The organism is Lentzea alba (assembly GCF_011067745.1).
GTDB lineage: Bacteria > Actinomycetota > Actinomycetes > Mycobacteriales > Pseudonocardiaceae > Lentzea > Lentzea alba.
This window is the reverse complement of the sequence record NZ_JAAMPJ010000010.1, coordinates 57672-114989: the sequence shown is the minus strand read 5'-3', so window position 1 is coordinate 114989 and position 57318 is coordinate 57672. Positions and strand designations below refer to the sequence as shown.

General features: G+C 68.8%; 55 protein-coding genes (2 of these 55 running past the window's edge). 25 read left to right on the top strand and 30 right to left on the bottom strand.

Translation table 11 applies throughout. From position 1 onward, the window contains the following. Positions 1-4626 carry the start of a type I polyketide synthase gene (locus tag G7043_RS48700; RefSeq protein ID WP_242642896.1) on the bottom strand. 10380 nt of this gene lie to the left of the window's left edge, so only the first 4626 of its 15006 coding nucleotides appear in the window; its start codon is at positions 4624-4626; its stop codon lies off the left edge, out of view. 179 nt (positions 4627-4805) lie between these two features. After that, positions 4806-5051, bottom strand: a complete 246-nt coding sequence (locus G7043_RS31760; RefSeq protein ID WP_166051986.1) for a DUF2630 family protein — start codon at positions 5049-5051, stop codon at positions 4806-4808. A gap of 185 nt (positions 5052-5236) precedes the next feature. On the opposite strand from G7043_RS31760, the gene G7043_RS31755 reads away from it, so the two are divergent. From G7043_RS31755 to G7043_RS31745, 3 genes are all read left to right on the top strand, one after another. Beyond that, a complete protein-coding gene (locus G7043_RS31755; protein ID WP_166051983.1) occupies positions 5237-5788 on the top strand; it encodes a GNAT family N-acetyltransferase in 552 nt (183 codons plus the stop codon). A gap of 89 nt (positions 5789-5877) precedes the next feature. Next, positions 5878-7953 carry a HelD family protein gene (locus G7043_RS31750; protein WP_242642895.1) on the top strand — a complete coding sequence of 692 codons (2076 nt, stop codon included), beginning with the start codon at positions 5878-5880 and terminating at the stop codon, positions 7951-7953. A gap of 145 nt (positions 7954-8098) precedes the next feature. Then, positions 8099-8911, top strand: a complete 813-nt coding sequence (locus G7043_RS31745) for a metallophosphoesterase (RefSeq protein ID WP_242642894.1) — start codon at positions 8099-8101, stop codon at positions 8909-8911. Positions 8912-8922: 11 nt separating this feature from the next. Here the strand turns inward: G7043_RS31745 and G7043_RS48695 are convergent, their stop codons facing one another. Further along, positions 8923-9795 (bottom strand): tetratricopeptide repeat protein, encoded by an 873-nt coding sequence (locus G7043_RS48695; protein ID WP_166051979.1) that lies wholly within the window; start codon positions 9793-9795, stop codon positions 8923-8925. A 35-nt stretch (positions 9796-9830) separates the two neighbouring features. Next, the gene (locus G7043_RS31735; RefSeq protein ID WP_166051977.1) at positions 9831-10838 is read right to left on the bottom strand and encodes a hypothetical protein; all 1008 of its coding nucleotides are present in this window, start codon (positions 10836-10838) and stop codon (positions 9831-9833) included. Between the two features lie 104 nt (positions 10839-10942). Between G7043_RS31735 and fxsT the strand changes: the two genes are divergently transcribed. Further along, positions 10943-13618 (top strand): FxSxx-COOH system tetratricopeptide repeat protein, encoded by a 2676-nt coding sequence (gene fxsT / locus G7043_RS31730; protein ID WP_166051975.1) that lies wholly within the window; start codon positions 10943-10945, stop codon positions 13616-13618. 19 nt (positions 13619-13637) lie between these two features. Here the strand turns inward: fxsT and G7043_RS31725 are convergent, their stop codons facing one another. After that, the gene (locus G7043_RS31725) at positions 13638-15068 is read right to left on the bottom strand and encodes an amidase (protein WP_166052441.1); all 1431 of its coding nucleotides are present in this window, start codon (positions 15066-15068) and stop codon (positions 13638-13640) included. 149 nt (positions 15069-15217) lie between these two features. Between G7043_RS31725 and G7043_RS31720 the strand changes: the two genes are divergently transcribed. Then, a complete protein-coding gene (locus G7043_RS31720) occupies positions 15218-15799 on the top strand; it encodes a GNAT family N-acetyltransferase (RefSeq protein ID WP_207311999.1) in 582 nt (193 codons plus the stop codon). Positions 15800-15816: 17 nt separating this feature from the next. On the opposite strand, the gene G7043_RS31715 is transcribed toward G7043_RS31720, so the two are convergent. Then, positions 15817-16782, bottom strand: coding sequence for a helix-turn-helix transcriptional regulator (locus G7043_RS31715; RefSeq protein ID WP_166051971.1), 966 nt, complete (start codon positions 16780-16782; stop codon positions 15817-15819). A gap of 112 nt (positions 16783-16894) precedes the next feature. Between G7043_RS31715 and G7043_RS31710 the strand changes: the two genes are divergently transcribed. Both G7043_RS31710 and G7043_RS31705 read left to right on the top strand, forming a co-directional pair. After that, the gene (locus G7043_RS31710) at positions 16895-17578 is read left to right on the top strand and encodes an alpha/beta fold hydrolase (protein ID WP_166051969.1); all 684 of its coding nucleotides are present in this window, start codon (positions 16895-16897) and stop codon (positions 17576-17578) included. Further along, positions 17578-17973 carry a type II toxin-antitoxin system VapC family toxin gene (locus G7043_RS31705; RefSeq protein WP_166051967.1) on the top strand — a complete coding sequence of 132 codons (396 nt, stop codon included), beginning with the start codon at positions 17578-17580 and terminating at the stop codon, positions 17971-17973. Before G7043_RS31710 ends, G7043_RS31705 begins: the two co-directional genes overlap by 1 nt. Positions 17974-17988: 15 nt before the next feature. Here G7043_RS31705 and G7043_RS31700 read toward each other — a convergent pair whose 3' ends face one another. Beyond that, complete coding sequence (locus G7043_RS31700) at positions 17989-18612, bottom strand: PadR family transcriptional regulator (RefSeq protein ID WP_166051965.1); 624 nt, start codon at positions 18610-18612, stop codon at positions 17989-17991. Positions 18613-18693: 81 nt separating this feature from the next. Between G7043_RS31700 and G7043_RS31695 the strand changes: the two genes are divergently transcribed. Then, positions 18694-19146: a hypothetical protein gene (locus tag G7043_RS31695; protein ID WP_166051964.1), complete on the top strand. Its 453-nt coding sequence runs from the start codon at positions 18694-18696 to the stop codon at positions 19144-19146. Positions 19147-19160: 14 nt separating this feature from the next. On the opposite strand, the gene G7043_RS31690 is transcribed toward G7043_RS31695, so the two are convergent. The 4 genes from G7043_RS31690 to G7043_RS31675 all read right to left on the bottom strand — a co-directional run bounded on the left by G7043_RS31690 (position 19161) and on the right by G7043_RS31675 (position 23193). Then, positions 19161-19505, bottom strand: a complete 345-nt coding sequence (locus tag G7043_RS31690; RefSeq protein ID WP_166051963.1) for a VOC family protein — start codon at positions 19503-19505, stop codon at positions 19161-19163. A 232-nt stretch (positions 19506-19737) separates the two neighbouring features. Then, complete coding sequence (locus G7043_RS31685) at positions 19738-20175, bottom strand: hypothetical protein (RefSeq protein WP_166051961.1); 438 nt, start codon at positions 20173-20175, stop codon at positions 19738-19740. Beyond that, the gene (locus G7043_RS31680) at positions 20163-20594 is read right to left on the bottom strand and encodes a hypothetical protein (protein ID WP_166051959.1); all 432 of its coding nucleotides are present in this window, start codon (positions 20592-20594) and stop codon (positions 20163-20165) included. Before G7043_RS31680 ends, G7043_RS31685 begins: the two co-directional genes overlap by 13 nt. 43 nt (positions 20595-20637) lie before the next feature. Then, positions 20638-23193, bottom strand: coding sequence for an ATP-binding protein (locus tag G7043_RS31675; RefSeq protein WP_166051957.1), 2556 nt, complete (start codon positions 23191-23193; stop codon positions 20638-20640). A gap of 128 nt (positions 23194-23321) precedes the next feature. On the opposite strand from G7043_RS31675, the gene G7043_RS31670 reads away from it, so the two are divergent. Together G7043_RS31670 and G7043_RS31665 are read left to right on the top strand one after the other, a co-directional pair. Further along, positions 23322-23741 (top strand): hypothetical protein, encoded by a 420-nt coding sequence (locus G7043_RS31670; RefSeq protein WP_166051954.1) that lies wholly within the window; start codon positions 23322-23324, stop codon positions 23739-23741. Between the two features lie 49 nt (positions 23742-23790). After that, positions 23791-24195: a PRC-barrel domain containing protein gene (locus G7043_RS31665; RefSeq protein ID WP_166051952.1), complete on the top strand. Its 405-nt coding sequence runs from the start codon at positions 23791-23793 to the stop codon at positions 24193-24195. Between the two features lie 73 nt (positions 24196-24268). Here G7043_RS31665 and G7043_RS31660 read toward each other — a convergent pair whose 3' ends face one another. Together G7043_RS31660 and G7043_RS31655 are read right to left on the bottom strand one after the other, a co-directional pair. Continuing rightward, positions 24269-25435, bottom strand: a complete 1167-nt coding sequence (locus tag G7043_RS31660) for a PP2C family protein-serine/threonine phosphatase (RefSeq protein WP_166051950.1) — start codon at positions 25433-25435, stop codon at positions 24269-24271. Between the two features lie 52 nt (positions 25436-25487). After that, positions 25488-25865 (bottom strand): anti-sigma factor antagonist, encoded by a 378-nt coding sequence (locus G7043_RS31655; RefSeq protein ID WP_166051948.1) that lies wholly within the window; start codon positions 25863-25865, stop codon positions 25488-25490. Between the two features lie 250 nt (positions 25866-26115). Between G7043_RS31655 and G7043_RS31650 the strand changes: the two genes are divergently transcribed. Continuing rightward, positions 26116-27045, top strand: coding sequence for a sensor histidine kinase (locus tag G7043_RS31650; protein WP_166051946.1), 930 nt, complete (start codon positions 26116-26118; stop codon positions 27043-27045). Position 27046: 1 nt separating this feature from the next. Here the strand turns inward: G7043_RS31650 and G7043_RS31645 are convergent, their stop codons facing one another. The 4 genes from G7043_RS31645 to G7043_RS31630 all read right to left on the bottom strand — a co-directional run bounded on the left by G7043_RS31645 (position 27047) and on the right by G7043_RS31630 (position 28590). Further along, positions 27047-27511: an MSMEG_6728 family protein gene (locus G7043_RS31645; protein WP_166051944.1), complete on the bottom strand. Its 465-nt coding sequence runs from the start codon at positions 27509-27511 to the stop codon at positions 27047-27049. Positions 27512-27516: 5 nt separating this feature from the next. Continuing rightward, positions 27517-27963, bottom strand: coding sequence for a general stress protein (locus G7043_RS31640; RefSeq protein WP_313888174.1), 447 nt, complete (start codon positions 27961-27963; stop codon positions 27517-27519). Between the two features lie 55 nt (positions 27964-28018). Then, positions 28019-28153 carry a DUF3072 domain-containing protein gene (locus tag G7043_RS31635; RefSeq protein ID WP_207312024.1) on the bottom strand — a complete coding sequence of 45 codons (135 nt, stop codon included), beginning with the start codon at positions 28151-28153 and terminating at the stop codon, positions 28019-28021. 107 nt (positions 28154-28260) lie between these two features. Then, entirely contained in the window at positions 28261-28590 is a 330-nt protein-coding gene (locus G7043_RS31630; RefSeq protein WP_166051938.1) for a hypothetical protein, read from the bottom strand. 111 nt (positions 28591-28701) lie between these two features. Here G7043_RS31630 and G7043_RS31625 point away from each other — a divergent pair, with 111 nt between their 5' ends. Then, positions 28702-29058 carry a DUF6401 family natural product biosynthesis protein gene (locus G7043_RS31625; RefSeq protein WP_166051936.1) on the top strand — a complete coding sequence of 119 codons (357 nt, stop codon included), beginning with the start codon at positions 28702-28704 and terminating at the stop codon, positions 29056-29058. A gap of 46 nt (positions 29059-29104) precedes the next feature. On the opposite strand, the gene G7043_RS31620 is transcribed toward G7043_RS31625, so the two are convergent. The 3 genes from G7043_RS31620 to G7043_RS31610 all read right to left on the bottom strand — a co-directional run bounded on the left by G7043_RS31620 (position 29105) and on the right by G7043_RS31610 (position 32104). Beyond that, entirely contained in the window at positions 29105-29941 is an 837-nt protein-coding gene (locus G7043_RS31620; RefSeq protein WP_166051934.1) for a mechanosensitive ion channel family protein, read from the bottom strand. Positions 29942-30019: 78 nt separating this feature from the next. Continuing rightward, on the bottom strand, positions 30020-30196 hold the full coding sequence (locus tag G7043_RS31615) for a hypothetical protein (RefSeq protein ID WP_166051932.1): 177 nt from the start codon (positions 30194-30196) through the stop codon (positions 30020-30022). Between the two features lie 129 nt (positions 30197-30325). Continuing rightward, on the bottom strand, positions 30326-32104 hold the full coding sequence (locus G7043_RS31610) for a hypothetical protein (protein ID WP_166051930.1): 1779 nt from the start codon (positions 32102-32104) through the stop codon (positions 30326-30328). A 142-nt stretch (positions 32105-32246) separates the two neighbouring features. Between G7043_RS31610 and G7043_RS31605 the strand changes: the two genes are divergently transcribed. From G7043_RS31605 to G7043_RS31580, 6 genes are all read left to right on the top strand, one after another. Continuing rightward, positions 32247-33230, top strand: coding sequence for a LacI family DNA-binding transcriptional regulator (locus G7043_RS31605; protein ID WP_166051927.1), 984 nt, complete (start codon positions 32247-32249; stop codon positions 33228-33230). A 29-nt stretch (positions 33231-33259) separates the two neighbouring features. Continuing rightward, complete coding sequence (locus G7043_RS31600) at positions 33260-34855, top strand: FAD-dependent oxidoreductase (protein WP_166051925.1); 1596 nt, start codon at positions 33260-33262, stop codon at positions 34853-34855. A 13-nt stretch (positions 34856-34868) separates the two neighbouring features. Further along, on the top strand, positions 34869-36071 hold the full coding sequence (locus tag G7043_RS31595; RefSeq protein WP_166051923.1) for an ABC transporter substrate-binding protein: 1203 nt from the start codon (positions 34869-34871) through the stop codon (positions 36069-36071). Further along, on the top strand, positions 36068-36955 hold the full coding sequence (locus tag G7043_RS31590; protein ID WP_313888173.1) for a carbohydrate ABC transporter permease: 888 nt from the start codon (positions 36068-36070) through the stop codon (positions 36953-36955). The genes G7043_RS31595 and G7043_RS31590 overlap by 4 nt, the downstream gene beginning before the upstream one ends. Next, the gene (locus tag G7043_RS31585) at positions 36945-37763 is read left to right on the top strand and encodes a carbohydrate ABC transporter permease (protein WP_166051919.1); all 819 of its coding nucleotides are present in this window, start codon (positions 36945-36947) and stop codon (positions 37761-37763) included. The genes G7043_RS31590 and G7043_RS31585 overlap by 11 nt, the downstream gene beginning before the upstream one ends. 94 nt (positions 37764-37857) lie before the next feature. Next, entirely contained in the window at positions 37858-40152 is a 2295-nt protein-coding gene (locus G7043_RS31580; protein WP_166051917.1) for an ATP-binding cassette domain-containing protein, read from the top strand. Between the two features lie 13 nt (positions 40153-40165). Here G7043_RS31580 and G7043_RS31575 read toward each other — a convergent pair whose 3' ends face one another. Further along, positions 40166-41230 carry a family 2 encapsulin nanocompartment cargo protein terpene cyclase gene (locus tag G7043_RS31575; RefSeq protein WP_166051915.1) on the bottom strand — a complete coding sequence of 355 codons (1065 nt, stop codon included), beginning with the start codon at positions 41228-41230 and terminating at the stop codon, positions 40166-40168. Continuing rightward, positions 41230-42084, bottom strand: coding sequence for a geranyl diphosphate 2-C-methyltransferase (locus G7043_RS31570; protein ID WP_166051913.1), 855 nt, complete (start codon positions 42082-42084; stop codon positions 41230-41232). Before G7043_RS31570 ends, G7043_RS31575 begins: the two co-directional genes overlap by 1 nt. Positions 42085-42092: 8 nt before the next feature. Between G7043_RS31570 and G7043_RS31565 the strand changes: the two genes are divergently transcribed. Both G7043_RS31565 and G7043_RS50050 read left to right on the top strand, forming a co-directional pair. Further along, positions 42093-42302 (top strand): hypothetical protein, encoded by a 210-nt coding sequence (locus G7043_RS31565; RefSeq protein ID WP_166051911.1) that lies wholly within the window; start codon positions 42093-42095, stop codon positions 42300-42302. 256 nt (positions 42303-42558) lie between these two features. Continuing rightward, on the top strand, positions 42559-45210 hold the full coding sequence (locus tag G7043_RS50050; RefSeq protein WP_313888172.1) for a right-handed parallel beta-helix repeat-containing protein: 2652 nt from the start codon (positions 42559-42561) through the stop codon (positions 45208-45210). Here the strand turns inward: G7043_RS50050 and G7043_RS31555 are convergent. Together G7043_RS31555 and zapE are read right to left on the bottom strand one after the other, a co-directional pair. Beyond that, complete coding sequence (locus G7043_RS31555) at positions 45200-45979, bottom strand: ion transporter (protein WP_166051909.1); 780 nt, start codon at positions 45977-45979, stop codon at positions 45200-45202. The two genes, G7043_RS50050 and G7043_RS31555, sit on opposite strands and share 11 nt — an antisense overlap. A gap of 60 nt (positions 45980-46039) precedes the next feature. Next, complete coding sequence (zapE, locus tag G7043_RS31550) at positions 46040-46933, bottom strand: cell division protein ZapE (RefSeq protein WP_166051907.1); 894 nt, start codon at positions 46931-46933, stop codon at positions 46040-46042. Between the two features lie 32 nt (positions 46934-46965). Here zapE and G7043_RS31545 point away from each other — a divergent pair, with 32 nt between their 5' ends. The 3 genes from G7043_RS31545 to G7043_RS31535 all read left to right on the top strand — a co-directional run bounded on the left by G7043_RS31545 (position 46966) and on the right by G7043_RS31535 (position 49569). Beyond that, on the top strand, positions 46966-47907 hold the full coding sequence (locus G7043_RS31545; RefSeq protein ID WP_166051905.1) for a pirin family protein: 942 nt from the start codon (positions 46966-46968) through the stop codon (positions 47905-47907). Between the two features lie 428 nt (positions 47908-48335). Then, a complete protein-coding gene (locus tag G7043_RS31540) occupies positions 48336-48737 on the top strand; it encodes an SsgA family sporulation/cell division regulator (RefSeq protein WP_166051903.1) in 402 nt (133 codons plus the stop codon). A 61-nt stretch (positions 48738-48798) separates the two neighbouring features. Continuing rightward, a complete protein-coding gene (locus G7043_RS31535; RefSeq protein WP_166051901.1) occupies positions 48799-49569 on the top strand; it encodes an SAM-dependent methyltransferase in 771 nt (256 codons plus the stop codon). A 64-nt stretch (positions 49570-49633) separates the two neighbouring features. Here G7043_RS31535 and G7043_RS31530 read toward each other — a convergent pair whose 3' ends face one another. After that, on the bottom strand, positions 49634-50536 hold the full coding sequence (locus G7043_RS31530; protein ID WP_166051899.1) for a lysyl endopeptidase: 903 nt from the start codon (positions 50534-50536) through the stop codon (positions 49634-49636). 131 nt (positions 50537-50667) lie between these two features. Between G7043_RS31530 and G7043_RS31525 the strand changes: the two genes are divergently transcribed. Then, positions 50668-51489, top strand: a complete 822-nt coding sequence (locus G7043_RS31525; protein ID WP_166051897.1) for a helix-turn-helix domain-containing protein — start codon at positions 50668-50670, stop codon at positions 51487-51489. Here G7043_RS31525 and G7043_RS31520 read toward each other — a convergent pair. The 5 genes from G7043_RS31520 to G7043_RS31500 are packed head-to-tail and all read right to left on the bottom strand — an operon-like array spanning position 51483 to position 56684. Then, entirely contained in the window at positions 51483-52415 is a 933-nt protein-coding gene (locus G7043_RS31520) for a glycoside hydrolase family 6 protein (protein WP_207311998.1), read from the bottom strand. The genes G7043_RS31525 and G7043_RS31520 overlap by 7 nt on opposite strands. Positions 52416-52439: 24 nt before the next feature. Continuing rightward, complete coding sequence (locus G7043_RS31515) at positions 52440-52736, bottom strand: hypothetical protein (RefSeq protein WP_166051893.1); 297 nt, start codon at positions 52734-52736, stop codon at positions 52440-52442. Positions 52737-52743: 7 nt separating this feature from the next. Then, a complete protein-coding gene (gene glpD / locus G7043_RS31510; RefSeq protein WP_166051890.1) occupies positions 52744-54363 on the bottom strand; it encodes a glycerol-3-phosphate dehydrogenase in 1620 nt (539 codons plus the stop codon). A 24-nt stretch (positions 54364-54387) separates the two neighbouring features. Further along, positions 54388-55905 (bottom strand): glycerol kinase GlpK, encoded by a 1518-nt coding sequence (gene glpK / locus G7043_RS31505; protein WP_166051888.1) that lies wholly within the window; start codon positions 55903-55905, stop codon positions 54388-54390. Positions 55906-55928: 23 nt separating this feature from the next. Beyond that, positions 55929-56684, bottom strand: a complete 756-nt coding sequence (locus tag G7043_RS31500) for an MIP/aquaporin family protein (RefSeq protein ID WP_166051886.1) — start codon at positions 56682-56684, stop codon at positions 55929-55931. A gap of 243 nt (positions 56685-56927) precedes the next feature. Between G7043_RS31500 and G7043_RS31495 the strand changes: the two genes are divergently transcribed. Beyond that, positions 56928-57318 carry the 5' portion of an IclR family transcriptional regulator gene (locus G7043_RS31495; RefSeq protein WP_166051884.1) on the top strand. The gene runs 374 nt beyond the window's last position, so 391 of the gene's 765 nt are visible here — the first part of the coding sequence; the start codon lies at positions 56928-56930; its stop codon lies beyond the right edge, outside the window.

Sequence of the window (57318 nt, the reverse complement as noted above, 5' to 3'; positions counted from 1 at the left end):
GAGAACGGCCAGCAGTTCGTCGCGGAGTTCCTCGACGCGGGCGGAGTGCGAGGCGTAGTCGACCGGGATCCGCTTGCCTTGCACGGTGTCGAGCGCTTCGAGGTCGCCGGACAGGACGAACGACTCGGGTCCGTTGATCGCCGCCACGGACAGTCGCGGGTCGAGGGGCTCGGGCAGCGCGTCGACGACGGTCATCCCGCCCCGGCCGACGAGCCTGGTGATCAGCTTGGCACGCAAGGCCACCACGCGCGCTCCGTCCTCAATGGACAGCGCTCCGGCCACGACCGCCGCCGCGATCTCACCCTGGGAGTGGCCCACGACGGCCGTCGGTGCCACGCCCTGGGTCTGCCAGAGGTGGGCCAGCGACACCATCACCGCCCAGAGCGCGGGCTGGACGACTTCGACGCGTTCCAGCGCGGCCGGGTCTCCGAGCACCTCGAACAGGTCCCAGTCGACGTGCGGCTGCAGCGCCCGCGCGCACTCGGCTATGCGGGACGCGAACGCCGGGGACTCGTCGAGGAGCTGCACGCCCATGCCCGCCCACTGAGAGCCCTGGCCAGGGAAGACGAAGACGACCTCGGGATGGTCCGCGGTGCCGGACGCGATCTCGGTGTGGCCGTGGAGCACCGCGCGGTGTGGGAACGTCGAACGGGTCGCGAGCGTGGCGGCGACGTCCACGGGATCGGGTTCGTGGCTGTCCACCCATGCGAGCAACCTCTGCGTCTGGTCTCGCAACGCCGCCTCGGTCTTGGCCGACACCAGCCACGGCACCAACCTCGCCGCGCTGCTCTCGCCTTTCGGAATCGCCTCGCTACCCCGACCCCGCGGAACCGCCGCGCCGTCCCCACCCCTCGGAATCGATTCGGACTGGCGGGCCCCCTGGGGGGATCGGGTCCCCACTCCAATCGTCTCAGGCAGGTCTGACAATTCCTGAGCGTCCGCGGATTCCAAGATCACGTGCGCATTGGTGCCGGAGATGCCGAACGACGACACGGCGACCCGACGCGGACGGTCCACCGACGGCCACGGCCTTGCGGACGTCAGCAGCTCAACCGCGCCAGAAGACCAATCCACATGCGGCGAAGGCGAATCCACGTGCAAAGTCCGCGGCAACACGCCGTACCGCAGCGCCTGCACCATCTTGATCACGCCGCCCACCCCCGCGGCGGCCTGCGTGTGGCCGATGTTCGACTTCAAGGACCCGAGCCACACCGGATCCGGCCGCTGGCCGTACACGGCCAGCAACGCGTGCGCCTCGATCGGATCACCCAGGACCGTGCCGGTGCCGTGTGCCTCGACGACGTCGACGTCCGCGGCGGACAGGCCGGCCGAAGCCAGGGCCGCGCGGATCACGCGTTGTTGCGCCGGTGAGCGAGGGGCGGTCAGGCCGTTCGAGGCACCGTCGGAGTTGATCGCGGAGCCGCGCAGCACGGCGAGCACCCGGTGGCCGTTGCGGCGGGCGTCCGACAGACGCTCCAGCAGCACCACGCCCACGCCCTCGGACCAGCCGGTGCCGTCGGCGGACGCGGCGAAGGCCTTGCAGCGGCCGTCCGGCGACAGGGCGCCCTGTCGCGCGAACTCGACGAACGTGGCAGGAGTGGACATCACGGTCACTCCGCCCGCCAGCGCCAGCGAGCATTCGCCGCCGCGCAGCGACTGAGCGGCCAGGTGCAGGGAGACCAGGGACGAGGAGCAGGCCGTGTCGACGGTGATCGCGGGCCCCTCGAAGCCGAAGGTGTAGGCGACGCGGCCCGAGATGACGCTGGCCGCGGTGCCGACGCCGGAGCCGTAGTCGTGGTACATGGCGCCGGCGAACACGCCGGTTTGGCTGCCGCGCAACGACAACACGTCGATGCCCGCGTGTTCGAAGGCCTCCCAGGAGACCTCCAGCAGCAAGCGTTGCTGAGGGTCCAACGACAGAGCTTCGCGCGGGGAGATGCCGAAGAAGTCGGCGTCGAACGAGGCCGCGTCGTGCAGGAAGCCCCCGTAGCCGGCGTCGACGTCCCAGCCGCGATCGCCAGGAAACGAACCGATCGCGTCGACCTCGGCGGCCACCAGGCGCCACAGGTCCTCCGGCGAACGCACACCACCCGGATAGCGGCACGCCATGCCCACGATCGCGATCGGCTCGTCCGAAGCCACCTGATCAACGGCGACGTCAGCCGCACCGAACAGCAAAGCCCGCAGATGAGTAGCCAAAGCGGCACCGGTCGGATGATCGAACGCGCAGGTCGCGGCGAGCGGCAGGCCCGTCGACGCGACCAGGTCGTTGCGCAGCTCCACCGCGCCGGCGGAGGTCAGGCCGAGCTCACTGAACGGAACGGAAGCCGATACCGCGGAGCCGCAGACGCGAGCAGCGGCGGACTGGACGAGGCCGAGCAGCACGACATCGCGCTCAGCAGCCGACAACGGCGCCAGCCGGTCGCGCAAGGGCACCCCGGACGCCTCGAGGACGGGCGCGGAAACACGTTGGCAGGCATGCGCGGAGCCGAGCGCATCGAGCACGGAGATAGCACCGTCGCCCCACTCCAGCGACACCGCGGGCAAGCCCTGCGAGCGGCGGTGCCGGGCCGCCGCGTCGCAGAAGGCGCCCAATCCGGGATCGGAGGCGGGCCAGCACAGCACCAGCGGTGCGGAAACCGTGAGATCGGCGGCAAGCGGTGAGGTGTGCACGATCAGGGCGGCGGATTCCGGGGCACAGACGTCGAAACCCGAACGAAGCTCGTCCGCGATCGGGCCGGACCCGAGAACCGCGACAGGTCCCAGCGGCTCGTGCACCGCGGGCAACCTGGTGAGACGGGGTGTGAGCACAACACCGTCCCGCACGGCGAGTTGCGACTCCCCGCACGCGACAACGGACGGCAGGTCAACGGAATCCGAGTCGACGTCGACCAGCACGATGCGGTCGCGCTGCGCCAGACCCCACAGAAAAGCGTGCTCCAGATCCAGGACGCCCTCGGTGTCGTTCACCGCGACCGCGCGACGCGTCACGATCACGAACCGCGCGGAAGGCGACGGATCCGAAGCCAGCCAGGCATCCAAGCCCAATGCTCCATTGTGGACGATCGTGAGGTCGAACCTCTGCCCCGCGGCGGCAACGGGAGCCCACTCGACGCCGTAGAGCGGCTGCAGCGACGCACGCAGCCGAGAAGGTTGCGAGGCCAGCCGATGGCGGAAGATCTTGCCGGACGGAGTTCGCGGAACGGCAGAGGTCGACCGCAGCTCGAACGGAACCTTCGCGGCCGACAGCTGCGAACGGCACCCGGCGAGCACAGCGGCGGGGTCGAAATCGGGACCAGGCACCACGTACGCGATGGGCACCTCGCCGAGCACCTCGTCGGGCCGGCCCGCCACGGCCGCGTCGAGAACGCCGGGAAGCTGCAGCAGCACGCGTTCGATCTCGCCGGGATGGATGTTCTCTCCGCCGCGGATGATGAGTTCCTTGGTGCGCCCGGTGATCGTCAGATATCCCTGCGGGTCGCGACGGGCCAGGTCGCCGGTGTGGTACCAGCCGTCGTCCAGCGCGGAAGGCCGGCCGTGGTAGCCGGCCATCAGGTTCGGTCCGCTGACCCACACCTCGCCCTCGGACCCGCACGGCACGTCGGCACCGGAGGCGTCCACGAGACGCACGCTCACGCCCGGCACCGGCAGGCCGCACGAACCAGGAACGCGCAGACCGGCGGGCCAGTTCACGGCGATCATGCCGCACGTCTCGGTGCTGCCGTAGCCGTCGAGCAGCGGAACACCGAAGGCCGCCTCGAAGTCCGCGCACAGCGAGGGCGGGCAGACCGAGCCGGCGGTGAGGCAGACCCGCAACCCCGAAGCGGTGCCGCCGGTGCGCACGAGCTGGTGGTACATCGCCGGAACGCCGGCCAGGAACGTGACGTCCGAACGCAACTCGGCGAGCACGCCCTCGGCGGAGAACCCGCTCTGAATCCGTGCCGTGGCACCGACAGCGGTCACGCCCAGCACGCACAAGCTGTGCGCGAAGCTGTGGAACAACGGCGCGGGCCACAACACCACGTCCGACGACGACAGCCCGTAGATCGGCGCGTAACAAGCCGCCACCGACCACAGACAGCTGCGCTGAGTCGACAGCACACCCTTGGGCTTGCCGGTGGTGCCGGACGTGTAGAGCATCCACGCGTGCTCGTCCAGCCCGAGATCGTCTCGAGCCGGAGCCGAACCACCGGCGGCCAGCTCGGCGAACGACAGCGTGTCAACGGGAACCGAGTCACCGACCACGACCAGTGAGCGAACACCCAGGCCGCGCAACCGATCCACGTGCGCCGCGTCGGTGATCACGACCGAAGCACCGCTGTCCGTCAGGAAATGCGCCAGTTCGGCGACGGAGGAATCCGGGTTCAGGAGCACCCCGACAGCACTGGCCCGCGTGATCGCCAGGCAGCTCTCGATCACCTCGACCCGGTTGCCGAGCAGGATCGCCACCCGTGCGCCGCGCGGCACCAGACCGGCGAGGTGACCGCCGAGCCGCCGCGTGCGCGGCTCCAGGTCCGCGTAGATGACCGAGCGCCACGGGTCGGAGAACGCGACCTTGTCACCGAAGTGCGCGGCGTGGGCCCTGAGCAGTTCGGGCAACGGCCGGATCAGTTCGGCACGCAACATGGACGCACACCTCCGTCGAGTCTCGGTGCGTCCAAGCCTGTCCAGGAATCCCTGCCGTCGATCCCCCTAAGCGACCCCTAGGGCAACGGGATCCAGATCACTCCACCGCTGCTGGCGAGACACAAAAATGCGCCACCGGGAAATGTCCCAGTGGCGCACGTGCGAAAGCTGGAGAACGGCTACTGCAGGTAGCCCTCGACCTCACCGACGGAACGAGCGGGAACGTCGTCCGCGTCCTCGCCCTGCGACCTGGCCGCGCGCCGCCGCCGCAGCAGGTCCCAGCACTGGTCGAGAGCTTCTTCCAGGGCGCGCAAGCGGTCTTTCTCCTCGGCGGAGGAGATCTCGCCGGCCACGACGCGTTCGCGCAGCTTGTGCTCCTCGTCGACCAGCTCGTTGATGCGGCCCAGCACGGATTCGTCGGTCATCCCAGGACTCTACGTCGAAACGCCAGTGGGTGCGCCTTGGCCGCTATTTCTTGGTGGCGAAGACAAACCCCTCCGCGCCTGGTGTCGGCTTGGCGACGGTGAACCCGTTGGCGGTCCCAGTTCCCGCTGCCCTGGTAGGGCGGCGAGGGCACCGTTACCTGCCCGACAGCGCAGAATGGGCGACCATGACGATCACGCTGTCCGTGCCGAAGACCGAGTCTGCAGACGCCCTGCGGTTGCGCCCGTGGCGGCTGGACGACTTGCCGGCACTGCTCACGGCGCATCGTGACCCGGCGCTGCGCCGCTGGCTGGCCACGTCGCTGGCCGACGAGCCCGCTGCCCGGCAGTGGCTGGACGTACAAGCCGCCGGCTGGGCCTCCGCAACGCGGTTCAGTTTCGCCGTGGTGGCCGACGAAGACGACGACGAACCGCCCATCGGCCACGTGGTGGTGAAAGCCGGGACCGGAGGCGTGGCAGAGGTCGGCTACTGGACCGCGGCCGCGGCCCGGCGTCAAGGCGTCGCCGCCCGTGCCCTGGACACCGTGTCGCGCTGGGCGCTGGGCGGGCAGGACCTGGTCCAGCTGACCCGCTTGGACTTGCTGCACGCGAAGGACAACCACGCCTCCTGCCGGGTGGCGGAGAAGTGCGGCTATCTCCTGCACGATCTGCTGCCGGCCGCGCCTCCCGCTTTCCCGAACAGCGCACACCGGCATGTGCGCACACCGCTGAGCGGCTGAGGCGGCCGGAAAGAACAAGACTGTTCTTCCCCGATTTCACCGCGCACCCTCGGTGCCACTGATCACGGATCCGTGGGGAGCGCAGCGGTTTGACTGGCCGTGAAATCGACATTGAGCAGGAATACCTGCTGGTCTTGTACGCCCGTGTGGACGCCATGCGCGGAGACGCCGCAGCGCGCTTGGCAGCCGTGCAGCACATCGGCGAGGACCGGGACGCGGCAGCGGTGTGGCAGGCGGAAGTAGACCGTCTGGACGCGGTGGAACAGGGATTGTGCTTCGGGCGACTGGACCTGAACGACGGTCGCCGCGTCTATCTGGGGCGGCTGGGCCTGTTCCGGGTCGAGGACGACGAGCCGTTGCTGGTGGACTGGCGCGCTCCCGCGGCCCAGGCGTTCTACACGGCGACCGCGGCCGCGCCTCAAGGCGTCCGACGACGACGCCGCATCACCACGAAAGGCCGGACTGTCGTCGCGTTGAACGACGAACTGCTGGCCCCAGACGCTGCCGGCGATGACAGCCTGGTCGGGGAGGCCGCGTTGCTGGCGGCGGTGACCGCGGACCGAACCGGGCGGTTGCGCGACATCGTGACGACGCTGCAGGCCGAGCAGGACCGGATCATCCGGGACGAGTACCGCGGAGCGCTGGTGGTGCAGGGTGGTCCGGGCACGGGCAAGACGGCTGTCGCGTTGCACCGGGCCGCCTACCTGCTTTACCGGCACCAGCACCTGCGCGCCCGCGGTGTTCTGGTCGTGGGGCCCAGCCAGATCTTTCTCGACTACATCGGCCAGGTGCTGCCTGGCCTCGGCGAGAACAGCGTGGTCACGGCAACCATCGCAGACCTGTGTCCGCGCTTCGGTGTCAGCCGAGTGGACCCGCCGGAGACCGCCGAACTCAAGGGCCGGGCGAGCATGGCCGACCGGCTGGCGGCCGCGGTGCGGTCGCGGGTGCGGATGCCCGGCGAGCCGGTCGACGTCGAGTTCGAGCAACAGGTGCTGCGCCTCGACCCGCGAACCTGTCGCCGCGCCGTGCACAGGGCCAGGCAGACCGGGTTGCCGCACAACCAGGCCAGGTTGGTCTTTCAGCGGGAGATCGTGGACGTCCTGGCACAGCGCCTGGCCGACCGCATGGAGGCTGTCGTGCTCACCGACACCGGCGAGGCGATCGACGGCGGCAGTCCCGACGGCCGGCTGGGCGAAGCCGACCTGCGCGCGTTGGCGGCCGCGGGTGTCGTGATCGGCCAGGACGACGGCCCGAGAAACCTGCTGGACGAAACCGACAAGGCCGCGCTGCGGAACGCACTGCTCGCCGACGCCGACGTCCAGGTCGCGCTCGACGAACTGTGGCCGCCGCTGAGTCCGGAACGCGTTGTGTCGGACCTGCTCGACGTGCAGGCCGACTGGAGCGTGGCGGACATCCCGTTGCTGGACGAGGCCGCCGCCCTGATCGGTCAGAGCGAAGACGTGGTGACGTTCGGGCACGTGATCGTCGACGAAGCTCAAGAACTGTCCGAAATGGACTGGAGAATGGTGATGCGGCGCTGTCCCGCCAGATCGATGACGATCGTCGGTGACCTCGCCCAAACCGGAAATCCAGCAGGCACCGCGTCCTGGGAACGCGTGCTGCGCCCGCACCTGGACGACCGCTGGCGCCTCGCCCGGCTCACCGTCAACTACCGCACCCCGGCGGAGATCATGGCCGCCACCGCCGACCTGCTCGCCGCTCACCACCCCGGAATGCGTCCACCCCAGTCGGTCCGCTCCACCGGCCACACGCCGTGGCGCGTCCGCACGACCCACGCCGACCTGCCCAACGTGATCGCCCAACTCAGCCGAACGCACACCGACGGCCAACTCGCGATCATCGCCCCGGCACCACACATCGATCTCCTGGCGGCGACGTCGTGTCTCACCGTTCCGCCGGAGCTGACCGACAGCATCGTCCTGCTCACCCCTGACCAGGCCAAAGGGCTGGAGTTCGACTCGGTGCTGATCATCGACCCGGCGACCGTCCTCACCAGCCCACTCGGCCACAACGACCTGTACGTGGCCATGACCAGAGCCACCCACCGGCTGGGCGTCGTGCACCTCGGCCCACCGCCTCCCGAACTCGCGGCCATGCGGGAACTCGAATCCTGCTCGGCGTCGGACACGCCCAGGACCTGGTGATTCCACGATTCTGATGTGTTCGGACGACACCGGCCGCGCACCCTGGTCACCGCGGCGGCAGATCACGGGGGGCCGTTCGAGGGGGGAACCGGTTCTGCCGCCGCATCTCCCGAGCGGGCGTGTTCCGTAGTGTGGAGACTGTGTGATGGGGGTGGTCATGACCAGAGTTGCTGTCATCGGCGACGTCGGAGGGCACGCAGACCAGCTGCGGAAGGTGCTGCGGGAACTGCAAGCCGAGATTGGGCAGTTGCCGTCCGATCTGCTCGTGATCCAGGTCGGTGACCTGGTCGACCGCGGCCCGGACAGCCTTGGCGTCCTCGACACCGTCGCGCCGCTCCTCACCGAACGCTGGGTGCAACTGGCAGGCAATCACGAGGCGCAGTACCTGCCCGGCTCGACCATCTTCTGGCCTGAGCCCCTCCCCCGACGAGGCGTGGAAACGTTGCGGGAGTGGTGGGCTGACGGACGAATGCAGGTCGCTGCAGCCATCACGGCAAATGGCGAGGAGTTCTTGCTGACTCACGCAGGGCTGACGCTCGCGGCCTGGCGGCAGTTGGGCGAGCCGGCATCGGCCGCGCGAGCGGCATACCTGCTCAACGAACGCCCTGAGCTGATCTGGTACATGGGTGCACATGCCCGCGATGAACAAGCAGGCCCGCTGTGGGCAGAATCCGGTGCCGCACTGCACGAACCGTGGATGCGCTACGAAGGCATCGTCCCGTTCGGCCAGATCCACGGCCACTCCACGATCGTGCACTTCGGCGACCAGCGCTGGCAGTGCGACGGCCGAATCCGCCAGCGCGCCACCGCCGACTGGCCCGCACGCCACGTCCGGGTGCGCGTCGGCGGGCGGTTGTTCATCGGAGTCGACCCCCGCCACGGCCGCACCGGCGCCACCAGCTGGCAGCCACTGATCCTCGACAACGCCGAAGTCCACGCAATGCCCGCACCAGCCTGAGGTTCTCGGGCTCACTGGAAATCCCTGAGGCTGGCGAGGGTCAACCGCAGCCGGGCAGCGTCGGACCCGCGCAGTGCGGTGAAGAGGGGCAGCGCCTCCTCCCAGACCTCTCGCGCGCGGGCGTACTGGCCGGTTCGCAGGAGATGCTGGCCCAGCTGGTCGAGTGCCCTGGCCCGACCGTAAGTGTTGCCGTGCGCCAGATGCAGCGCGATGGACCTTTCGAACGCCGCCTCGGCCGCGTCGGACAGCCCCAGGTCGGAGCAGGTCCGACCGAGCTCGGCACGGGTCCACGCCTCGCCGTCGAGGTCGTCGATCGCGGTGCGGATCTCAGCCGCACGTCGCAACGCCGACAGCGAGTCGTCGAGCACGCCGTTGTGGCGTTGCGCCGCTCCGAGGTTGGTCAACGCCCAGGCCTCGGCGTGCCGGTCACCGACCTCGCGCGCGGCCGCCAGGCTGTCCTCGAAGAGCCCGTACGCTTTGTCGAACCGTCCGATGTAGACGTAGCTCATCGCCACGTTGCTCAGCACGATCCCCTCGAACCGCCGGGGGGTGAATCCCTGCAGGCCGGCGTACAGCTGGCCGTCAGGAAACCGATCCGCCCGCAGGTGCGCCCAGTACAGCGCCAGCGTCGTCTTGCCCACCCCCGGACTTCCGGTCAACAGCAGCGGCCAGGACGCACCCGGCGACAGCAGCTTCGCGTCCAGGTCCTGCAGGTTCGCCTCCCGCCCGACGAAGTCCTTGCCGGGCAAGGGCAACTGCCGCGGCACGCGGACGGGTTCGGCGGCGTGGTGGTGATGCTCGACGTGCACCTGACCAACCGCGATCCCACCGCGTTCAGCGAGCACGTTGTGGTCACCCGACACCACCCACCCTCGACCCGGCACACCAGCATCATGGCCGACCCGCCCGTTCGATGTGTTCAACTCGGGTTGAGGGAGATCTGCACTCGCACGTCGCGGAGTCCGGCAAGAGGCCAGGCCACGATGAGGTCGAGCAGGTCGTCGTGCGGGCGGTCCAGGGTGAACTCCTGGAGGCAGGAGAAGCTCTGGTCGCCTCCGGAGGAGGAGCCGTCACCCGGCCGGATCCAGAAGGCCTCGTGTCCTCGGACGACTGCCACAGAGGCACCATTGCCCGCCACCCGGATCTGGGCTGGGTCGTCCAGCGCTCTCGAGGCTCGTCGGGCGGGGGTGAACACGTGGGCGTTGATCGCGTCCGCGGAATCGCCCTCGGCGATGCTGAGCAGTTCCATGGACAGCACGGAGTTCATGGCGGTCAGCCGAGTGAGCACGACGGCCACGCGGTGATCATCGCGGTGCAGCACTCGGAGTGGCGCGACGATCGTGCCCGCTTCGATGGCCGGTGCGTCGTGGCGGCGGTCGGCGTGGTGGGTCAACCCTTCCGGCACGGAAAGAACTTCCAGCGGTGCCTGCCAGATCGAGGCCGTGGCTCGCTCGACGGTGGCCCGGTCGGGTAGCGGCATGGTGATGATCGTTTCCGGGAAGCCGATCTCCGGCCAGGCGAGCACGAGCGACATCTCGTCGAACGCCGGCGGAAACCGGAACGCAGCCCGGTAGGTCGGACCGGACGTGCCGAGGAAGTGGTCGCCGCTGCTCGACGACGAAGACGTGGCGAATTCCCAGTGCGCATGACCGGCGTGATCGAGCCAGCCGACGCGCAGGTCGATGCCCTCGTCGTACGGCGGCAGCAACCGGCGGGACGCGACCGTCGGCTGGCTCGATCGGCCGGCGCGGATGTCCTGCTGCCGTTCGGTCGCGCTACGCCGATCCAGTGGACGGCGGGTCAGCAGCTCGATCTCCAAACCCGAGAGCCGGGACACCGCACGCACGACACCCACGGTCAGTTCCGGCCGGCTGACCAGCAAGCCGCCCGGATGTGCCACAGCCCCCAGGGTTTCAGCGGTGTCCACCGCTTCACCCTCCCATGCCGGTGTCCGCGTGTCGTGCGGTGCAACGCGGTGGGGCGTCGGAACGATGTGGAGGTAACCGCGTTCTGGACCTCGGGGGTGTGCTGGTGGGTGTGTCGCCTCGGCGGGTGTTCCTCAGCCATACCTCCGAGCTGCGGGACCATCCCCAGGGCGGGTCGTTCGTCGACGCGCTGGAAAAGGCCGTGCTGCGGTGCCGGGATGCGCCGGTGGACATGGCGCACTTCACCGCCGGTGACCTCGCCCCGGCCGCGTTGTGCCGCAAGCGAGTGGCCGAGTGCGACGTTTACGTGCTGGTGGCGGGATTCCGGTACGGGTCACCGGTGGTGGACCGGCCGTCGTTGTCGTACACGGAGCTGGAGTTCGAGGCAGCGACGGAGCTCGGCAAGCCGCGGTTGGTCTTCCTGCTGGACCAGCAGGCCGAGGGACCTGGAGGGCTGTTCCTGGACCCGGAGTTCGGGGATCGCCAGGAAGCGTTCCGGCGACGGCTGCTGCTCGACAGCGGCCTGACCGTCAAGACGGTGAGAACGCCGGCGGAGCTGGATGCCGAGGTCACCCAGGCAATGGCGGAACTGCGGGCCCAACCGGCCGTTGCGGGGAGTGCGAAGCCGGTAGGCGGGCCGGTGTGGAAGGTGCCGGCCCGATTGCACGGCTTCACCGGCCGCGAGGAACTGCTGCAGGAGTTGGCGAGCTCTTTGAGCGAAGGTCCGGTCGTGGTGCGGGCCATCGAGGGAATGGGCGGCGTCGGCAAGAGCAGCACCGCGATCGAGTACGCGCACCGGCACGCCGCCGGCTACGACGTGGTGTGGTGGATCGCCGCGGAAAACCCCGACCTCATCCCCCAACAGTTGGCCGAACTTGGTCAGGCGTTACGCCTGACCGCACCCGACGAGCCGGTCGGCGCCGCCGTGCCGCGCGTGTTGGGGGCGCTGCGCAGCCGGGAGCGGGTGCTGCTGGTGTTCGACAACGCCGAACATCCCCAAACCCTCGCCCCCTACCTCTCCGGCGGACAGGCGCGGGTGCTGATCACCTCTCGGTACCCGTTCTGGGCGGGAGTGGCCGCGCCGGTGTCGATCGACGTGTTCATCCCACCGGAGTCCGCCCGGTTCCTGGCCGCCAGAGCACCACACCTGACCGCGGACGAGATCACCAGAGTCACCCGGACGCTGGGTCACCTGCCCTCGGCGCTGGATCAGGCCGCCGCCTTGCTCGCCGACGGCGCCGTCACCGTGCCGGACTACCTGAGCCTGCTCGACTCACGGACCCGTGAGCTGCTCCACCGCGGTGCCGACGGTGACACCGCAATGCCGGTGGCGGCGTCCTGGTCGCTGGCGTTCGACGCCCTCGCTCAGCGCGACCCAGCAGCGCTGCAACTGCTCACCCTGCTCGCCTGGCTGGCCCCCGAACCTGTTCCTCTCACCCTGATCACCAACCATCCCGACGTTCTCCCCGACCCCTTGGCGGTCGTCGCCGCTGATCCACTGCGCATGGCCGACACGATGCGACTGCTGCGCGAACGCGCGCTGGCACGGGTCGATGCCGACAGCCTGCTGCTGCACCGCATCCCCGCAGCCCTCCTGCGCGCGGTCCCTGCCGACCAGCAGACCACGGCCGAACACAACTGGCCGGTCACCGCCGCACTCGTGCTGCGCCGCGGTCGGCCCGACGATCCGTGGAACAACCCCGCGGTCTGGCCGCAGTGGCAGCGGCTGCTGCCCCACCTGCTCACCGCCACCGCACCCGACCGTCACGATCTCCTCACCACCCACCACGACACCCTCATCACTCTGCTCAGCAGCATTTCCGACTACCTGGAAACCAGCGGGCAACCCCGCCAAGCCCTTCCGCACGCTCAACGCGCGCACCAACTCGCGCACGACCACCACGGCCCTGACCACACCACAACCATCGGCACCAACACCCGCCTCGCCCTCCGGCTCCGCGCCCTGGGCGAGTACAGGTCCGCACGCGAACTCGACGAAGACGCTCTCACCCGCTATCGCCGCGTACTGGGCGAAGACCACCCCAACACCCTCGTCTCCTCCAGCAACCTCGCCCTCAACCTGTGGCAGTTGGATGAGAACCAGGCCGCACGCGAACTCAACGAGGACACCCTGACCCGACGACGCCGCGTCCTGGGCGAAGACCACCCCGACACCCTCACCTCCGCCAGCAACCTCGCCATCAACCTGCGGCAGTTGGGCAAATACCGGGCCGCACGCGAACTCAACGAGGACACCCTCACCCGACGACGCCGCGTCCTGGGCGAAGACCACCCCGACACCCTCACCTCCGCCAACAACCTCGCCATCAACCTGCGGCAGTTGGGCAAACACCAGGCCGCACGCGAACTCAACGAGGACACCCTCACCCGACGACACCGCGTCCTGGGCGAAGACCACCCCAACACCCTCACCTCCGCCAACAACCTCGCCATCAACCTGCGGCAGTTGGGCAAACACCAGGCCGCACGCGAACTCGACGAGGACACCCTCACCCGACGACGCCGCGTACTGGGCGAAGACCACCCCAACACCCTCAGCTCCGCCAACAACCTCGCTGTCGATCTGTCGGCGTTGGGTGAGCACCAGGCCGCACGCGAACTCAACGAGGACACCCTGAGCCGACGACGCCGTGTACTGGGCGATCATCACCCCAACACTCTGCGTACGGCACGCAATCTCGTCACGGCGTTGCGCAACCTCGGCCAGGATGAGCAGGCCGACGCTCTGCAGGCATGGATCACCAACGCCGCCAAACCTTGACCACACCGGCCGGTTCGCCCTACCTCGGCGCCCGGAAGCCGCCGATCTCCTGCTCGAGCAGTTCGGCCAGCCGCAACGGGGTGCGGTCCTCGAACATCGGGCCGATGAGCTGCACGCCGACCGGCAGCCCCTCAGGCGACCGGCCCGCGGGTACGGCGGTGGCAGGCAGACCGGGCATGGTGGCCAACCCGGCCCAGACGAGCTGGTCGAAGTAGGGGTGCTCGACACCGTCGATGTCGATGAGACGTTCCAACGGATTCGGGTGGTGGTCGTGCGGAAACGCGGGCGTCGGCGTGATCGGGCACACCACGGCGTCGAACTCGGCGAACAGCTGTCGCCAGCCGTGGCGGTGCAGCTCGCGGCGGTTGTTCGCCTCGATCCAGTCGTGGTGGCTGAACGTCATCGCGCGCAGCCGCACGGCGTCGAGACTCTGGTCGTCCGCGCGGGTCGGCAGCAGTGTGTCGATGGGAAAACGCGCGACCGAGCCCGAAATCAGCAACTGCATGTAAAGCGTCGCGGCTTCGGTCAGATCGGGTAGCAGCGGACTGTGCCGTCGCACGCGGGCGCCACCGTCGGCGAGCGCGGCGGCCACCCGGTTCACACCCGCGCGCACGGCGGAACCGGTCGGGATGAGCGGATGCTCGTCGAGGACAAGGACTCGGAAATCGCGGAGCCGCTCGTGGCGGGCGGGCGGCAGGGCCAAACGGTGCGACACGCCGAAAGTCAGCGGGTCCGGTCCGGCCATGACGTCGAGCAGGAGCGTGAGGTCACGGGCGGTGCGCGCCATCGGACCGACGACGGCGAGGTCGAGATCAACAGGCAACGCCGGCTCGGACGGCGGGACCATGCCGCGGTTGGCTGCCAGGCCGAGCGTTGGTTTGTGGGCGTAGACGCCGCAGAAGTGCGCGGGGGTGCGCAGCGAGCCGGCGAGGTCGGAGCCGATGGACAGCGCGCCGAACCCTGATGCCAGGGCCGCCGCCGACCCGCCGGAGGATCCGCCCGAGGTGCGATCGTGATCCCACGGGTTGTTGGTGGTGCCGTAGATGTCGTTGAAGCTCTGGATGTCTTGCAACCCCAACGGCACATTGGTCTTGCCGAGCACCACCGCGCCCGCGGCCTTGAGTCGCGACACCTGTACCGCGTCCTCGGCCGGCAGGTAGTTCCGGTGCAGCGGCATGCCCCAGGTCGTCGGCAACCCGGCGACGTTGTACGACTCCTTGACCGTCACCGGAACACCGAGCAGCGGCCGGTCCTCACCCTGCGCGCGTGCCTGGTCGGCACGATGTGCGGCGGCCCGCGCGCGCTCGAAGTCCGGCACGCAGATCGCGTTGATCACCTCGTCGTCGCGCTCGATGCGGGCGATCGCCTCGTCGGTCAGTTCCACCGAGGTCACCGCACCGGTGCGCAACGCGGCAACGAGCTCTTCGGCTGACTGAAAGCTCCATTCCATGAATTCGAAGCTATTGGCCTGCCACAGAAGCCATAAAATTTCGTTTCGCACAACGGGCGTAGTGCAACAAGTTCTTGTCCGCAGAAAACCCGTTGCGAATGGCCGGCAGCGGATGTCAGGTTGATCGGCCACCAATCACCGGAGTGACCATGACGCCCAAGCCGCTGCCCACCCCGACGCTGCACACCGCTCGCCTCGGCCTGCGGCCCGTCGTCGACGCCGACGCGGACGCTCTCTTCGCCCTGCACAGCAGCGCCCACGTGCTGCGCTACTGGGATTCGCCGCCCTGGGACGAACGTGCGCGCGCCGGGCGCTTCGTCGCGGCGTGCCGGCAGATGGCTGATGAGGGCACCGGGGCGCGGCTGGCCGTCGACCGTGTTTCCGATGGGGCGTTCATCGGCTGGTGCGGTCTGACCGGGTGGAACCCGGACTACCGCAGCGCGTCGCTGGGCTACTGCTTCGACGATGCGGCGTGGGGCCACGGCTATGCGACGGAGGCCGCGCGCGCTCTGTTGCGGTGGGCGTTCGACGCGCTGGACCTGAACCGGGTCCAGGCCGAGGCCGACACGCGCAACGCGGCTTCTGCCCGCGTCCTGGAGAAGCTCGGGTTCGTGCGGGAAGGGACGTTGCGGGAAGACTGCGTCGTCAACGGCGACGTGTCGGACTCGTGGGTGTACGGGCTGCTCAGGCGGGAGTGGCGGCCCACGCCCGAACCGGTTCCCGCCGGCTGAGTCCTCCGCGGACGCCGCTACCCGTCCTGAGGCATCAAGGCTGCGGCAAAACGCTTCGCGACCGCCGCAACCGCTGCACGCAGCTCATCACCGCCCTGGACGCGGAAGGCGAACGGCACGGCCGCCAACCACTCCTGCGCGTACATCGCCGGATTGCTGGTGCTGCCGACGAGCACGCATCCGTCCCCCGATGGTTCGAGCCGTCCCATCGGAGGCCGGATCCAGGGCGCCACCTCGGCCAGCGGCGCGTCGAACACGACGTGGGTGGGGAACTCCCAGCCCGTGCCCAGGTTCGCCTCCAGTGCCGCGACCGGGTCGAGGTCGTCGGGTGGCTCGAACTCGTGCGCGGTCTGCCGGACCGCGCGCACCCGGTCCACCCGATAGGTGCGGATCGCGTCCGCCCGATGGGAATGACACAGCAGGTACCAGCGGCCGTAGCGGACCACGACCGCCCACGGGTCGACCTCGGCCTGCCACGCGTTGCCGGTCTCACTCCGGTACGTGATCAGCACCCGACGCCTCGCTGCGACGGCGGCGACCAGGGCGCTGGTCGTGGCGGGGTCCGGGCGGGCCGCCTGCCGGTCGGGCGCGGCTTTGGCGTGCTCGCGCAGTGCGGCCGCCTGCCGGCCGACGTTCTCGGGCAGCGCCTGGACGACCTTGCCGAGCGCCGCACCGACCGGGTCGTCGGCCTCGGTGGCGGCCGGCTGGCCGTCGAGCACCGCCATGACCAGGCCCAGCGCCTCGGCCTGGGTGAACACGATCGGCGGCAGTCGCGTTCCGCGCCGGAGCCGGTAGCCGCCGTGCGGGCCGCGGGCCGACTCGACCTGGATGCCTGCCTCTCGCAGGATCCCGATGTAGCGGCGGGCGGCTCGTTCCGTGACGCCCAGTTTCTCGGCGAGCTGATCAGCCGTCGTGCCAGGACGCGTCTGGAGGATCTCCAGCGCGCGCAGTGCCCTGGCGGTAGGACTGACATCACTCGGCACTCGGGCAGGCTAGGCGATCTTCCCACTGAACCGGAAGCAGATCGTCCGGAATTGGCCTTAGCGTGACGACGCACCGCGGTGACCTCGCCGCGCGGGAAAAGGAGAACTGATCGTGGACATCCTGCTCATCGCCGGTCTGTGGCTCGACGGATCCGCCTGGGACGACGTCGTGGCCGCACTGCGGTCGCTCGGCCACCGCCCCGTGCCGCTGACCCTGCCCGGCCAGGGCGACGGATCCACCTCCGCCACGCTCGACGACCAGGTGGCGACCGTGCTCGCCGCCGTGGACGCGGCCTCGGGCAAGCCCGTGGTGGTCGGGCACTCGGCCGCCTGCAGCCTGGCCTGGCTGGCCGCGGACGCGCGACCGGACAAGATCTCCGAGGTCGTCCTCGTCGGCGGGTTCCCTGCCTCCGACGGGAAGCCCTACGCCGACTTCTTCGAACTGCGGGACGGCGTCATGCCCTTCCCCGGTTGGGCCCCGTTCGAAGGACCGGACTCGGCCGACCTCGACGAGGAAGCCAGGCGCGCGTTCGACGCTGCCGCGATCCCCGTTCCCGGGGACGTGGCCACGGGTGTCGTGCGGCTGACCGACGAACGACGTTTCGACGTCCCGGTCATGGTCATCTGCCCCGAGTTCTCCCCCGCTCAGGCCAAGGAGTGGATCGACGCGGGTGACGTGCCCGAACTGGCCAGGGTCAAGCACCTCGACTTCGTCGACATCGACTCCGGCCACTGGCCCATGCACACCAGGCCGGCCGAGCTCGCCCGGCTCCTCGCGGCGGCGGCGACCGCCTGATGACCAGGTACGTGATCGGCCCGGACGTGGCTCTTCGCCTGGCCCACGACCAGGTCGTGATCGGCTCCGAACACCAGGTCGTGGCCCCGACGCTGCTCCGCTCGCACACGCTGTCGCTTCTCTACCAACAGGTGCAGCGCGGTGAGCTGACCAAGAAGGAAGCCGAGCGCCGGCTCGACTACCTCCGCGGGCTGCGGATCCGGCTGCTCGGGGACCGTGTCCTTCAAGCCGCCGCCTGGAAGGTCGCCGACCAGCTCGGATGGCCCGACACGTTCGCCGCCGAGTACGTCGCTCTGACCCAGCTCCAGGCAGACGCCTTGATCACGCTCGACGACCAACTCGCCCACGCGGCGAGGAAGCTGGTGACGGTCGCACCGATCGACGCACTGTCCTGAAAGGACGCTTCCGCGCTACCAGGGGATCCGGCCGGCGCCCAGCCCGGTCAACAGGTCGACGGGGGCGGGGCCGCTGCCGGTGTCGGGCCAGTGCCTGACCTGCTGCTCGGCCCAGTCCGCCCACTGCCGGGTCATCTGCGCCAGGCCGACCCGGTACGCCTGGGTCAGGCCGACGATGTGCGCCCGGCCGGGGTAGAGCTCGTCGCCGGTCGTGTAGTCGTGCGCGATCATGGCCGCCCCGGCCTGGGTTCGGTCGGCCCAGGCGCGCATCGCCTCGATCGCGCCGAGCAGGTCGTCCTTGTCGCCGAGGTCGGAGAACAGGACCTTCATCATCGCGTCGAACTGGAACTGCGGCTCGACGGCGGGATCGGACAGCCAGCGGCGCAGCTCCTGGCGCCCGGCCTCGGTGATCGAATAACGGGTGCGGCGCCGTCCGCTGTTGGTCTCGGCGCTCGCCGTGGCCAGACCGTGGGCCACCAGCGCCTTGGGCTCGTTGTAGACCACGCTCTCGGCCGAGGCCCAGAACGTGCCGCTGCGCTTGAACTGCTGCGCCAGTTCGTACGGCGTGTGCGGGCGCAGTCCGAGCAAACCCAGAATCCCGTACGACACCGTGGTGAGTTTCTTGGTCCGGCCGGCCAAGCCCGCCTCCTCACCTTGTCAGGTACTCCGTTTCGGAGTATAGACATACTCTGAAACGGAGCATCTGCTGCGAGGTGGCCCATGGCCCAGGCACCACCCACCCGCGCCACCGAATGGCCTTCCCTGGGGCGATCCGTCCTGATCCTGGCGGCGATCGTGGCCGCGGTGTTCGGCCTGCTGGCCGGCTGCGGCGCGGGAATGCGCGGGTTCAGCCTCGCCGAACCCGCCGATTTCGGCTGGGCGTTCACCGCCCTGGCCTGGATGTCGGTCACTCTCGCACCCGTGGTGGCCTTGATCTTCGTCGGCCTTGCCGTGCTCCTGGGCGGCATCGCCCTCTGGACCAAGGGATTCCGATCAGTCCCCCGGCTCCTCGAGTCCCACTTCGAGACCGTGCTGATCATCGAGCTCTGCGCACTGGCTCCCGTCGTGCTGCTGTCCGTCGGTCCGTTCGTGCTCTGGCCGATCTTCTGGCTGGAGACGGGGTTCGGCACCTGCGTCCCAGGTGCCTGCGACAGCGTTCCGGCGGTCCCCTGACCCGACCGGGACCGCTAAGGCAGCGCGGCCAGCGACAGGCTGTTGCCGTCCGGATCGAGCACCTCGACGTGCCGGACACCGTTGGAGTAGGTCTCGACGGGTTCGTGGGCGACGCCATGCCGGGCGAGCCGGGCCAACGCCGCGTCGAACTCGCCGCCGCCCACGCCGAACGTGATCATGGAGCCGCCCACGCGCGACGACCGCACGTCGCGGGCGTCGAGCACGAGGTAGGCGTTCTCCCCCACCTGCCAGAGGTGTTCCTCGCCGATGATCTCGTCGGCCTCGCGCCCGAAGAACACCTCGTACCACTCCAGCGACCTGGCCAGGTCGCTCACACACATCACGCTGTGCAGGTCCACTCGGTCCACCCTCCCGGTTCCGTTCGAGAGGGTGGACCAACCGGACGGCCGAAACTCATCGGTCTAGCTGCTGCGGGGCAGGTTGACGATGGACGGGACGACGGCGCTGCCGGTCCGGACCCCCAGGCCGGGCCGGCAGTGCACGAACGGTTTCAGCATGGTCCGAGCGTGTCTCCCGGCCACCTGACCTGGAAAGACGTTCGGACGACCCCGGACAGATCCGGTCAGCCGGTCAGAGCCTCCACGGCGAGCAGTTCGCCGTGCCCGCTCCGACGCACACCCTCGCGTACATCGCGTTGGCGCTGCCGAACAAGGAGTAGGCGTCCACCGCCGCGCCAGGCCCGGACGCCACGGCGACCTGCTTCTCGTACGTCTCCCCGCGCCAGACGGCGCGCACCCACAGGTACGCGTCCAGCCCGTCGTCGGCGGTGTCCTTGAGGTACGAGGGCTCGCGCACGGTCGCCGCCGAGCCGTAGAACCTTCCGTACACAGTCGCTTCGGCACCGGGCATGGACACGGGAATCGTGAAGTGACACGGGTCGTCGGCGCCAGGGTCGTACACGGGATCGCCGCCGCATTTGACCGTGGCGTGGGCGGGTGCGGCGCACAGCCCGAGAACCAGTGCGAGAGAGATGGAGACGGACAGCGTCTTCACGGTCAACCGACCCACCGGGAGCAGGTGCCCTCCCCAGGCCCCAGACACACCCGAACCTGGAAGTACGTCACGGACACACCGGGCGGCGAGGTCCACTCGACGCTGGTCTGCGCGCCGGGTCCTGACGCGACCGCGATCGGTTCCTTGTACTTGTCCCCGTTCCACTGGCCGTAGAGCACCCACAGGTAGGCGTCGAGGCCGTCGTCGGCGGTGTCCTTGACGAACGTCGTCTTGCGCAACACCACCGAGAGTTTCTCGGCGAACTGGCCCTGCGCGTACGCCTCGCTGCCGACGGGTGTGTCCGGCCGCAGCTCGAACATGCCCGGACAACCCGATCCCGGGTCGTAAACAGGATCACAGGTGGCGTGCGCGGCCGGCGCCACGAGCGTCCCCAGAGCCAGCGCAGCCGCCATCGACACGATCAGTTTCTTCATGAGTCCCCCTTGTGCTCACGGATCTATCAAGCGCGGCACCGGCTCACAAGCTGTTCGGACGATCCCGGACACCCCGATAGCCCGCGGCCGCCAGCACCTCACCGGCCCGCCGACGGGTCTCCGCGGCCGCCGCGGCATCACCGTGAGCCTCATGTGCGCTGGTCAACGCCACGAGCGCCAGGCCGGCCAGGATGTTCTGACCGGTTTCCGCCGCCCGATCGGACGCCTCGGACGCGTCCCTCAACGCCGCGTCGACGTCACCGGCGGCGAGGTCCAGCCACGCGAGCTCGACCAACGCGTCCGCCACGCCGTGCCCGTACCCGATCTCCACCGCCGTGCGCCACGCACGGCGCAGATCGTCCCGCCGGCCACGCACGGCCGAAACCGTGATGAGCGCGTCGATCTCCACACGTCCGGAGCCCTTCGCGAGCGACAACGCCTGTTCCGCGCACCGCAGTGCCTCTTCCGGACGGCCGGCGTCGCGGTGCACGCGGGCGAGGTCGTCCAGGGCGGCGGCCTCGCTGATCCGGTCCTCGTGGTCGTGGTTGAGCTGGCGGGCCCGCGTCAGGAAGTGCGCGGCCCGGTCGAGGTCGCCGAGATAGCGGTGCACGACACCGAGCGCGCCCAGCGAGTTCGCGGCCGACCGCGTCTCGCCGATCTCCTCCCGCAGTTCCACGGCGGCCTGCAGGTCGGCGGCCGCCTCGACCAACCGGCCGAGACGCATCTCGGTCTGGCCGAGGTTTCCGAGCGAACGCGCGCGCCTGGCCGTGTCGCCGATCTCGGCGTAATAGGCAAGTTCCGAACGGAAGCACTGGACCGCTTCTTCCAGCGAACCCAGCTCCGCGTAGACGCCGCCCAGGTTGCCGAGCGTGCTGAACTCGCGGAACCGGTCCCCCGCCGCCCGGCTGAACTCGACGGCGTGTTCGAAGTGCTCGGCCGCGGCACGGTAGTCACCCGTGCCCCAGTGCGCGGTGCCCAGCGACAGGTGCATCGCCGCCGAGGCACCGGCGTCGCCGTGTTCCGCAGCGGCGGCCAGGCCCACCCGTGCGACGGCCAGCCATTCCGCGGTGTGGCGGCGCAGCCAGTAGCACCCGCGCAGCGCGTCGGTGAGCAGCCACGCCATCGGCGCACCCGCCTGTTCGATCAGGCTCACCAACGTCGCGCGCTCGGTGTCGAACCACTGCAACGCCTCGGTGGCACCGGCGAACACGTGCTGCGGGGTGACGGAAGCGAGCACCGAGAAGTCCGGCCGCACGGCGCGTGCCGCCGCGACCGCCATGTCCAGGTACTGCGCGTAGAGCCGGTCGAGCGACTCAGAGCCGCTTTCCTCTGCGGCACAACGCTCACGCGCATATAGCCGCAACAGGTCGTGCAGCCCGTACCGACCAGCAGCCCGAACCTCCACCAGATGCGCGGAGACCAGGGTGCGCAACACGGCCTCAGCGCTGGGCAGGTCGAGCAACGCACCAGCGGCGCGCGCCGGCAGCTCCGGACCCGGCGCGACCCCCATGCGCCGGAACAACTTCTGTGCCAACGGATCGAGCGCCGCGTAGGAGTGGTCGAACGTCGTGCGCACCGCGGCGTCCTCGTCGCCCTCCACCTCCAGCGCGGTGAGCCGGTCACCGGCGGTCAGCTCGGTCATCAGCTCCGCGATCGTCTGATGTGGACGGTCGGCGAGGTTCGCGGCGGTGATCCGCAGGGCCAGCGGGAGGTAGCCGCACAACCGCACGAGCTCCTCGACGGCGTCTTCCTCGCGCAGCACCCGTTCCGCGCCCAGCACGCTGATCACCACGGCCGGGCCTTCCTCCGGGGTGAGCACGCCGAGTTCCAGCCGGTGCGCGCCGTCGCGGGCGACCAGACCGGCGAGGCGGTCACGGCTCGTCACCACGGTCATGCAGCCCGGACCGCCCGGCACGAGTGGACGGACGTGTGCGGCGCTCGGCGCGTTGTCCACCATGACCAGCACACGCTTGTCGGAGGTGATCGACCGGTACATGCCGACCATCGCGTCCTGTTGCAGCGGGATGTCCTCGCCGGGCACGCCGAACGCGCGGATCGCCAGCGCGAGGGCCTGGTCCGGGGTGACCGGCGGGCCCGCCGAGTACCCGCGCAGGTCGAGGTACACCTGACCGTCCGGGAACCGGTTCGCCACCTGGTGCGCCCACTGCACGGCCAGCGCCGTCTTGCCCACACCGGGAATCCCGCACACCACCGCGAGCCTGCTGCCGCCCTCCAGCAGCGCGGTCAGCTCCTTGAACGCCTTGGCGCGGCCGCTGAAGCCCGGCACGACCGCCGGCAACTGCCGGGGCACCGAGGCGCCCGCAGCAGGGCGTGCCGGTTCGGCCTGCACCCGGCGCCAAGCGGCGAGCCACGGCTCCACATCCGTGGTGTGGAACGCCTTCAGCAGCCCCTGGAACACCTCCAGCGCCGGCGCTGTCTTGCGCCGCGGGCTGAGCGCGTCGGCCAGGGTGCTGCGGGCCAGCCCGGACAGCTTCTCCATCTGCCGCAACGACGGGTTCCCCGCCCACACCTTCAGCGCGCGCAACGCCGCGATGAGCTCGTCGAGCGTCTGTGCGTCATCGGGTCTCGGGCGGGACATGGTGAAAGCCTAATGATCGCGACGCGGGCAGCGCCGCGAAGTTCCTCGGCAGGGCCTGGATGTTCGGCCACGACCTCCTCGGGTACCCAGCGTCTTCGGTTCCCAGAGGCCACCGAGGAGGTCACGAGATGATCAGCCGCTCGCTTCTGCGGCAGCTGCCCGCACGCGTCGCCGCCGGGGCGTTCGTGTTGCACTCCGGGCTCGGCAAGCGCAACGCCGACCAGGAGACCGCCGAACACCTGCACGGCTGGGCCGCGGGCACCTACCCGGTGCTCGGCAAGATCGACGCACGGCGGTTCGCGAAGCTGCTGGCCGCCGGCGAGATCGCGACCGGCGCGGTGCTGCTGGCACCGTTCGTGCCGGCCGCCGTCGCCGGTGTCGCGCTCAGCGGGTTCGCCGGGGCGTTGCTCGGCCTCTACGCGAAGACGCCGGGAATGCGCCGCGAGGGCAGCATCTGGCCAACCGAGCAGGGCATCGGGCTCGCGAAGGACGTCTGGATGCTCGGCATCGGTCTCTCGCTCGTCCTCGACGACGTAATCCAGGACTGATCCGGGTACCCCGTCTCCAGCAGACCCTCCACCAGACGAGGAGGCCGACATGCAGCCAGTCCCGTTCGTCCCGTGGGTGTGGCGTGATCCGTCCTGGACCGGCCAGCCCGAACACGACGAGCAAGAGCTAGCCCAGCGCCCGGACACGGGCCTGATCGGTTACGACGTCGAAGCGACCGACGGAAGCATCGGCAAGATCGACGAGGACAACGCCAAGGTGCCGCACGACTGCCTGATGGTCGACACCGGCCCGTGGATCTTCGGACGCAAGGTCGTGCTGCCGGTGGGCACCGTGCAGCGCGTGGACCACCAGGAGGGCAAGGTCTACGTCGACCGCACCAAGGAGCAGATCAAGAACGCACCCGAGTACGACCCGGACAACCACGAGGACTACCGCAAGCGCACGGACGACTACTACACCGAGAGCTACCGCCTGATGCCGCCCATGCTCTGAGTGTCCGGGACGTTGATGAGGGGAGCTTTCACAAACCTCAGGTTTGTGAAAGCTCCCCTCATCAACGTCGCCATCAGCGGACGAGCAAGAGCTTCTCGCGGTCGTGGTTCCACTCGACGAGAAGCGCGGTGGCGTCGTCCTGCAACCGCCCGCCCTGGTGTTCGAGCACGGTGCGCATCAAGCGCCGCAACGTCTCGGGCGCCGAGCAGCCGTCGGCCTCGCGGCGGATCACGAAGTCCGCGAACCGCCGCAGGCCGAACTGGCGGCCGCGGCTGTCCCGCGCCTCGACGATGCCGTCGGTGTAGAACAGCAGCCGGTCGCCGGGTTCGAGTTGTTCCTGGCACAACATCGGCGTCGTGGGCAGCCGGAACCCCATCGGCGGCGCGGGCCGGCAGCGCACCTGACGCACCCAGCGGCCCTGGCGGATCAGCAACGGGTGCGGGTGGCCGCGGTTGACCCACTGGAACCGGCCGGAGCGGAAGTCGAGCTCGGCGAGCACGCCGGTGGCGAACCGCCGCCCGCCGAACTGCTCGCCGATCACCTCGTCCACCGCGACGCTGGTGTCGAGCAGGTTCGCGCCGCGGCGCCGGTAGCTGCGGCACGTCCCGGTCGCCAGCGCGACGGTCAGACCGGCGGACTGGTCGTGGCCCATCGCGTCGAAGATCGACAGGTGCACGACGTGGCCGTCGACCGCGTAGTCGATCGCGTCGCCGCCGATGTCGTAGGCGGGTTCCAGCACGGCGGTGAGCACGAGGTTGTCCGTGGCGAAGGTGAGCGGCGGCATCAACGGCCACACCACCTCCGCGGCCACGGCCATCGGTTTGGCGCGCACGAGCCGGTGATAGGTGTCGCTGTGCGAGCGTTTGCTCACCAGCATCAGGGCGACCAGCGAGGCCAGCGCCCGCAACCGGTCCACCGTGGACGGATCGCGGTTCCGCGCGGACGCACCGAGCACGCCGAGGCGTTCCGTGCCGTCCAGCAGCGGGATCCAGAAGTGGTGGGAGTCGTCGCGCGCGGTCGCGATCAGCGTGACGTCCCGGAACGCCCGGCCCGCGAGGCTCGCGTCCACCGGGAACGAGCGCGTCTCGCCGGGGTGCAGCGCCACCAGCGACTCGTGGCGCAGGTCCGCGAGCATGATCAGGATCTCCGACAGCCCCGTGGCGGCGGCGCGCTTCTCGACCAGCTCCGGCAACCGTTCCAGGGTGGCGAGGTGGCTGTCCTCGAGCAGGCTCGCGAGCATGGCGAACGACTCGTCTTCCGTGGCGTTCCTCCTCGGCTCCGCTGCGGACCGGTCACCCCAGGCCGGACACCTCCGGCGGCGCGAACTCGGGAACGCCCGGCCGGACGCTCAGCACGTCGGTCAGCTCCAGCACCCGCAACGGGCGCAGCACGGCGGCGGTGTTCGCGACGACGACCAGTTCGCTGCCCCGTCTCAGGCACATGTCCTGGTGGTCGAGCAGCAGTCCGATGCCGCGGGCACCGAGGAAGGCCAGGCCGGTCAGGTCCACCACGACCGGCGCGGGAGGGTCGGCCGCGAGGACGGCACCGTTCAGCAGCAGAGACAGCTCTTCGGCTGTCGAACAGTCCAGCTCACCGGCAACGCGCACGACGACGGTGGCGCCCACGTTCTCACTGGTGGCGCGGAAGGGGATTTGGTCGTCGGTGTGCATGCGGCAACCTCTCGCTGGGACAGCACGACCGCCACGGGCTGTCAGCTCAACCCGCAACGACCGTAGCGCAGTGCCCGTGTGATCGCGGTATCAGGAGCCGTGCGACGCCTATCGAGGTAGAGGTTCCCTCGGATGGCCCACCGAAAACGAGCGTAGGATCAGGCGCCATGCGCACGTCCGGTGTGACCGACGTGGTGGTCGGTCGGCACCCCGACGACCGCCGCCGTCCCGCGCCACAAGAGTGCGTTCGATGACCGGTTTCTTCCACGAGACCGCGTTCTGCGGCTCCGACGACGAGTTCCTGGCGATCGCCGTGCCGTTCGTCGAGGGTGGGCTGCGCGCGGGCCAGCCGACGCTGATCGCCTGCGCGGAGAAGAACACCGCCCTGCTGCGCGGCGCGCTGAGCGACGACGACGCCGTCACCTACCTGCCGGGCGCCGACCAGTACGCGCGACCGGCCGACGCGATCGCGAGCTACCGCGACATCTTCGGCGGGCTCGCCAAGGCCGGCGCGACCCAGATCCGCACGATCGGCGACGTGCCGCACCCCGGCTACGGCGTGCCGTGGGACTGGTGGGGCCGTTACGAGAACGCCGCCAACCAGGCGTACGCCGAGTTCCCGCTGTGGGGGCTGTGCCCGTACGACACCAGGATCACCCCGCCCGAGGTGCTGGCCGACGTCGCCCGCACCCACGAGTACATCGCCACGGCCGCGGGTGAGCACCTGCCGAACCCGGACTTCGGCAACGGCCTGCTGCTCGGCAGGCCCGTCCCGGACGTGCTGGAACAGGGCGCCCCACGGGTGTCGCTGGTCAACCCCACTCCCGCGGCCGTGCGGGAGGCGGTCCACGCGGCGATCGCGGGCACCCGGCTCGCCGAGGACAGCGCGCACGACGTCGTGTACGCGGCGAGCGAGATCGTCACGAACGGCCTGAGCCACGGCGTCGCGCCGGTGCGGTTCCGGCTGTGGGCGGACGACTCGCGGGTCGTCGTGACGGTGACCGACCAGGGCCGCGGGCCGGCGGACCCGCTCGCCGGTCTGATGCCGACCGCCGCGACCCGGTCGGCCGGTCTGGGCCTGTGGATCCTGCACCGCACGTGCGACTACGTGTCGATGGCACGCGACGAGGACGGCTTCACCGTCCGGGTGAGCGTCGGCGGGTCCGATCAGGCGGCCTGACTCACGCCACGGCGGAGGCGGGCCACACGTACGGCAGGTCGTCCGGCACGTCGGGGAAGAACCTCCGGTAGTGCTCGGGATCCTTGCGCACCAACGCGGACTGATGACTGCGGTGCACCGCGTCGTCCCCCAGCCAGCCGGGCAACTGCCCCGCCGCGGCCAGTTCCTCCTGCGTCCGGACCACCGTGATGCCCTTGGCCCGCGCCAGATCCGACCGCATGGTCGCCTCGCAGGTGTCGAGAAACCCGTGCGCCCGCCACACCGAGCAGATCTCCAGGCCGTACCGCACGAGCGCTTCCTCGTAGCCGGCCCACATCCGCACCGCCGGGTGGTGGCGCCAGCCGTGTCCCGGCACGACCAGCGCCCGCTGCACCTGCAACGTCTCCACCCGCTGCTTGCCCAGCCTGCGTCTGTCCAGGAGCGCCGCCGTCGCGGTGAAGTCCGGACAAGGCAAGAACGTCTGCATGGGCGTCAGAGGACGTAGCGCGCCGCCTCAGCGGCGCGCGCCTTGTCGACGTGGACCTCGTACCGCTGCGCCTGCAACGTCATGACGCTGGAGAAGTCCCGCTGCCCACGCGTGCTCCAGTGCGCGACGAACCCGAAGACCGCGCCCCAGAACGCACCGATGAACAGACTGATCAGCAGCAGCCAGATCCACGCGGCACCGGCGGTGAACAGGCCGAACAGCAGTCCGATCAGCACACCGAACCACGCTCCGCTCACCGCGCCGGCGAGCGCGGCCCTGCCGCGGGTCATCCGCCCGGTGACCTGTTCGACGGTCCGGACGCCCTCGCCGACGATCCGCACGCTCTCGACCGGGAACCCGTCGTCCGACATCCGGTCGACGAGCCGCTGGGCCTCCGGGTAGCCGGTGAAGGTCGCCAGCAGGCTCGACTCGGTCAGATTCTGCTCGGTCACGTTCTGCTCCATGTCCACACCGAACGGTTACCCGCGAACAGGACGTTTGACACGATCAGCCACCCCTGCCGGTCTTCTCCTGCAGCCGGTCGATCAGCTGCGAGGCCTCGACCTTCGTGAGCTCATCGGGCACCTCCTCGCCCGCTTCCTGGGCCAGGGTGTGCAGGTAGGACTCCTGCGGACCGGTCATCGGCTCGTCACCGGTCGTCCAGTCCTCCGGGTCCTTCTCCGGCGTGCGGTTCACTGTCGTCCCCTTTCACTCGAACGCCCGTTCGAGATACCCAGGGCGGCGAGGGATCAACCACGCAAGGTGACGTCTCCGGGAAGAGCGGGGCTCGGCACGACCACCGGGCGCCGCAGCCCGGCCAGCATGCGGTGGGCGACGGTCAGCAACGTCCGCGCCTCCATCCGTTCGCTGTAGCCGAGGTGTTCGTCGGCGGCTTCGACGCACGCCAGGATCTGGTGGGGCACAGTGGCGTCAGCGGTCGCGCAGTCGGCCAGCGCCTCGTGCAGTCCTCTGCGGGCCTCGTCGGGTTCGATGTCGGCGAGCGCCGTGCAGACGGCGTTGTCCAGCTTCTCCAACGCGGTCACCCGCACCTGTTGCAACGACATGTCATCAAGAGTCATCACTCGCCTCCACAGTCGATTCTCCGCGCCGACTGCTTGACGCACTGGGCGAGGTACCCGGTTCCACCGCCCTCAAACCAGGACTTCACCGGGCGCCGTTACCGTGGCGGGATGCGTGTGACCTGGCGGGAGAAGAACGCTCGGCAATGGATCTCCGAGCTGTCCGAGCGGATCGGCGTGGCGGGGTGGGCGGCGCTCGCCGTCACGCCGGCGCTCGCGGCCGAAGTGGACCAGCACGGCGCCGCGGTGCGCGACATCCTGCTGCTCGGCGTCGAAGGGGTCGGCGCGGTGGGCGCGGTCGTGCTGCTCGCCGCGTACGGGCGGGGGCTGCTGGAGGACGCGGCCGACGCCGAGTGGTCACCGGCGTCGTGGCTCGGTGTCCGGCTGATGGCGGTCTGTCAGCTGGCTCAGGTGCACGACGTTAAGCCGCTGACCGACGACGTGTACGCGTTGCCTGAGCTCACCTGAAAACGAGGCGCACCCGTCGTGGATGCGCCTCGTCGTATGACATCGTTCAGCGGTCTTCCGGCCTCCGCGAGCCGAGTACCGGGTCCTGCGCCGGCACCGATCGCTCGGTGACGGGGACGGGCTCCACTGGTTCGGCGGACGAGACCGGCTCGACCGGCGTGGTCTCGGTCCGTGCCCGCACGGCGTCCTCACGACCGCGCTGGTAGGCCTCCGCCTGAGCCTGCGCCTGCGGCAGTTCCTGCTCCGCGCGGCCCAGCCAGCCTTCCCACCGCTGCTGCATCGGCCGCACCAGGCCACCGCCCACGCCGACGACCAGGATGCCGCCGACCGTCGCGAGCACCGCGATGAGCACCGGCGTGGTCACCGCGGTGGCGACACCGATCTGGTTCAGCGCCGCGATGATGCCGAGCGCCCAGATGAAGATCGACGCGATGTTCGCCAGCACCCGGCCGTAGGACAGCCCGCCGAGCGCGCCGGTGATGAAGTCCTTGACACCACTGGCGATCGCGCCGGCCACCACGACGATGATGATCGCGACCGCGGCCTTCGGCAGCCACGACACGATGCCGGTCAACAACTCCGAGACGGGGTTCGGACCCCACACGCCGAACGCGATCTGCAAGGTGATCAGCAGCAGCGCGTAGTAGACCAGCTTCGCCAGCAGGTCAGAGGCGTCGTATTTGCTGTTCGCGAGCATCCGGTGGATGCCGCCGCGCTCCACGAGCCGGTCGAACTTGACCCGTTCGAGCACCTTGTCGACGAGCTTCGCCACCGCTTTGGCGACGAACCAGCCGACCAGGAGGATCAGGAGGAAGGCCGCCAGCTTGGGAACGAATGTCGCCACCGCCCGCCAGGCGTCGGTCAGCCCTTGGCTGAAGTCCATGTCGAACTCCCTTCACGCGGGCGCCCGACCGGGCGTCCCGCACCAGGCAGTACCCGGTGCGGGAACCCTTCACACGGATCAGGACACCTGCCTGAGCTCGCGGTCGCTCGCCACGAGGTGCTCCCAGGTCCGGCCGCGCTGACTCGGTGGCGCGGAACCGTCCGCGGTGCACACCGGATACACCAGGCCGAAAGGAACCGGCTGATCGAACTCGTCACCGGTGCGAACATCGACAAGACGACGCAGGTGTGCCATCACAACCACTCCCTCACGGGTGCAGCCGGCCGGGGCCAGCGGGGTTTGGGATCACCGAATACCCCGTGATCAGCGCGAACATGCGCTGAGTCGTTGCGACATAAGAGTGAACCATTTGTCCACAATGGACTAACGCGCTGAGATCGCGAGGGTGAACGTGCCGTTGTGCGGCACGGTGAGGATGAACATGCGACGGCCTGGATAGGTGATCGTCGACGCCGGCCGCAGCGCGGGATCGAGCGACTGGGCCCAGTCGAACCGGATGACCACCCGCCCGCGGGTCAGCGTGAGCCCGCGCGAGTCGAGCACGGTGGTGTCGGAATCCCGTACCACCAACGGAATCTGCTCGGTCGCGGCCGAACCGGCGCGCACCGATCGCGTGATCCGGTCCCCCACCGTCACCTCGGTCACGACCGAACCCGACGGCGTCCGGTAGCGGAACCGGTACGGCTCACCACCGAGGAACTCGGCCTGCTGCGCCCCGTCCGAATCCGGCACCTGCCCCGGAAACACCGTCGCCCAGCACGCATGATTGTTGTTGTTGATGGACTGCACGAGTGTGCCCGCCACCGGGTGCCACAGGAACGTCAGGCCGGTGCGCGCCAGCGAGGTCGCCCGGCGGGTGCCGAAGTAGCCGCCGAGGTAGAACCGCGGCCGCCGCACGAACAGGAAGTCCTGCCCCTGATCGCTGCGCCGCTCGACAAAACTCGCCCGCTGGTAGGGCAGGCGCGCGATCGCCGCCGTCCGTTCGGCACGGCTCGGGTACCGCTCGCCGTAGATCGCGTGCGCCAGGATGCGCGGCGAGGTGTCGGGCTTGACCAACGCCGGCACCGGCGCCGGGTTCGCCGCCCACGCCGACCTCGCCGCGGCCAGGTCCTCCCGGCCGGCCACGAACGCCGCCAGGTCGGGCACCACCGGCACGAACTGGTTGTTGAGCGCGGTCCGTTCGGGATCTGGCCGGACGTCGGCGTAGAACCTGGACGACGTGCGCGAGTTCGGGGCGACGTTGGTGAACCAGCCGGACCCGTCCGGTTCGCGCAGCAGGTTGTAACCGAACCAGTCCGTGTACTTCCGGGTCATGGCGACGAGGTTCGGGTCCTCCGACTGGCGCCACGCGTCCGCGAGCTCAGGCAGCATGACCTCGAAGTTGTAGTTGGTGTCCGCGCCGGACTCCTCGTAGAAGAACCCTGCCGGACTCTGCCCGGTCGCGGCCAGCCGCGCGAACGCCTCGGTCAGCCGCTGCCGCAGCCCCGCGTCCGGGTCCTGCCTCAACGCGAGCGCGGACCCGGCGAGACCCGCGGTGGTCTGGTTGGCCCAGGTGAGCGGCCTCTGCCAGACGCCACCGTTCGACCCGTTCAGGAACCACGTCATCGCGCGGCGCAGCGAGGCCGTGATCTGGGCCTGGCGCTGCGGCAGCACGTTCGACCGGCGCAGCAGCGCGTTGGTCTTGCTCAGGTACCCCAGGGCGAACCCGGTCGCCGCCAGCGAGTGCTGATCTCTGGAGTACTCGGGCCACGAACCGTCGGCGTGCTGCAGCCCGAGGTAGTGGCCGAGCCCGGCGTCGAGCGCGGCGAGCACCTGCGCGTTGCCGCGATACGGGTTCCACGAGCGGGCCTGCGTGGCGAACCACGCCAGCGTGTAGACGTGTTCCTGGACGCGGGCGTTGTACGGGGCGTTGGGGCTGCGCCACCAGCCACCGCCGAAGAAGCCGCTCGAGTTCATGTCGGCGACCATCGGCGAGACCAGCATCAGGTACTGCGCGAACCGCTGTTCGTCCGGTGCGAACGAACGCCGGTTCGGGGTCACGGGCGGGGGTGCCGGCAGGGCACGTGCCGACGCCGGCAGGGTGGCGAGCAGTCCGATCGCGGTGGCACCGGTGATCAGGCTGCGACGACTGAATGCGTTCACGGGCCTACCTCCTGGGGGAGACTCTCGGCACCCTCGCCCGCCCGGCCGCCACCCGTCAAGATGCTAATTCGAATTATTACAGGCTTGACGGCTGGCCGGACGCTGCCGCAAACTCCCTGCCAATTCGAATTGGCAGGTGCTCATGGCCAAGAGGCTCACCCAGCAGGACATCGCCCGGATGGCAGGCGTCAGCCAGGCCACGGTGTCGCTGGTGCTCAACAACCGGCAGGACGCGAGCGTCCGCATCGCGCCGGAGACGCGGGCGCGGGTGCTGGAGGTGATCCGCCGGACCGGGTACGTCGCGAACCCGATCGCGCGCCGGCTGCACGACCACCGCAACCGCATCCTCGGCGTGTTCACCTACGAGGCGGTGTTCCCGAGCACCCGCGCGGACTTCTACCAGCCGTTCCTCGAGGGCATCGAGGAGCAGGCCGAGGAGATCGGCTGTGACCTGCTGCTGTTCACCAGCGCCAAGGCGGCGGGCGGCAGGCGGCGGATCTTCAGCGACGACAGCAGGATCCGGCTGGCCGACGGGTGCGTGCTGCTCGGTCGTTCGCTCGACCGCGACGACCTCGCGCAACTGCTGACCGAGGGCATCCCATTCGTCTCGATCGGACGGCGGGACGACGCGGGCGGTCCCGTGCCGCACGTCGGCGCCGACTACCGCGCCGCGGTGCGAGATCTGGTGGACCGCGCGGTTGCCTTCGGCCACCGCAAGTTCGCTTACGTCGGCGCCGGCAAGGGCGCGGAGTCGTCGGCCGACCGGCTGCGCGGGTTCCGGGAAGCCGTTGCCGCACATGGCGTCGAGGGCACGCACGTGCCGTTCGCGAGCCTCGATCAGCTGGCGGGTTTCACGGCCGTGCTCGCCGAGGAGGTCTCCGACGGTGCCGCACTCGTTCTCGCCGCCCGCGACCGCGGCCTGTCGGTCCCCGGCGATCTGTCGGTGATGACGCTGGGAGCGGCGACCCGGCCCGCTCCCGAGGAGATCGGCCTGACCGGGTTCACCATCCCGCGGCGCGAAATGGGACGCCGGGCGGTGCAGGCGCTGACCGAGGTGCTGGAGAAGGCCGCCACGCCACAGGAACTGCTGCCCTGCGAGTTCGTCGCGGGCACGACGCTGGGTTAATCAGGCAAGGGTTGATCAGGAGGAATGCTTTGCTGGACAACGCGGACGTTGTGGTCGTCGGCGGCGGGCTCGGCGGGGTCGCCGCCGCGCTGGCCCTGCTGCGCGCCGGTCGCCGGGTCGTGCTGACCGAGGAGTTCGAGTGGCTCGGCGGTCAGCTGACCAGCCAGGCCGTGCCGCCCGACGAGCACAGCTGGGTCGAACGCTTCGGCGTCACCGCGAGCTACCGGGCGTTGCGCGACGGGATCCGCGACTACTACCGCCGCCACTATCCGCTGACCTCGCGGGCACGGGCGTGGCGCGAGCTGAACCCCGGCGCGGGCAACGTGAGCAGGCTCTGCCACGAGCCGCGAGTGGCCGTGGCGGTGATCGACGAGATGCTGGCGCCGTACCGGGGCAGCGGCAAACTCACCGTGCTGCAACCGTGCCGACCTGTCGGAGCGCGCACCGACGGCGACCGGATCGTCTCGGTCACCGTGGAGCACCGCGGTGCCGAGATCGAGCTGTCCGCGCCGTACGTCCTCGACGCGACCGAGACCGGCGAGCTGCTTCCGTTGTCCGGCACCGAGTACGTCACGGGCTTCGAGTCCACTCTGGACACCGGCGAGCCCAGCGCACCGGAAACCGCGCAACCGGCCAACATGCAGGCGATGTCGGTGTGCTTCGCGATCGACCACGTCGACGGCGACCACACCGTCGACAGGCCCGCGCGCTACGACTTCTGGCGGAACTACCAGCCCGAGTACTGGGGCGACCGCATGCTGTCGTTCCGCTCCCCCGACCCGCGCACGCTCGACACCGCCGAGCGCACCTTCACCCCGAACCCGGACGACGACCCGCTGACCGTGCTGTCCGACCAGCGGCTCAGCGCGGGCGACAGCAACCTGTGGACGTTCCGGCGCATTGCCGCGCGGCGCAACTTCGTCGACGGCGCCTACGACAGCGACATCTGCCTGGTGAACTGGCCGATGATCGACTACTTCGAGTCGCCGGTGATCGACGTCCCGGACGCGGACGTGCACATCGCCGCGGCACGGGAGCTCTCCCGGTCGGTGCTGTACTGGCTGCAGACCGAGGCCCCGCGTGCGGACGGCGGCACCGGCTTCCCCGGTCTGCGCCTGCGCGGCGACGTCACGGGCTCCGAAGACGGCCTGGCCCAGGCGCCGTACATCCGCGAGTCGCGGCGGATCAAGGCCGAGTACACGATCGTCGAGCAGGACCTCTCGCTCGCCGTCCGCGGCGACAAGGGCGCGGTGCAGCACGCCGACGCCGTGGGTGTCGGCATGTACCGCATCGACCTGCACCCCTCGACCGGCGGCGACAACTACCTCGACGTCGCGAGCTGCCCGTTCGAGATCCCGCTCGGCGCGCTCATCCCCCAGCGCGTCGAGAACCTCCTGCCCGCCGGCAAGAACATCGGCACCACCCACATCACCAACGGTTCCCACCGGCTGCACCCGGTCGAGTGGAACGTCGGCGAGGTCGCGGGCGCGCTCGCGGACTTCTGCCTGGCGCACCGAGTCACCCCTCACGAGGTGCGCAACACCCCCGGCCTGCTCGCGGACTTCCAGCACCGGCTGGACCGCGACGGGGTCGAGCTCCGCTGGCCGGACGTGTCCGGTTACTAGAAGGAGGACAACGATGTCGAGACTTCTGGCGTTGATCGTCACTGCGCTGCTGGCCCTCACCGCGTGCAGCGGATCAGCCGCGTCCGGACCGAAAACCCTGCGCATGACCGTGTGGACCGCCAACGATGCGCATCTCAAGCTGCTCAACGAGATCGCGGCCGAGTACAAGGCAGTGCACCCGGACGTCACCGAGATCAAGTTCGACTCGATCCCCGCGGACGGCTACACGACCACGCTCACCACCCAGATCGCCGGCGGCAACGCGCCGGACCTGGCCTGGATCCTGGAGGAGTCCGCACCGGACTTCGTCTCCTCCGGCGCGCTCGCCCCGATCAGGAGCAAGGTCGAGAAGGCGGACGAACTGGTGCCGTCGGCCACGAAGCTGTGGGAGAAGGACGGCGAGCTCTACGCGTACCCGTTCTCCACCTCGCCGTTCGGGCTCTTCGTCAACACCAGCCTGGTGAAGGACGTGCCGGCGAAGTGGACCTGGGAGCAGGCGATGGCCGCCGCGGCCGCGTCCGGCAAGGGCCTGGTGCTGCCGGACTTCAAATACCAGAACTGGGCGGTGCTCTCCGCGATCTGGCGTGGCTGGGACGCCAACGCGTGGAGCGAGGACGGCCGGTCGTGCGGGTTCGCGAGCGCTGAGATGAAGGACGCGATGTCGTTCCTCCACAAGGCGATCTTCACCGACAAGGCGATCCCGGGCCCCGGCACGACCGTGGACTTCTTCGCGGGCAACGCCGCGATGGCCGTCAGCCAGATCTCGCGGGCGGGTGCGTTGAAGGACGCCAAGTTCACCTGGACGCTCGTGCCGCTGCCGTCCGGCCCCAAGGGTGACTACGCGGTGATCGGGCAGGCCGGTGTCGGCGTGCTGAAGCGGTCCAAGAACGCCGAGGCCGCCGCGGACTTCCTCGGGTTCTTCACCAACGAGGCCAACTCCGCGAAGCTCGCGCAGTTCTTCCCGTCGGTGCGGTCGTCGCTGCTCAACGCCCAGACGCTGGCCAAGAGCAACCCGCTGATCAGGCCGGAGCAGCTGCAGTCGGTCGTGGTCGAGGGCATCAGCAAGGGCGTGGTGAAGCCCAGCCACCAGGGTCAGGAGGAGCTCAACCAGACCATCCGCGCGGCGCTGGACCCGTTGTGGAAGCCGGACGCGGACGTGAACGCCGTGCTCGACGACGTGTGCGCGAAGATCAAGCCGTTGCTGGAGCGCAAGTGACGTTCTGGACGTATCGCAGGCGCGACAACCTGGTCGGGTACCTGTTCGTCGCGCCCGCCCTGCTCGGCAGCCTCGCGTTCGTGCTGATCCCGCTGGTCCTGGTCGGCTGGTACAGCCTGAACGAGTGGAACGTGCTCGGCGGCACGTTCGAGTTCATCGGCGCCGAGAACTACCAGCAGCTCCTGAACGACGAGAAGCTGCGCTCGGCGTTGGTCGCCACCGCCTGGTTCGCCGTCGGCCTGGTGGTGCTGAACCTGTCGCTGGCTCTGTTGCTCGCGGTGCTGCTCAACCAGAAACTGCGCGGTACCACGCTGTTCCGCACGCTGTTCTTCTCCCCCGTGCTGGTGTCGCTGGTGGCGTGGACGCTGGTCTGGCAGCTCATGTTGCAGCCGGAGGGCAGCGTGAACGGCCTGCTCGGGTTCTTCGGCATCGACGGCCCGAACTGGTTGCGCGGCGAGTCCACCGCGATGATCTCGGTGATCGTCGTGCAGGTGATCAAGAACGTCGGCCTGAACATGGTGCTGTTCCTCGCGGCTCTGCAGGGCGTGCCGGCACCGCTGTACGAGGCGGCCAAGATCGACGGGGCCGGCGCGTGGACCCGGTTCCGCCGCATCACGATCCCGTTGATCAGCCCGACGATCCTGCTCACGTCGATCATCACGATCGTCGGCTCGCTGCAGGTGTTCGCGCAGATCGCGGTGCTCACCCAGGGCGGTCCGGGCACGTCCACGACCGTGTTGATCTACTACCTGTACCAGCAGGCTTTCCAGTTCCACCACTTCGGCTACGGCGCGACGATCTCGGTGCTGCTGTTCGTCATCGTCGCCGCGCTGACCCTCGTGCAGTGGCGGATGCGCCGGAAGTGGGTGCTGCATGAATCGTAAGGTCGCGCTCTACGGACTGCTGTGCCTGTTGTGCGTGCCGTTCGTGTTCCCGACGTGGTGGATGGTCACCTCGTCGATGAAGCCGATCAGCGAGATCTTCTCCGAGTCGCTGCTGCCGTCGGAGTGGACGTTCTCCACGTACGAGCAGGTGTTCCGCATGCAGCCGTTCGGGCAGCAGTACTGGAACAGCCTCTACATCGCGGTGATCGTCACGGTCGGCACGATGGCGGTCGCGGCGTTGGCCGGCTACGCGTTCGCACGCATCAGGTTCCCCGGCCAGAACGTGCTGTTCGTCGTGGTGCTGACCGGCCTGCTCATCCCGAGCGAAGTGACGATCGTGCCGTTGTTCCAGCTCTTCCAGTCTCTCGGGCTCACGAACACGCACTGGCCGTTGATCATCGTGCCGGTCTTCGGGGCGCCGTGCGTGCTGGCGATCTTCATCATGCGCCAGTTCTTCATCGCCCTGCCCGCCGAGCTGGAGGAGGCCGCGCGGATGGACGGTCTGGGGCGCGCGGGGATCTTCTGGCAGGTGGCGCTGCCGTTGGCGCGGCCCGCTCTGGGCGCGGTCGCGATCTTCACGTTCCTGCACTCGTGGAACCTCTACCTGGAACCGATCGTGTACCTGTCCACACCGGACATGTTCACGCTGCCGCAGGCGCTCACCCAGTTCGTCGACATCTACGGCGGTCCTATGTGGAACGTGCAGCTGGCCGCGGCGACCATGACCGCGGTGCCGATCCTGGTGGTGTTCGTGCTGGCCCAACGGCAGTTCATCGAGGGCCTCGCGCACACGGGTGTGAAGGGGTGATCGACGGGATGGGGTGGCAGACCCCGAACCGCGGTGGCCCGCCGCCCCATCCCGGCTCGAGCGTCGTTCGACCGGCGCGCGGGACGCTCGTGCCATGGGCCGTGATCGCAAGCCAGCACCAGGATCTGACAAGTCCGCCGCCGACAGCCACGACGTGATCGAGGTGCGCGGGGCGCGGGAGAACAACCTGCGAAACGTCTCGCTGGACATCCCCAAGCGCCGCCTCACCGTGTTCACCGGTGTGTCCGGTTCCGGGAAGTCGTCACTCGTGTTCGGCACCATCGCCGCCGAGTCGCAGCGGCTCATCAACGAGACCTACACCGCGTTCCTGCAGGCCATGATGCCGAACCTGGGCCGGCCGGACGTCGACGAGCTGCGCAACCTCAGCGCCGCCATCATCGTCGACCAGGAACGGATGGGCGCGAACTCGCGGTCCACCGTCGGCACCGCGACCGACGCGCACACCATGCTGCGCATCGTGTTCAGCCGCCTCGGCAAGCCGCACATCGGCACGTCCGTCGCGTTCAGCTTCAACTCCACCGAGGGCATGTGCCCGGAGTGTGAAGGCATCGGCAGCGCCCGCGGCCTGGACATGAACGAGATGTACGACGTGGAGAAGTCGCTCAACGAGGGCGCCATCACGATCCCGAACTTCCACCCGCGGTCGCAGTACTGGCAGACCTACAACATGTCGGAGTTCTTCGACATGGACAAGAAGCTCAAGAACTTCACCAAGAAGGAGTGGGAGCTCTTCCTGCACGCCCCGGCGGAGATGCTCAAACGGGACAAGTTCAACTTCAAGTACGAGGGTCTGCTGGTCAAGTTCAACCGGATCTACGCGGGCAAGGAACGCGACACCGTGCAGCCGCACGTGCGGGCGTGGATGGACCGCGCGATGACGTTCACGACGTGCAACGCCTGCAACGGCACCAGGCTGAACCAGGCCGCGCTCGGCTGCAAGATCAAGGGCAAGAACATCGCCGAGCTGTCCGCGATGCAGATCAGCGACCTGGCCGAGTTCCTGCGCAAGGTGACCAACGCCGAGGTCGCGCCGCTGCTGTCGAACCTGCTGGGCACGCTCGACTCGCTCGTGGAGATCGGCCTGGGCTACCTCAGCCTGGACCGCGAGTCCGGCACGTTGTCCGGCGGTGAGGCGCAGCGGGTGAAGATGGTGCGGCACCTGGGTTCCGCGCTCTCCGACGTCACCTACGTGTTCGACGAGCCGACCACCGGGCTGCACCCGCACGACGTCGAGCGGATGAACAACCTGCTGCTCATGTTGCGGGACAAGGGGAACACCGTGCTCGTCGTCGAGCACAAGCCCGAGGCCATCGCGATCGCCGACCACGTCGTCGACCTCGGCCCCGGCGCGGGCGTCAACGGCGGTGAGCTCTGCTACACCGGTGACCTCGCCGGGCTGCGCAGGTCCGGCACGCTCACCGGCGACCACCTCGACCACAAGGTCGGCCTGCGCGACCAGGTGCGCACGCCGAAGGGCAAGATCAGCGTCAAGGGCGCCAAGCTGCACAACCTCAAGAACGTCAGCGTGGACGTGCCGCTCGGGGTGCTCACCGTCGTCACGGGCGTCGCGGGGTCCGGCAAGTCGTCGCTGATCCACGGCTCGCTCGGGTCGCGGGCCGACGTGGTCAAGGTCGACCAGTCCCCCATCCGCGGTTCCAAGCGCTCGAACCCCGCCACCTACACCGGGATGCTGGACTCGATCCGCAAGGCGTTCGCCAAGGCCAACAACGTCAAGGACTCGCTGTTCAGCGCGAACTCCGACGGCGCGTGCCCGAACTGCAAGGGCATCGGCCTGATCTACACCGATCTCGCCATGATGGCCGGTGTCGCGACGGTCTGCGAGGAGTGCGACGGCAAGCGGTACACGCCGAAGGTGCTGGGGTACAAGCTGCAGGGCAAGAACATCGCCGAAGTGCTGGCGATGCCCATCGCCGAAGCCGCCGAGTTCTTCTCCGACGGCCCCACCAAGGCGATTCTGGGCCGGCTCGTCGACGTCGGCCTCGGCTACCTCGGCCTCGGGCAGCCGCTCAACACGCTCTCCGGCGGTGAGCGCCAGCGGCTCAAGCTCGCGATCAACATGACCGACAAGGGCTCGGTCTACGTGCTGGACGAACCGACCACGGGCCTGCACCTCGCGGACGTCGACCAGCTGCTCGGACTGCTGGACCGCCTGGTGGACAACGGGAACACCGTCGTCGTCATCGAGCACCACCAGGCCGTGATGGCGCACGCCGACTGGATCATCGACATGGGTCCCGGTGCCGGGCACGACGGCGGCAAGGTGGTGTTCACCGGCACGCCGCACGACCTGATCGCGTCGGGCGACACGCTGACCGCCCGGCACCTGCGGACCTACGTCAAGGACTGACTTCCGGGACTGATCACTTGTAGCGCGGATGGGTGGTGTGCCATTCGAAGCCACCACCCATCCAGGCTTTCGTTCCTTTCAGGAACCGGTGCAGCTCCACCGAGGGCACGGCCAGCAACGCCTTGTGGCCTGCCTCGAAGTCGCGCACCACCTGGTTGTGCAGCTCGACGGTCCGCGCGGTCGCCTCGGCGATCGAGCAGCCGCGGTCCGCCGCGATCTGCAGCACCATGTTGCACACCGGTTTCTCGTCGGCGGCGTCCTTCTCCACCGACACCAGGTCGTTCACGATCACCGACGCCGTGCCCGCCGCGGTCAGCAGCTGCCGCACGCGCGGGTCGTAGTACAACGGCGCCGGCAACTCGTATCCGCCGACGGCGTCGATGAGCGTCATCGACGTGTAGAAGGTGTCGTGCTGGCGAGTGGCGAGGTACTGCCACGCGGGCGGGTAGTTGCCGGTGTGCCGCCAGGCCGCGTAGGCGCTCCACGACACGAACATCGCGAACGTCGAGTAGCAGACCCGTTGCACCACCGTCGCCGTGCTGCGGGACGTCAGGTGCGCGATGCCGGACCGAAGCCCCACGAGCACCGGATCGGCCGCGAGGGTCTCCTCCAGTTCTTCGGTGAACTCGGCCGCGGGCGCGACCGGGTCCATCGCGGCCATCGCCAGCGCCAGCCGCGGCGGGAGCTCGGCCGGGACGGCGCCCATCTCGGTGCTGTCGGCGTACAGATCGTCGGCCGCCCACCACGCCGCGTTCAGCTTCGCCGCGATCAGCAGCTGGTCGACGTCGTCGGTGTCGACGTGGGTCAGCACCGCGAGGCGGCCGAACATGCCGCCCAGGAACCGTTCCGGCTCCTCGAACCCGCAGTCTCCCGCCCACGCGATCAGGCGCTCGTCGACGGCGGCGGCCAGCAGGGCGTCCTCGCGCTCGACCACGGGGACGTACATCGGTGGCGCCGTGCCGTCGCCCCACGGTCGTTCCGCGTAGCCCGGTTCCACCGGCAGAGGGGCGGCCTCGGGCCGCCCGAGCCGGGCAGCTGAAGTGCCCAGCCCGGACGGCCCGGTGAGGAGATCTTTCATCAGATCCGGTCCGCGACGATCAGCAGGTAGTGGAAGCTGCCCTCCTTGTAGGCGGTGAGGAACGGGTCCTCGACCCCGGTCGCCACCGACGACTTGGCGCGCAGCTCCCAGTACGGAATGGTCTCCGGCGTCAGGTCGACGACGCTGATCGGCACGAAACCGTTGTCCGCCAACGCCTTGAAGTACTCGCTGCGCGGGTGGATGTTGCAGATGTAGTGCTGGTCGATCTGGCTGACCGCGCGGGAGCGGCCGCCCGTCAGGTCGTTGTAGCAACCGGTGATGCAGACGTACCGGCCGCCGGGCGCGATGAGCCGCGCGAACTCGCCGTAGAGCTGCTGGAGGTCCACGTACATCGTGGTCTCGTTGGTCCAGATGCCGTCGAACGAGCCGGTCTCGAACCCGGTGTCGAGCATGTTCTTGAAGTGGAACCGGACCTTGTCGGCGACATCGCGTTCGACGGCCTGGTCGTTGGCGAACGCCACCTGCTGTTCGGAGATGCTGACACCGTCGATCCTGGCGCCGAAGCGGGCGTTGGCCATGAAGCTCGTGCCACCGCGACCGGAGCCGCCGTCCATCAGGTGGGCGCCGGGGCGAAGGTCGCCGAACGCGTCGAGCAGCACCTCGGCCTGCGCGGTCTCGAGCCGGTGCATCTCGGCGATGATCGCCTGGTCGCGGACCTCGGCGGGAGCCTCCAGCACGGCCGGGTCGTACGCGCCGAGCCCGTAGTGGTGGTGGTAGAGGCCGTCGACCTCGCCGAGCTTGATGTTGACCGGGTCCTTCTCCTTGTTCCAGTAGTCAGCCACGGAACGCTGGTAGTCGGTGCGCAGGACCGGCTTCACAGTGGGGCTCGCCATGACCAGTGGTGCTCCTGTTCGTTGGAACGCTCGCTGCCGAACAGCAATCGACCTTTGCAGCCTTCGGAGCAGGCGGCGATCCGCCGTTCAGGGTTGGTTCGGCCACGAATGGGTGTGTGGAACCGCGTCTCACAGTGGTCATTCCAGGCCGAATGGAAAGCAGTTCAGTCATTGAAAACCATTTCAACATTACCTATTTCAAGAACGTGAATGTTTGACACAAATGCAACCATCGACTACAAAGAAAAAGCCCCGCCCTGCCCGAAGAGGTTGTCGATGACGCGAACCTCCACATCCCTGCTCGCCTTGCTCTTACTCGGTTCACTCGCCGTTCCGGTGTCCACGGCGACGGCCGCACCTGCACTGACAGGCCTAGATGTCTCGTCAGGCAACCGACGTTCCCCTGTTTCCGGCCTCTACGACTGGTCGAAAGCGGGGTATCGGGGAACTGGTGTGCTGCCCGGAAACAATGATGTGAACCCGAACGAGAGTTGTCAGATCACCGCAACGGAACTGGCCTCCCAGTTCAACGTCCGCCCGAATGACGCGGCCGACGACACCGCCGGTCTGCAGGCGGCCATCGACTCGATCCGGACGCAGTGTTCACCCGGCGCGAGCTATTCGAAGCTCAGCCTCATCACCCTGCCCGCCGGTGAGCTGAAGGTGTCGAAGGAGGTCCACGTCGACGCCGACCACCTGATCATCAGGGGTGCCGGCGCGACCGCCACGAAGGTCGTCTACACGCCCGATGCGAACACCCGCTACGACGCGCTCACGCCGGACGGTTCCGACTGGGACGAGGACGGCATGACGTTCGGGCAGGGCAAGGGTGGCTGGCTGTGGCCGGGCCGCGGCCTGTTCCGGGTCCAGTCGCGCGGCGTGCACACCGCCTACGCCAGTGACTACGCCTCAGCGCCGGAGAACCGCAAGGACATCTTCGAGGGCACGATCAACGTGCACTGGAAGGCGGGCGCGAAGGTCAGCGCCGCCGCCAAGGCCGGTGACCGCGCCATCAAGGTCGCGTCCGTCACGAACATCAAGGCGGGCATGCTCGTCAACGTCCGGGCGGCCAACTCGGTCAAGTTCTACGAGCAGCAGTTCGCGACGGGCACGCCGTACCCGTTGCTGAACATGCACATGCGGCAGCAGATCTTCACGGTCGCCTCGGTCTCCGGCACGACGGTGACGCTCGACAAGCCGCTGGAGTTCGACGTCCCGGTCAACTCCACCTCGGACGGTTCACCGGCCATAGCCGGGGCGACCTACGACTCCAAGGTGTCGCCGCTGGTGGACCCGGTCCTCGGCGTCGGGTTCGAGAACTTCGGCTTCACGCAGGCGATGCCGGACCTCGACCCCGCCGAGGCCGTCAACAACTACGGCAACATGGCTCCCGCGGACGAGATGCACGGCATCGTCTTCAAGTGGGCGGCGAACTCGTGGGTCAAGGGCATCCGCGCGGAGATGATCGGGTCGCACCCGATCGTCACCGAGGAGGCCAAGAACCTGCAGATCGTCGACAACCACCTCGACGGTTCGTGGAACAAGGGCAAGGGCGGCAACGGTTACTTCCGCGGTTCGCGGGTGTGGGACTCGCTCTACGCCGGCAACACCTCGCGCAACCTGCGGCACTTCACCTTCCAGTGGTCCGCCTCGGGCAACGTCGTGGTGGGCAACGACTTCGACTCCGACCTGAACCTGCACGGCGGCTGGGAGCGCAACAACCTGTTCGAGCTCAACACCGTTCGCGTCTCCTACGCACACCGCTCCGGCAACTGCCGCGCGAACTGCGGCGAGGAGGGCGGTGGCGGTCCGGACGACTCGAACTGGTTCCCGATCTGGTGGGGCGCCGGCCAGAAGGCGGTGAAGTGGTCGGGGGCTTCCGGGCCGCGCAACGTCTTCTTCAACAACGAGATGACCAAGCAACTGTCCACCGGTGGCGCGTACGAGCCGTTCTACAACGACCGGCAGCGCGTCTACCAGTTCGGCTGGAACGGCAGCGCCTACAAACACCTCGACATCAACGGCACCGCGATCACCGACTGGGCGAAGAACGAGCAGCGCGACTACACCGGCGGCCACGGCGTGGACGTGTCCAGAACGGACTCCGCGAAGTCGTTGTTCCTCAAGAACGTGCCAGGATCGGAGCCTCCGCCCGCCGAGGGCACCGTGACGACCGCGGAACAGTTGAAAGCCGCGCTGACCAACGCGAAACCCGGCGAGACCATCACTCTCGCGCCCGGCACCTACCGCGGCTCGTTCGTGACGACGAAAGCGGGCACAGCGAGCGCGCCGATCACGCTCACCGGTCCGTCGACCGCGGTGCTGATCAACGACGGCCCGTCCGGTGACGCGCCGTCCTGCCCGGTGCCGACGGCGGGCTGGGACTCGGGCTACGGCCTGTGGCTGTTCAACGCGCCGTACTGGAACCTCAAGGGTTTCAGCGTCACGGAGTCCAAGAAGGGCATCATCCTCGACAACTCCCACCACGTCACGATCGACGGCGTGCGCGTGAACAAGACCGACGAGGAGGGCGTGCACTTCCGGCGGTCGTCCGCGGACGGCGTCATCAAGAACTCCACGATCACGGACGCGGGCCTGGTGCAGAAGGGCTACGGCGAGGGCGTTTACATCGGCTCGGCGAACTCCAACTGGGCCTGCCACGGCAACTCCGGCGGCGTCGACCGCTCCGACCGCGTCCAGGTGCTGGGCAACCGGATCGGCCCCGGCATCGCCGCGGAACCGATCGACGTCAAGGAGGGCACGCACCACGGCGTGATCTCCGGCAACACCTTCGACGGACGCGGCATCTCCGGCCAGAACTCCGCCGACTCGTGGATCGACGTCAAGGGCATCGGCTACCGCATCGAGGACAACACCGGCACCTTCACCACGCCGGGCACGTTCCTGAACGGCTACGAGACGCACAACCCGAGCACCACGCCGTCGTTCCTCAACGGCTGCGGCAACGTGTGGCGCGGCAACAGGTCCGATCTCGGCGGCGTCGGCGAGTACGCCATCAAGATCACGTCGACCTCGAAGTGCGCGGCCAGGCCGAACGTCGTGCACTCCTCCAACACGGTCACCCGTGCCACGATGGGCCTGACGAACATCCCGGTCACGCCGTAGTTTTGAGCGCCCGCACCTCGTCCCGCAGCGCGCGAACCTCCTGCAGCAGCAGGTCGTCGTGCGTCGCGGCCCGAGGTGCGGGCACGTGCTGCACGTCCGACTCCATCGCACTGCACACGACGGCGATGAACAGGTTGAGCATCGTGAAGGTGCCGACCATCAGGTAGCAGAGGAAGAAGATCCAAGCGAGCGGCTGGTGCACCATCAGGTCGCGCATCACGTCCGACCAGCCGTCGCCGGTGGTGATCTGGAACAGCGTCAGCAACGTGGAGCCGAGGTCGCCGAACCGCGGGTCGCCGGAGTCGCCGAACAGGTTGCTCGCGATCACACCACCGATGTAGAGCAGCAACATCAGCAGGCCGGTCAGCGAGATCAGGCCGGGAACCGACTTCACCAGCGCCGTCACCACCCGGCGCATGCTCGGCACCATCGCCACGAGCCGCAGCGCCCGCAGGATCCGCAACGACCGCAGCACCGACAGCGGACCGGCCGCCGGCAGCAGCGCCACCGCGACGATGACGAAGTCGAAGACGTTCCACGGGTCGCGGAAGAACCGCCAGCCGAACGCGTACAGCCGGGCCGCGAGCTCACCGACGAAGACGGCGAGCGCCAGGTGGTCGACCATGCTGAGCAGGTCACCGTAGTTCGCGACGAGGGACGGTGAGGTCTCGGCTCCCAGCGTGATCGCGTTGACGACGATCACGCAGATGATCATCCACTGGAACCGCGTGCTCTCGACGACCTCACCGATGCGGGCGCGCAACGTCATGCCTGACTACTCCTTGCCGGGGGGACAAGGGCTCTATCGGCCGACCGGACCCCGAGCTGATCACCCGGTCGTGTTGATCAGCTCCAACCGGCTGGCGGTGCGGGCGAGGTCGAGCGCGCTCCCGCCGACGATCTCGGCCAGCGGGTGATCACTCACCAGGGTCAGCCTGACGTCCTTGTCCACCAGCACATCCACCACGTTCGCGAACCGCTGCTGGGTCTCACGATCACACGTCTCCAGCCGCGGCACGTGCGTGATCACCCAGTCGTCGTAGGTCTCGGCGAGCGCCAGGTAGTCCCGCGTCGAGGTCGGCTTCTCACACAGGTCGCCGAAGTGGAACCAGACCTGTCTGCCCGTGGTGTCCGGAGGAGGGGCCTCGGTGAGGAGCTCGCCGGTCTCGAACCGCGACCTCGGCAGGCCGTGCAGGTACCGGTAGTCGGCGCCGCCCTTGAGCTCCACGACGTCCATGAGCTCCTTGACCAGTGCGATGCCCGGCAGGAAGTGCTCGTGGTACAGCGGGTTCGGCAGCAACCCGTCCGGCGGGTAGTTGGACGTCGCGACGACCATCACCTTCTGCTTCTCGAGCGCTTCCAGCAGCCTGGTCATCAGCATCGCGTCGCCGATGTCGTGCAGGTGGAACTCGTCGAACGCGAGCACGTGAGCTCGACCGATCAGCTCGTCGACGGCCTTCCTGACCGCGCCGGGTTCGTGCAGCCGTTCGGAGATCCTGGCGTGCAGCTCCTGGAAGAAGGAGTGGAAGTGCACTCGCCGTTTGCGCTTCACGGGCAGGGCGTTGAAAAACGCGTCAGCGAGGAAGCTCTTCCCCCGCCCCACCGGTCCGTGCAGGTAGACACCCCGGCGCCTCTTCCCGAGTTCCTCCAGCCTCGCGATGACTTCCAGTTGTGCGTCGTCGAGCTCGTACCCGCTGCTCGACACATGTGCGCGAAGATCCACTGTTACCCCCGCGCCAGCCTACGATCCACCCCGTGAGCAATGTCGAGGCCGAACCCGCAGAAGTGACGTGCACCTCCACCCCCGGCACCGTCGAGGTCCTCGAACCGCGCGACGTGCCACTGGGCGGCCCGCGCGCCATGTCGGTGCGCCGCACGTTGCCCCAGAAGCAACGCTCACTGATCGGCGCCTGGTGCTTCTGCGACCACTACGGCCCCGACGACGTCAGCATGGACGTGGCCCCGCATCCCCACACCGGCCTGCAAACCGTCAGCTGGCTCTTCACCGGCGAGATCGAACACCGCGACAGCCACGGCGTGCACGCCTTCGTCCGCCCCGGCGAACTCAACCTGATGACCGGCGGCCGCGGCATCTGCCACTCCGAGGTGTCCACGACAACGTCCTCGGTGCTCCACGGCGTGCAACTCTGGCTGGCCCTGCCCGACGCCCACCGCGACGCCCCGCGCGACTTCCAGCACTACGCCCCGCCGACGGTGGTTCTCGACGGCTCGTCGGTCCGCGTCTTCCTCGGCTCCCTGGCCGGCTCGACCTCTCCGGTGACCACGTTCACCCCACTGCTCGGCGCCGAGATCACGCTGCCGGCAGGGGCGACCCTGACGCTCGACGTGGCCCCTTCCTTCGAGCACGGAGTCCTCCTCGACACCGGCGACGTGACCCTGGGCGAGACCGCCCTCGGTCCCGGCGCACTCGGCTACGTGGGCACCGGCCGTTCCACGCTGACGCTCTCAACCCGTGACGGCGCACGCGTTGTACTGCTCGGCGGCGAGCCGTTCGGCGAGGAGATCGTCATGTGGTGGAACTTCGTCGGACGCACTCACGACGACATCGCCGCCTACCGAGACGAGTGGCAGGCCGAGACCGACAGGTTCGGCCGCGTCGAGGGCTACGCCGGCGCCCGCCTGCCCGCGCCACCGCTGCCCGGTGGCCGTCTGCGTCCGCGCGGCAACCCCGCCTAACAGCTCCAACACGCCGCCCTGGATGCGGCCGATCATGAGCAAGCGCCACCGCGCCGAGCCGTCAGCCCAGCCGACCGCCAGCACCCACTCCCCGGCTGATGCCCGCTTTCAAGACCGCCGCCACCGCAATCACTTTCCGTGCGGAATTGACTACGGAAAGCCCCTCGACCTCTACGCCGAATGAAGGTCGAGGGGCTCGGTTCGCCCGCCTTTCAGGCCGTCACCAGGCCGTCACACGTCCGAAGAGGTCCGGACACGACCGGATCCAACGAGAACCAACCAGCAGGTCAGCACGGGTGCCGGAACCTGTCTCAGCTGGTCAAGATCCTCACATGTCAAAAGTCATACTTCGGGACCATTGAAAATCACGTTCTGATCGCTTTTCCTGAGCGAGGCATCCACGAGGGGTGCCACACGTCTAAGGGGGCATGACGAACGTGACACGAGTGGGCGCCGAGTCCGTCTTCGCCTTCATCGCCCCCTCCGGGCGCCCCATGCCGGTCGAGGTCGAGCTCGGGTACCGCGCCGACGACCCGCACGCCGTGACCATGACGTTCCGGATGGGACGCCAGGAGACGGTGTGGCTGGTCAGCCGCGACCTGCTCGCCGACGGTCTGCTCACGACCAGCGGCGCCGGCGACGTGCGGTTGCGTCCGCACAACTCCACGACGGCGGTGCTCGAGCTGCAGTCCGACATCTCGCGCGCGGTGTTCCACGTGCAGTCGACGGAGCTGCAGGAGTTCCTGAACTCGACCTACGACGTAGTCGCCCCCGGTTGCGAGAACGACTACGTCGACTTCGACGCCGAACTGCGCAAGCTGCTCGACTAGACGGTTGATCACCACCGCCGAATCCTGCGACACAAGATCCAGATTCTGCTAGACAGGGCTGGTGGATCGACGCCAACTCAGCGCTCTCGCGCACGCAGACCATCCGATCTCGGCTCCGCTGAGCGACAGCACAGTGGAGCACCTCCTCCACCGGGCCATCCGCGGGCAGGACGATCACCTGCTCGATCTGGGCTGCGGCGATGGCACCTGGTTGTTGCGCGCGCTGCAGGCGCACGGCGGCGTAACGGCTGTCGGAGTCGACATCTCGGGTGAAGGCTTCGACCACGTCCTCAGCGAGGCCGCCCGGCTCGGTCTGGAAGATCGGCTCGAACTGCGCCGCCAGGACGTCGCCGAGTACCGGTCGACCAGGAAAGCGGACTTGGTGCTCAGCGTGGGAGCCGCCTACGCGTTCGGCGGGCTGCTCCAGACGTTGGACGCCGCTCGAGAGCATCTCGCCGAAGACGGGATGTTCCTGCTCGGCGACTGCTTCTGGGAGCGCGAGCCCGACGCCGACGTCCGAGCGGAAATGGAGAACGGTCCGCAGAAGTTCGCGGATCTCCCGACCACCGTGGCCCAAGTCGTCGCCGACGGATGGACACCGATCTACGGACACATCAGCACCATGGCGGAGTGGGACGAGTACCAATGGTGCTGGACCGGCACCCTCGCCCAGTGGGCTCTCGACAATCCCGAACACCCCGCCAGCGGCCTCGCCCATCAGATGTCAGCGGCCCACCGCACCAGCTGGCTGGGCGGCTACCGCGGATTTCTCGGGTTCGTCGTTCTCCTGCTGCGGCGCACACCTCCCCCGGCGTCGACCGAGGTGTCCTGAAGGAAACCCTTGACTCCTCGACCAGACGGGTGATTCCAAGGGTCAGTGATGTGGAGTTGCTCGTCTAGCTGACGCCGTTGCGGATCGCACGCGCGTAGGCCGCCGCGGTCCCCTGTGCCGAGCACTTCTTCATGTCGTCGTACAGCCACATGAAGCCGCCGGTGATTCCAGCGCTGGAACGCCACGACCGCATCTTGCTCTCGACGGTCGCGGGCGAGTCACCCGCCGAGCAGCCCGAACCGTGCTTGCTCCACAGGCCCGGATCCACGGTCATGCCGAGCGTGCGGCTCCAGGCGGCGGGGTTGTTGCCGGCGCCGCCCGCGTAGCCCTGCAGGTACACGCGGTCGACCAGCGCGCCGAGGTTGTTCTTGAGGCTCGCCCAGAACGACTGGTTGGTGTACGGCGCGAACGTGAACCTCGCATAGCCCAGCCCGGCCGCCATGCGCGCGAACGCCGCCGTCGGGCCCACCTGGTAGAACGACTCGTCGTCGTTGTTGATCGCGTCCGCTCCCGTCGCCGTCTTCAACGCCTGGAAGTTGCGGTACAGGACGCTCGAAGAACCGGTGCCCTGCGCGCTGATCAGCTTGGCGATGTTCTCCCAGTCCGGCACCGCCCAGGCGCCGATGCTCACCTCGATCCGGTTGACCGACGTCGGTGCTTGTTTCAACGTGCGCAGCCGCGCGGGCCAGCCGGCGTCGCCGACGTACCGGCCGTTCGAGACGATCAGGACGTCGTTGTAGTACAGGTCGCCGTTGGGGTGGACGTGGATGCTCCAGAGGATCACGGTGGTGAACCCGGAGGAGCGCAGGGTGTTCATCACGGCTTGGCCGTCCGCGTAGAACGGGCCACCGCCGTAGATCGCCGACCGCGGCGAACTCTGTGCCGCGGCGGGTGTCGGGTCGAGCGCTGCCACGCCGGTCAACGCCAGCACGGCTGCGAGAAGAGCGGGGATCCAGGGCCGCCTCATCAACGCATGTCCCTTCGTCGGGCGGCGGCCTCTCCCCCACCATAGCGAGCCGATCAAGCGCACGGTTTTCACCCGAACGAGCCCGAACGCGCCTATGTCATGGAGTTTTTCCAAGCCATAGCGTCGTACTCGTGACGACCATCAATTCCACCGCGTACAGCCGCGATCTGGGCGACGAACTGCGCCGGATGCGGCAGAGGTTCACCGGTCTGCGGGGCCGCGGCCTGGCCACCCAGCTCGGCTGGGATCCGAGCAAGGTCTCGAACATGGAGCACGGCAAGATCCGGGCGACCGAGATCGACCTCGCGCAGTACCTCGCCGCCTGCGGCAAGGACATCGACTTCATCGAGGACTTCTTCCGCCGCTACCGCAACGCTTTCGACCCCTACCTCGCGCAGACGCCGGACAACCTCCGCACGCTCCTGTTGACCGAGGCGTCGGCCACCAAGATCACGTCCTACGACATCGTCGCGGTCCACAGCCTCCTGCAGACCCCGGCCTACGCCCGCGCGCTGCAGGCCGCGACCCACGAGGACAGCGCGATGGACTGCGACCGCCAGGCGGTCATGCGGCGCCCGGCGAGTCCCGAGTGCGTGTTCTACCTGCACGAGATCGCGCTGCGGATGCGGCTGGGCGGCGTCCAGGTCATGCACGAACAGCACACCAAGCTGCTGGCCCACGCGAACATCGTGCGCATCGTGCCGCTGGAGGCGACCACGGCGGCGTTCCAGTCGAAGTGCACGCTGTTCGAGTTCGAGAAGGCGACCCCGATCGTCTACGCGGAGTCCGGTCACGCCAAGGTGTTCGCCCAGGACGAGGCCGCCGTCGACCGCGCCGAGAAGCTCTTCGACCTGCTGGACTCCGTGGCCCTGGACGAGGAACGGACGCGGCGCAAGCTGACCGAGTACACCAGCCAGCTCGCGCCGGTCCACGCCCTGACGAGCCGTCAGTAGCCGAACACGAGGTCGTAGGCGAGCTGCGGGTCGAACTTGCCGGCGTCCACGTTCGGCGCCTTGCCGCACCGTCCGTCGGAGTCACCCGGCACCTTCACCCACAGCAGCATCTCCGCGCCACCACCGGTCCGGGCCGGCGTGCCGAGCTTGCGCCCGCCGGGGTTGCACCACTCCCCGTTGTGCCCGTTGCCGTTGCGGCTCGTGTCGATGACGTACGGCTTGGTGTAGCCGGGCAGCGAACCGCTGACCGAGTTGCCGTAGGAAGTCGACGCGGCCGTGGTGTGGTAGTTCGACACGTTGATCGAGAACCCGCGGACGTTGCGCACGCCGGCGCTGTCGAGGCGCGCCGCCATGGTGCCCGCGGGCACCCACTGCGCGTTGCCCGCGTCGAGGTAGGCCCACGTGTTGGGCGCCTTGGCCTTGAACTGCTCGGTGGCGTACTTGATCATCGCGGTGCGCTCGGCGATCTTGGCGCTGTCCATGCAGTTGAAGTCCGCCAGCGAGTCCGGCTCGATGACGACGACGGCCGGGCGCGTGCCGATGGCGGAAGCGAAGGAGGAGATCCACGTCCGGTACGCCTCGGGCGTGCCGGCGCCACCGCCGGAGTGCCCGCCGCACGCGTCACGGCTGGGGATGTTGTACGCGACCAGCACGGGCAACTTGGTGCCGGTCTTGTTCACGTAACCGCTGACCGCGGTCTTGATGTCACCGCTCCAGTTGCCGAACCAGCGGGCGATCGGCTTGGTGGAGATGTTCGTCCTGATCGCGGCCTGACGGCCGTCGCCGGCGTGGTCTCGCACCCACACGGCGGGGTTGGAGTCCGGGTCGACGTAGAAGCCGTCGGTCAGGCTGACCGGGCTGGCGGCGTGCGCGGCAGGGGCCGTCGCCACCACGGCCAGGAGGGCCAACGCGAGTGCTCTCATCATGACCAACACACTCGCGCAGTGCGCCTAAGGGGCGGTAAGTCCCGACTGAATCGGCAGCAAGGGGGCCACGATCCGGGCGAACGGACCGCTGCGCACCATCCCGCCGACCGGCCCCGCGAACGGCGCTCCCGCATCCAGGGTGTCCGGCATCCGGGCGTACGCCGCCCACCGGTCGTCCCAGGCCTGGATCACGTCGAGGTGCCCGCCGGGCAGGAACCGGGTCAGGTGCACGCCCGCGACCTGCCCGGTGTTCCCCAGCAGCGGGAGCAGCCGGAAGCCGCCCTCTCGCCGCAACCTCTCGATCAGCTCCGCGCTGTCCATCTCACTGTCACATTCCCGCCTGGGCCGCCAACTCCGTGCTCGCCACGTAGGCCGCCACAGCCGCATCACGTTCGGCAGCCGACCAACGCAGTGGACCCGCGATCAGGTCAGCCACCCGATCCGCCACCGACGCACCGAAGTCCAGGTGCTCCATGGCGATCCGAGTCCGTCGAGCGAGCACGTCCTCCAGCCCCAGCGCACCTTCGTGCGTCACGGCGTACACGATCTCCGCCGCCAGATACCCCGCCACGGGCGTGGCCAGCGAGGAGTCCTGAGCGATCAACGCCAGAAGATCGGACACCGCCGAGCCGTAGCGGCGCAGCAGACGCTCCACAGTGGACGTGGGCAGGCCGGACTCGGCGGCGACTCGAGTCCGGTCCGCCCACAGCTCTTGGTAGCCGACCGCGCCGCACAACGGCAGCCGGGCGGTCAGCGACGGTGCGACGGCACGGCCCAGGCCGGCGACAGCCGCGTTCACGACGTCGGCGGCCATCACGCGGTAGGTCGTGTACTTGCCGCCGGCGATCACGAAGAACCCCGGCTCGAGCTGGGCGACGGCGTGTTCGCGGGAGAGCTTCGCCGTGTCCCCGGAAGCCCCGTCGAGCAACGGCCGCAGACCCGCGTACGTGCCAACGACATCGTCAGCCGAAAGCGGAGACCGCAGCACGGCGTTGACGTGGTCGAGGATGTACGAGATGTCCTCGGGAGTCGCTGAAACGTCCTCGGGCGAACCCGAGTAGGGCGTGTCCGTGGTGCCGATGATCCAGTAGGCACCCCACGGGATCACGAACAGCACGGACTTCTCGGTCTGCGTGATCAGCCCGCCGTCCAGCTGGATCTTCGAACGATCCACCAGCACGTGCACGCCCTTGGACATCCGCACGTGGAACGGCGGTGCGCCCGGCGACAGCGAGTTCAGCGAGTCCGTCCACACACCGGTAGCGCTGATCACCCGACGAGCCCGCACCACGTGCGTCACGCCGGACAGCTCGTCGCGCACCGAGGCGCCGGAAACCCGGCCATCACTGCGAAGCAACGACGTGACCCGAGCCCGCGACACCACCGTCGCGCCGTGCTGCGCGGCCGTGCGGACCAGCGTGGCCACCAGCCGTGCGTCGTCCACCTGCGCGTCGTAGTACCGAATCGCGCCGGCGAAGGCGTCGGAATCCAGAGACGGCCCAAGAGATGCCATCTTCCGGCGGGACAAGTGCCGGTGCATCGGCACGGCACCGGCGCCGCCGATCGAGTCGTACAGCAGCACGCCCGCGCCGACGTAGGCACGCTCCCACTGCTTCTTCAACGGGAAGAGGAACGGCACCGGCCGCACCAGGTGCGGTGCGAGCCGGCGCAACAAGAGCCCGCGTTCCTTCAAAGCTTCCCGGACCAGCTTGAACTCCAGCTGCTCCAGGTACCGCAGCCCGCCGTGGACGAGCTTGCTGGACCGGCTCGACGTGCCCGCCGCCCAGTCTTCGGCCTCGACGAGCGCGACGGAGAGGCCGCGGGACGCCGCGTCGAGCGCAGCGCCCGCACCGACCACACCACCTCCGACGACGAGAACGTCGAACTCCGTGCTGTCCAAGGTCTCCAGGGACCGAGCACGCCGAGCCGGATCCAGCCTCGCGAACAACTTCTTCAGCTCCTCAGAAGGAAATCAGCGGACGTCGGAGTCGACCCAGTCGAACGACTTGGTGACGGCCTTCTTCCAGTTGCGGTACTCGCGCTCGCGCTCGTCGGCCGCCAGCTCGGGCGTCCAGCGCTTGTCCTCGGCCCAGTTCGCGCGCAGCTCGTCCAGCGACGACCAGTAGCCGACCGCGAGACCGGCGGCGTACGCGGCACCCAGCGCGGTCGTCTCGGCAACGACGGGACGCACGACCGGCACGTCGAGAACATCGGCCTGGAACTGCATGAGCAGCTCGTTCTGGACCATGCCGCCGTCGACCTTCAGCTCGGTCAGCGGCACACCGGAGTCGGCGTTCATCGCGTCCAGGACCTCGCGGGTCTGGAACGCCGTCGCCTCCAGCACGGCGCGGGCCAGGTGGCCCTTGTTCACGAACCGGGTCAGGCCGACGACCGCGCCGCGCGCGTCCGCCCGCCAGTACGGGGCGAACAGGCCCGAGAACGCCGGCACGAAGTACGCGCCACCGTTGTCCTCGACCGACCGCGCCAGCGTCTCGATCTCCGGGGCGGAGCCGATGATGCCGAGGTTGTCGCGCAGCCACTGCACCAGCGAGCCGGTGACCGCGATCGAGCCTTCGAGGGCGTAGACCGGGGCCTCGTCGCCGATCTTGTAGCAGACCGTGGTCAGCAGGCCGTTCTTCGAGGCGACCTTCTCGGTACCGGTGTTGAGCAGCATGAAGTTGCCGGTGCCGTAGGTGTTCTTGGCGGTGCCCGGCTCGTAGCAGGCCTGGCCGAACGTCGCCGCCTGCTGGTCGCCGAGGATGCCCGCGATCGGCACGCCCTTGAGCACGCCGCCCGGACCGCCGTTGCCGTAGACCTCGGAGGAGGAACGGATCTCCGGCAGCATGGACACCGGAATGCCCATCTCGCCGGCGATCTCGGCGTCCCACTGCAGCGTGTCGAGGTCCATCAGCATGGTCCGCGACGCGTTGGTGACGTCCGTGGCGTGCACACCGCCGTTGGGGCCGCCGGTGAGGTTCCACAGCGTCCACGTGTCGGTGTTGCCGAACAGCAGGTCGCCCGCCTCGGCGCGCTCACGGGCACCCTCGACGTTGTCGAGGATCCAGCGGATCTTCGGGCCGGAGAAGTAGGTCGCGAGCGGCAGGCCGACCTTCGCCTTGTAGCGCTCGGCACCACCGCCCAGAGCGCCGAGCTCCTCGACGATCGCCTGCGTGCGGGTGTCCTGCCAGACGATCGCGTTGTAGACGGGTTCGCCGGTGTTCTTGTCCCACACCACCGCGGTCTCGCGCTGGTTGGTGATGCCGACGGCGGCGAGGTCACCGGTGTTGAGGTCGGCGGCGGCGAGCGCCTGGCCGATCACGAACCGGGTGTTCTCGGAGATCTCCACCGGGTTGTGCTCGACCCAGCCGGCCCGCGGGAAGATCTGCTCGTGCTCCTTCTGGCCCACGGCGACGATGGAGCCGCTGTGGTCGAAGATGATCGCCCTGGTGCTGGTCGTGCCCTGGTCGACGGCGAGAACGTACTGCGTCATCGAAGTTTGTCCTTTCAGGATGGTCAGAACACGAGCGAGGCGACGACACCGGCGATGGCACCGCCGACGATCGGGCCGACGACCGGGATCCAGGAGTAGCCCCAGTCCGAGTCCTTCTTGCCCACGGCTTCACCGTCGGTGCCCTTGTAGGACAGCGGCAGCAGGGCGTGCGCGATGCGCGGGCCGAGGTCGCGAGCCGGGTTGATCGCGTAGCCGGTGGGGCCACCGAGCGAGGCGCCGATACCGACGACCAGCAGCGCCGCGGCCAGCGGGCCGATCTGGGTCGGGGTCTTGCCGAACGCGAGGATCACGAAGACCAGGACGAACGTGCCGATGACCTCGCACACCAGGTTCCAGGTGTAGCTGCGGATCGCCGGACCGGTGGAGAAGACAGCGAGCTTGAGGCCCTCGTCGGGCGTCTCGTCGAAGTGCGGCTTGTACGCGAGCCAGGCGAGCACGGCACCGAGGAACGCGCCGAGGAACTCACCGGCGAAGTACACGATCGTCGAGCCCGCGCTGACCGGAACACCGGGCGCGTACTCGGCCGCACCGCTGGTCAGAATGCCGACCGTGACGGCCGGGTTGAGGTGCGCGCCCGACTTGTAGGCGACGTACACACCGGCGAAGACGCCGAGGCCCCAGCCGAAGTTGATCAACAGCCAACCGCCGTCGAAGCCCTTCGACTTGGCGAGCAGCACGTTGGCCACCACGCCCGCACCCAGCAACAGCAGGACGCCCGTACCGAGCACCTCGCTGAGGAACACTGACCCGAGACCCACGCTGGCCTCCCAATCGTCTGAGAACGGCTGATCACCCCGTGGTGATTGACGCGGAACGTAATGACCTGCGTCACGCCTGCTCAACGGGCACGTTTCGACAATGTCGACACCCCGTGCCCCCGAAGTTGTGACCGACCGGTCACGCTGCGCGCAGACAAGGCGTTTCAGGCCTGTGTCCAGGGGTGATGACGGCGCTACCTGTTCGACATTGCCGACACGGGTCGTCTGAATTACGTTTCTCGCGTGCCGGGACCCATCCAGTCGATCGAACGCGCCGCAGCCGTGCTGCGGCTACTTGCGCGTGGCTCCGGCCACCACGGTCTCACAGAGATAGCCGACTCGCTCGGTCTCGCGCGTGGCACCGCACACGGGATTCTCCGTACGCTGCAACGGGTCGAGTTCGTCGAACAGGATCAGGCCACCGGCCGCTACCGGCTCGGCGCGGCACTGCTGCACCTCGGTACGTCCTACCTCGACGCGAACGAACTGCGTTCTCGATCGATCAACTGGGCCGACACGCTCGCCGCGCGGTCGGGCCAGGAGGTGCGCATCGGCATGCACCACGACGCCGCCGTGCTCGTCGTGCACCACGTGTTCCGGCCCGACGACTCCGTGCAGACCCTCGGCATCGGCG

Excerpts from the sequence above, each read along its gene's own strand:
- G7043_RS31760 (WP_166051986.1), bottom strand. The coding sequence starts at position 5,051 with ATGACCGACGAATCCGTGCTGGGCCGCATCAACGAGCTGGTCGACGAG.
- G7043_RS31755 (WP_166051983.1), top strand. The coding sequence starts at position 5,237 with ATGACGATCACGCTGTCCGTGCCGAAGACCGAGTCTGCAGACGCCCTG.
- G7043_RS31745 (WP_242642894.1), top strand. The coding sequence starts at position 8,099 with ATGGGGGTGGTCATGACCAGAGTTGCTGTCATCGGCGACGTCGGAGGG.
- G7043_RS31725 (WP_166052441.1), bottom strand. The coding sequence starts at position 15,068 with ATGGAATGGAGCTTTCAGTCAGCCGAAGAGCTCGTTGCCGCGTTGCGC.
- G7043_RS31720 (WP_207311999.1), top strand. The coding sequence starts at position 15,218 with ATGACGCCCAAGCCGCTGCCCACCCCGACGCTGCACACCGCTCGCCTC.
- G7043_RS31705 (WP_166051967.1), top strand. The coding sequence starts at position 17,578 with ATGACCAGGTACGTGATCGGCCCGGACGTGGCTCTTCGCCTGGCCCAC.
- G7043_RS31695 (WP_166051964.1), top strand. The coding sequence starts at position 18,694 with ATGGCCCAGGCACCACCCACCCGCGCCACCGAATGGCCTTCCCTGGGG.
- G7043_RS31680 (WP_166051959.1), bottom strand. The coding sequence starts at position 20,594 with ATGAAGAAACTGATCGTGTCGATGGCGGCTGCGCTGGCTCTGGGGACG.
- G7043_RS31675 (WP_166051957.1), bottom strand. The coding sequence starts at position 23,193 with ATGTCCCGCCCGAGACCCGATGACGCACAGACGCTCGACGAGCTCATC.
- G7043_RS31670 (WP_166051954.1), top strand. The coding sequence starts at position 23,322 with ATGATCAGCCGCTCGCTTCTGCGGCAGCTGCCCGCACGCGTCGCCGCC.
- G7043_RS31665 (WP_166051952.1), top strand. The coding sequence starts at position 23,791 with ATGCAGCCAGTCCCGTTCGTCCCGTGGGTGTGGCGTGATCCGTCCTGG.
- G7043_RS31660 (WP_166051950.1), bottom strand. The coding sequence starts at position 25,435 with ATGCTCGCGAGCCTGCTCGAGGACAGCCACCTCGCCACCCTGGAACGG.
- G7043_RS31655 (WP_166051948.1), bottom strand. The coding sequence starts at position 25,865 with ATGCACACCGACGACCAAATCCCCTTCCGCGCCACCAGTGAGAACGTG.
- G7043_RS31650 (WP_166051946.1), top strand. The coding sequence starts at position 26,116 with ATGACCGGTTTCTTCCACGAGACCGCGTTCTGCGGCTCCGACGACGAG.
- G7043_RS31645 (WP_166051944.1), bottom strand. The coding sequence starts at position 27,511 with ATGCAGACGTTCTTGCCTTGTCCGGACTTCACCGCGACGGCGGCGCTC.
- G7043_RS31635 (WP_207312024.1), bottom strand. The coding sequence starts at position 28,153 with ATGACCGGTCCGCAGGAGTCCTACCTGCACACCCTGGCCCAGGAAGCG.
- G7043_RS31630 (WP_166051938.1), bottom strand. The coding sequence starts at position 28,590 with ATGACTCTTGATGACATGTCGTTGCAACAGGTGCGGGTGACCGCGTTG.
- G7043_RS31625 (WP_166051936.1), top strand. The coding sequence starts at position 28,702 with ATGCGTGTGACCTGGCGGGAGAAGAACGCTCGGCAATGGATCTCCGAG.
- G7043_RS31620 (WP_166051934.1), bottom strand. The coding sequence starts at position 29,941 with ATGGACTTCAGCCAAGGGCTGACCGACGCCTGGCGGGCGGTGGCGACA.
- G7043_RS31615 (WP_166051932.1), bottom strand. The coding sequence starts at position 30,196 with ATGGCACACCTGCGTCGTCTTGTCGATGTTCGCACCGGTGACGAGTTC.
- G7043_RS31605 (WP_166051927.1), top strand. The coding sequence starts at position 32,247 with ATGGCCAAGAGGCTCACCCAGCAGGACATCGCCCGGATGGCAGGCGTC.
- G7043_RS31595 (WP_166051923.1), top strand. The coding sequence starts at position 34,869 with ATGTCGAGACTTCTGGCGTTGATCGTCACTGCGCTGCTGGCCCTCACC.
- G7043_RS31585 (WP_166051919.1), top strand. The coding sequence starts at position 36,945 with ATGAATCGTAAGGTCGCGCTCTACGGACTGCTGTGCCTGTTGTGCGTG.
- G7043_RS31580 (WP_166051917.1), top strand. The coding sequence starts at position 37,858 with ATGGGCCGTGATCGCAAGCCAGCACCAGGATCTGACAAGTCCGCCGCC.
- G7043_RS31575 (WP_166051915.1), bottom strand. The coding sequence starts at position 41,230 with ATGAAAGATCTCCTCACCGGGCCGTCCGGGCTGGGCACTTCAGCTGCC.
- G7043_RS31570 (WP_166051913.1), bottom strand. The coding sequence starts at position 42,084 with ATGGCGAGCCCCACTGTGAAGCCGGTCCTGCGCACCGACTACCAGCGT.
- G7043_RS31555 (WP_166051909.1), bottom strand. The coding sequence starts at position 45,979 with ATGACGTTGCGCGCCCGCATCGGTGAGGTCGTCGAGAGCACGCGGTTC.
- G7043_RS31540 (WP_166051903.1), top strand. The coding sequence starts at position 48,336 with ATGACGAACGTGACACGAGTGGGCGCCGAGTCCGTCTTCGCCTTCATC.
- G7043_RS31530 (WP_166051899.1), bottom strand. The coding sequence starts at position 50,536 with ATGAGGCGGCCCTGGATCCCCGCTCTTCTCGCAGCCGTGCTGGCGTTG.
- G7043_RS31520 (WP_207311998.1), bottom strand. The coding sequence starts at position 52,415 with ATGATGAGAGCACTCGCGTTGGCCCTCCTGGCCGTGGTGGCGACGGCC.
- G7043_RS31515 (WP_166051893.1), bottom strand. The coding sequence starts at position 52,736 with ATGGACAGCGCGGAGCTGATCGAGAGGTTGCGGCGAGAGGGCGGCTTC.
- glpK (WP_166051888.1), bottom strand. The coding sequence starts at position 55,905 with ATGACGCAGTACGTTCTCGCCGTCGACCAGGGCACGACCAGCACCAGG.